Raw genomic sequence first — 55,660 nt, forward strand, 5'->3', positions numbered from 1 at the left:
ATCGTCATCCTGCGCGCGGCCGGCAAGCTGAAGCTGATCTGGGATATCAGGCTGCTCTATGGCGGCAGGCATCGCAACCATCCCGCCATCACCATCCTGCGCGGCAGGAAGGTGGTGGTCGAACCGCTCGGCGATGTGGAAAAGAACGGCGCGCTGGTCGATATCGACGGCGAGTCGCCGGGGCGCATACCGGCGACCTTCGAGATCCTGCCCGGGGCGTTGATGCTGAGATATTGAAGCGAGGCGTTGCCGGAGGGGTAGAGCGCCCGCGGCGGAACAGCACCGTTGCAACGCCTTGATGTACCGCGTGGAGGGTGTTTCCGCCAATCGCCGTGGTATGCAATCCGATCGAAACTCTCGCTCGGGAAACCAGTCGAGATGTTGCAGCTCTGATTCAAGTTGTTGCGGCTATGATTCTAGATTCTTGCCCAACGCATTGATTTCATTTGCTGGCTCATGTTGCTCAAACCTCCAGCTTGGCCGGAAAACCGGGCGCACGAAGATCGGTTCCGACCGCGTCTTCCAGCAGCTTGACGATCTGGGTCGACCAGGCGTCGCCGCCATAGGCAGCCTTGCCCTGCTGAAAGATTGCGTCGACCCGCGATGCGAGCTCCAGCGGAACGCCGAAATCCCTGCCCATGGCGAGCGCGAAGCCAAGGTCCTTCAATGCCAGGTCCATGGTGAAGCCGATGTCATAGGAGCCGTTCAGCACCAACTGGCTTTCGGTCTCGTGCACGAAGCTGTTGCCGGAGGAGGCCACGATGGCGTGGTAGCTCTGCGCGAGATCGAGCCCTCCCTGCTTGGCCAGCATCAGCGCCTCGCCGGCGGCGACCAGATGGATGAAGGCCAGCATGTTGGTGATGACCTTGATCACCGCCGCCGAGCCGATCGGGCCCATCAGGAACGACTTCGCGCACATGGCTTCGATGGCCGGGCAGTGGCGCTCGTAGAGGATGGCGTCGCCGCCGACCAGCGCGGTGATTTTGCCGACCGCCGCCAGATGCACGCCGCCGGTGACCGGGCATTCCAGCGTCTCGATCCCCTTGGCCGAGGCGAGGGCGGCCAGCCGCGAAATCTCGTCGCGGCCGTTGGTCGACATCTCGATCCAGGTGCCGCCCCTGGGCAGACCTTCCAGCAATCCGCCCGGGCCGGCCAGCACCGCCTCGCTGACTTTTGGCGAAGGCAGGCACGTGATGGCATTGCCGGCCCGCGCCGCGGCTTCGGCCGGGCTATTGGCGGCCGTCGCGCCGAGCACGACAAGGCGCTCGACGGCGGCGGGGTCGCGGTCGACAACGGTGACGACAAAGCCGTTGCGGATCAGACTGGCGGCAAGGTTGCCGCCGAGATGGCCAAGGCCGATGAAGGCGTAGCTTTCGCTCACGGCATCAACGGTGTCTGCATCATCTGCAGATGCAGGTCCTTGCCGGTATAGGGATGGGCATCGCAGACCGCCTCGTTGAGCTCGACGCCGAGCCCAGGCTCCTTCGATGGGATGACATTGCCGTCCTGCCATTCGATCTTCTTCTTCAAGAGCGTGGCGTGGAAACCGTCCCACTGTTTCAGCGATTCCAGGATGAGGAAATTCGGCAGCGTCACCGCGAGCTGGACGTTGGCGGCACCGACGATCGGCCCGCAATAGCAATGCGGCGCGACCTGGATGTGATAAGCCTCGGCCATGGCGGCGATCTTCTTGGTCTCCAGAATGCCACCGGAGCGGCCGAGATCCGGCTGCAGGATGGTGGCGGCGCGGTTCTCGATGACTCGGGCGAATTCGGATTTCGTCGTCAGCCGCTCACCGGTGGCGATCGGAATCGAAGTCGCACGCGCCACCTGCGCCATCACTTCGGGCATGTCAGGCGGCACCGGCTCCTCGAACCACAAGGGATCATAGGGTTCGATGGCGCGCGCCAAGCGCAGCGCGCCCGATGCGGTGAACTGGCCGTGCGTGCCGAACAATATGTCGGCGCGGGTGCCTACCGCCTCGCGGATCGCCTTGATCATGCGGGTCGAAACGTCGATGTCGATGAGGCGCGGCTGGTGGCCGTCGAAGGCGGTGTAGGGGCCGGCCGGGTCGAGCTTGACGGCATTGAATCCCTGCTCGACATATTCGACCGCGCAGGCCGCCGCCATCTCCGGGTCGTTGTAGACATTCCTGCCATCCGGCGCGTCCTCGGAATGCACGCTGCCGGTGTGCGGATAGAGATAGGTGTAGGAGCGCAGCGTCTCGTGCACCTGGCCGCCAAGGAGCTTGTAGACCGGCTTGTTGGCTTCCTTGCCAACGATGTCCCAACAAGCCATTTCGAGTGCGGAAAAACAGCCCATGCCGGTCACGTCAGGGCGCTGGGTGAAGCCGGAGGAATAGGCGCGGCGGAAGAAATTCTCGATGTCGTGGGGATCGTGGCCGATCAGATAGCGCTCGGCCATGTCCTCGACGAGCTTGGCCGTGACATGGGCGGAGAAGGTGGCGTTGTAGGCCTCGCCATAGCCGACCACGCCGCCATCGGTGGTGAGCTTGACGAAGATGAAATACTTGCCGCCGATGCCGGGTGGCGGGTTGCCGACAACCCATGTCTTGACGTCGGTGATCTTCATGTGTGGTCCTCCAGAACCAGTTCGGCGCCCTTCCACCCGGTCATGACCGAGGCAGCGTTGGTGTTGCCGGTGATGTTATCGGGAAAGATCGAGGCGTCGATGACGCGCAAGCCTTCGAGCCCGTGCACCTTGAGGCGCGGATCGACCACGGATCGCGAGGGGTCGGGGCCCATGCGGCAGGTCGAAACCGGGTGATAGACCGTGCCGGAGCGGTTCCTGAAATCGGTAATCAGGTCGGCGTCGGACTGGATCGACGGGCCGGGCAACACCTCTTCGGCGATCATCTCGGCCATGGCGGGCATCGAGGCGATCTTGCGCACGAATTTCACCGCCGCCAACATCTCGTCGACATCGGCGTTGGTCGAGTAGGCGTTGGCGACGATTTTGGGATAATCCAGCGGATTGCTGGAGCGGATCATGATCTCGCCGCGGCTCGACGGACGGCAGTTGGACAGGCCGATGGAGAAGCCCGGCCACGGATCCGGCGTCAGGATCGGCCGCTCGCCGTTCTTCGGGATGAGCGTCGAGAAGGCCTGGAAATAGAGCTGCATGTTGGGCCGGGAAAACGCCGGGTTGGTGCGGAAGAAGCCACCGCCATGGTTCATCGACAGCGACAGCGGGCCGGAGCGGGTCAGGATGTACTGCATGCCGACCAAAAGCTTGCCCCACCAGGGGCGCAGGATCTGATTGAGCGTCGGCAGCTTGCCCTTGAAGGTGTAGTTGATGCCGACATGATCCTGCAGATTGGCGCCGACATTCTCGTTGGCATGAACGACCGGGATGCCCAACCCTTTGAGCAGCGCCGCCGGGCCGATGCCGGAGAGCTGCATCAGCTGTGGCGAGTTGATCGAGCCGGCGGACAGGATGATTTCACGGCCGGCGTGGGCCGTCTTGGTCTGGCCGTTCCGCAGATATTCGACGCCGACGGCGCGCCTGCCTTCGAACAGGATGCGGCTTGCCAGCGCGTTGGTCTCCACGCGGACATTGGCGCGCTTTATCGCCGGGCGCAGGAAGGCGCGGGCGGCCGACATGCGACGGCCGTTTTTGGTCGAGATCTGGTAGATGCCGACGCCTTCCTGGGCGGCGCCGTTGAAATCGGGATTGAGCGGCAGTCCGGCCTGCTGGCCGGCGGCGAGATAGCGTTTGGTCAACGGGTGGACGGCGCTGGCTGTATCGCTGATGTGCAGCGGGCCGCCGGTGCCGCGCCATCGGTCGGCGCCGGCCTCGTTGTCCTCGAGCGCCTTGAAGGCCGGCAACAGATCGTCATAGCCCCAGCCGGGATTGCCGGCGGCGCGCCAGTCGTCGAAATCCTCGCGCGCGCCGCGGATCCAGACCATGGCGTTGATCGAACTCGAGCCGCCAAGCAGCTTTCCGCGCGGCCAGTGATCGACATTGCCGCCGAGGCCGGGATCCGGCTCGGTCTTGTAGTTCCAGTTGACGGTGGGATCGAAGAAGGTCTTGCCGTAGCCGAGCGGCATCTGCACGTAAAAGCGCCGGTCACTGCCGCCGGCCTCCAGCACCAGGACCGAGAAGCGCCCCGAGGCCGACAGTTTGTCGGCCAGGACCGAGCCGGCCGAGCCGGAGCCGACAATGATGAAATCGTAGGTCTGCATGGTGGACGTCGGTGGCTCCTGAATGTGGCACCAACCTAGGCGCGGCGGGTCCGCCAAGTCGCCGGGCCTTCCGGCATCGGTTGTGAAAAAAGCGACTGGTATATCCAGCCGGGTTGCCGGGAATACCGACAATCACGCTTGATATGTATGGGGTCGACGGACTATGCGAGGGCATCGGCCACTCTGCGCAAGGCAGGAGAACCCATGCGTGTCCTGTCGGATGCTTTCATTCCCGAACTGCCGGGCTATTACAAAGGCAAGGTCCGCGAGAATTACGACCTTGCCGACGGCAGGCGCATCATCATCGCCACCGACCGTCTCAGCGCCTTCGACATCATCCTGACCTCGATCCCGTTCAAGGGAGAGATCTTGACGCAGACGGCGCGGTACTGGTTCGAGGAAACGGCCGATATCTGTCCGAACCATGTGCTGGAATATCCCGACCCGAACGTCGTCGTCGGCACAAGGCTCGACATCCTGCCGGTCGAGATCGTCGTGCGCGGCTATCTGGCCGGGACCACCAGCACCTCGATCCTGACCCGCTACCGGCGCGGCGAACGGGAGATGTACGGGATGCGCCTGCCGGACGGCCTGCGCGACAATGAGAAGCTGGCCGAGCCGGTCATCACGCCGACCAGCAAGGCCGCGGATGGGGGCCATGACGAGCCGCTGTCCAGGGCCGAGATCATCGAGCAGGGTCTTCTTACGCAGGAGCAGTGGGACACAGTTTCGAGTTACGCCCTGAAGCTGTTCGCCCGCGGCCAGGCGCGCGCCGCAGAGCGCGGCCTGATCCTTGCCGACACAAAATACGAATTCGGTACCGACAAGGACGGGACGATCATTCTCGCCGACGAAATCCACACGCCCGACAGCAGCCGCTACTGGATCGCCAGGAGCTACGAACAGGCGCTGGCTGATGGCACGCGACCGGAGAGCTTCGACAAGGATTTCATTCGCTCGTGGGTGACGGCGCGCTGCGATCCCTACAAGGACCCGATCCCGAGGATTCCGGACGAGATCATCGAACAGGCCTCCAGCGTCTATGCCCAGGCCTACGAGGCGATCACCGGCAAGGCATTCATCCCTGACACGTCCGGGAATACGGTTCTCGATCGTATCCGCGCGAACCTGAAGCGCTATTTTTGAGAGGTGCGATCTCGGGGAACCGCGTTCCTCGGCGATTGGGAGAAACCCTCTGATACCCGAAGCCGCTGAAAATCAGGCACAATCGGGCGAATGCCAGGTTAGCCGATGCCTTGGGGCGAGGAATCAGCAGCCGCCGCGCGTTGACCTATTCCTGTAGCGGCGATACGGGATCGATGACCATCATTGCTTAAGGATTCTGCCCATGGTGCAGTACGCGGACGGACGGCCGATCGGAGACCTGACGCTGCGCACGCTGGCCATGCCTTCGGACGCCAATGCCGCGGGCGACATTTTCGGCGGCTGGGTGATGGCGCAGATGGACCTTGCCTGCGGCATCCGCGCCGCCGAGCGCGCCAGGGGTCGCGTGGTGACGGCGGCTGTCAAGGAGATGTCCTTCGCCAAGCCGATGAAGATCGGCGACACGCTGTGCATCTACACCCATGTCGAACGCGTCGGCCGCACCTCGATGACGCTCAAGGTCGAGGCCTGGGCGCAGCGCTATCTTTCCGACCTGATGGAAAAGGTGACGCACGCCGATTTCATCATGGTGGCGCTGGACGGCGAGGGCAAGCCCAAGGCCGTTCCAGCCGAAAGCTGATTCGATACCGCCAATCCGGACATTTGTAACATCACCCGAGCGGAGCGATGCGGTCAGCGACATCCTGCCGTTGCCTCCACACCCAATTCTGCGGGCGTCGGAGGAAGACAATGCGTCAACACCTATTGAACGGCTGGCTTGCGGCGGCTCTCGCCGCGCTCGCCTGCCTGCTCGGCATAACCGCTTATGCCGAAGTCAAACAGGACCTTGGGCACACCGCCTGTCTGCGTGACACGGCTGGTGTGAAGGAGCGGACAGCGACGTGCACGATCTGCAGTTCGACGCCTTGCGGGGCCATGGCGCGAAGAGCCTGACCGGCTGCCTTTGGAATGTGGTCACCGCCACGCGCGTGAGCACACCTTGAGCGCCATGGGCGAACCAGGACTTCTCGTCCAGGGAACCATGACTTCGCCTTGAAACACGAACCGCCGCTCAGTGCGAAACTCCGGCCTCCTTGCCGCGCAAGGGTTCAGGCTTGCATCTCGTCGAATCTCGCGCGCGCCGACTGAACGCGTTGGGTGTTCTTGCGGGCCCATTCGCCGAGCGCGCCGACCGGGACCAGCAGCTCGTGGCCAAGCTCGGTCAGCTCGTAGTCGACGCGTGGCGGGATGGTCGGAAACACCTTGCGGGTGACGAAGCCGTCGCGCTCCAGGCCGCGCAAGGTGGTGGTCAGCATCTTCTGCGAGATGCCGCCTACGGCCGCGCGCAACTCGTTGAAACGCAGCGGTCCGCGGCCAAGCTTGCCGACCACGAGCACGGTCCATTTGTCGCCGACGCGCTGCAGGATCTCCGACACGGCCCGGCAGTCCTCGGTGTTATGCGGGTGCCTCAGTAACAAAAACGTGCCTCCTTGCGCGCCGGTTTGTCAGTATCACATATAGCGCCGGTATCCAAACGATACCAAAAATTCCCGCAAGGAGAGCCCCTTATGTCCAAGCCCAAAATCGCCATTGTCATCGGTTCGACGCGCGCCGCCCGCTTCGCCGACGTGCCGACGCAGTGGATCGCCAAGATCGCCAAGGCACATGCCGATATCGATGTCGAAATCGTCGACCTGCGCGATTTTCCGCTGCCCTTCTTCGATGAGGTCGCGTCTTCCGCCTGGGCGCCGTCGCAGAACGAAGTCGCACAGCGCTGGCAGAAGAAGGTCGCCGGATTCGACGGCTTCATCTTCACTGCCGCCGAGTACAATCACGGCCCGACGGCCGTGCTGAAGAACGCCATCGACTACGCCGCCAACGAGTGGAACAAGAAGCCGGCCGGCTTTGTCGGCTATGGCAGTGTCGGTGGTTCGCGCGCTGTCGAACAGCTTCGTCTCCACGCCGTCGAATTGCAGATGGCGCCGGTCAAGTCCGCCGTCCATATCGCATGGGGCGATTTCCTTGCCGTCCGCCAGGGCGAGAAGAAGCTCGAAGATCTCGAGCACCTGAACCAGGCCGCCACCGCGCTGGTCAATGACGTCGCCTGGTGGGCCAAGGTGCTGAAGGCCGCTCGTGCCGCCGATGCTATCGCCGGGGAAGCCCAGGCGGCCTGATCCGCCGGATCGGATTGTCCTCCCAAGGCTACGGGGCGGTGCTTGCGCCGCCCTTTTTTGTTGGCGGGTTTCTTGCAAAGAAGTTGCGGCTTGGCCTGAAACTGCTGGAAACGCCGCGCCGCACCAACCAAACCTCTTGGCGTTGCGGCGGAGCATAGGAGGTGAACTGTCACCGGACGTGCTGAGGGCCAGCCTGCCCGAGCGGGTTCCAACTGGCGGCGAACGGACAGCTAAAGGTCGCAATCGGCTGCGCCGTGGCGCGGGCGAGCAGCAGGGCGCGTTCCCTGTCATTGCGGGTCAATTGGGCGGCGTGGCGGAACGCGGCGCTGGCTTCCGCCTGATGGCCGAGTTTCTGCAGGAGATCGCCGCGCACCGTGGGCAGAAGATGCGAGTCTTTCAGGCGCGGCTCGTCCTTCAGCATCTCGACGATGGCAAGGCCTTGCGCGGGGCCGAACGCCATGCCGACCGCCACGGCGCGATTGATTTCAACGATGGGCGAGGGGGCCGTGAGCGCAAGCGCCTGATAGTAGGCCGATATCGCGATCCAGTCGGTGTCGGCGGCAGTCACCGCGCGGGCATGGCAGGCCGCGATCATCGCCTGCAGCAGATAGGGTCCAGGCGCTGATGTCAGGGCCATGGCGCGGTTCAGGCCGTCGAGGGCGCGCCGGATGAGCGACCAATCCCATCGGCCGCGATCCTGGTCGAGCAGCAGGATCGGGTCGCCCGCCCCGCCGGTGCGGGCCGCGAAGCGGGAGGCGTTGAACTCCATCAGCGATACCAGCCCCTGCACCTCGGGCTGATCTGGCATCAGTGCCGCCAGCGAGCGGCCGAGGCGCAGCGCTTCGCCGCACAGGCCGGCGCGCAGCCAGTCCGGTCCGGCGGTGGCCACATAGCCCTCGTTGAAGATGAGATAAACCACCTCCAGCACAGCACCGAGGCGTTCGCGCCGCTCTTGCGCACGCGGCGTCTCGAATGGGATGACGGCATCGCGAAGGGTTCGCTTGGCGCGCACGATGCGCTGGGCGGCGGTGGCCTCGGGCACCAGGAAGGCGCGGGCGATCTCCGGCGTCGACAGTCCCCCCAGCAGCCGCAAGGCCAATGCGGCGCGCTGCTCGGTTGGCAAGACGGGATGACAAGCGGTGAAGATCAACCGCAAAAGGTCGTCGTCGATATCCTCATCGAGCGCCCCCTCGATGTCGGGAATCTCGCGCTCCAGCTCGCTGAGGTCTACGGCGAGTTCGCGATGTTTGCCATCGATCATGGTGGTGCGGCGCAGCCGGTCGAGCGCGCGGTTCCTGGCGACCTGCGTCAACCAGGCGGCCGGATTGCGCGGAATGCCGTCGCGAGGCCAGCGCTCCAGCGCCAGCAGGAAGGCGTCCTGCGCGATTTCCTCGGCCAGCCCGACATCCCTGAGAGTGCGTGCCAATCTGGCGGTAAGCTTCGGCTGCTCGATCCACCAGACGGCTTCGATGGTTGCGTTGGGGGTCAATCCTTCAGGCTGCCGAGGCGGTCCGCCACCTTCTGGACGTCCTCGGGAAATTCGCTCATTTCAAAGACCTGGCGGATTTCGATCACGTCACTCTCCCCGGCGGGGCAGCGGCGGGCCCATTCAATGGCCTCGTCGCGCGAGCGTACATCGATCACCAAATAGCCGCCCAGAACTTCCTTGACCTCGGCGAAGGGGCCGTCGACGACCACAGGCTTGCCGCCTTTGAAGCTGACCCGCGCCCCGGAGGATGGCGGATGCAGGCCGTCGAGCGCCAGCAACACGCCGGCTTTCTTCAGCTCGTGATTGTATTTCATCATCCGTTCCACCGCCTCGGCGCCGGGCATGACATCGGGCGCGGCGTCCGCGTAGCCGCCGGGGATCATCAGCATCATAAACCGCATGGTCTTTCTCCTGGGTTGGGTTGGTTCAATCATATGACGAGCGGGCAATGGCGAAATCGACACGCGCGGCAAGAAAATTCAGGTCGCCAGCAGTTCAGGGCCACAGTGGTTCGGGTCCTTAGTAGTCGGGCCCTCAGCCAGGCCACAAGCCGGCTTGGTTGGACCGCCATATCGGCGGGGCTGCCATCTGGCCCCGCCGGTCGGCCCTGATATATCCGGCTGCGATCCATCACATGAGGGGCCTCGTGAAGTCATCCAGCCTGGCAGGCGCCGTTTCTCCCATGGTCCCGGTGCTTGTCTGCGCGCTCGGCATCTTCCTTCTGTCGGGGATGGACGCGGCCATGAAGGTCCTGGTCATCGCCGTCGGCGTCTACAACACGGTGCTGTGGCGCAGCATGCTCGCGACCGTGGTTGCGGGCGCCGGCTGGTCGGCGGGGCCGCGCACGCTGCCCACGCCTTCCGTGCTCAGGCTGCACGCATTGCGTGCCGCGGTCGTCGGCTTTGTCTTGCTGTCCTTCTTCTGGGGGCTCGCCAGACTGCCGCTGGCGGAGGCCATCGGGCTCAGTTTCGTAGCGCCGCTGTTCGCCCTGCTGCTGGCCGCGCTGCTGCTGGGCGAACGAATCCAGCGTCAGGCGATCTGGGCCTCACTGGCCGGCATTGCGGGCGTCGCAATCATCGTCGTCGGCCAGTTCGGGCAGACAAGCCATGCCAGGGATGCCTTGCTCGGCACGGGGGCGGTGCTGGTGTCGACGGTGTTTTATGCCTACAATTTGATCCTTGCGCGGCAGCAGGCGCTGTTGGCCAAACCGATCGAGATCATGCTGTTCCAGAACCTTTGCGTGGCGGTCATTCTCGGTCTCGCCGCACCCTGGCTCGCCATTGCCCTGCCGCGCGAGCTCTGGCTTCCGCTGGCCGGAGTGACGGCACTGTCGCTCGCCGGCCAGTTCCTGATGAGCTGGGCCTATGCGCGGGCGGAAGCGCAGTATCTGATCCCGACGGAATACTCCGCCTTCATCTGGGCGATCGCGCTTGGCTTCCTCTTCTTCGATGAGGCGGTGACTTGGACCACGCTGGCGGGAGCGGGCCTCATCGTGGCCAGTTGCCTGATCGCGGCACGTTCAAATCCCAGGCTTGCCGAGCCGATTGAAGCCGCTGTCTGAGGGCGTAAGCTTCCCGCCCACCGCAGGATCTGGCGGCGAGAAGGGAGGCAGCGATGGGCCGGGTGGATACCCTTCATCCAAGTAGATCCTTCATCTAAGTAGATCCTTTGCAATTTCTGGTTTATACACAATTTTACTAAATAGCTGCGGTTAACCGGCGCTCTCTTCACGGATAATAAGTATATGTCTTCCGAAAGATCGATGTTATGGTCAATTGTGTAATGATTCCCGGGAACGATATCGTTCCTTTCAACATTGATCCAATGCGGTCATCCGAAGTTCGTATCGAACGGTTCGAGCTGGCCTGGCACCGCGAGGAGGATTTATTCGATGAGCTTCTTCGTCAACGCCGTGGGTGTTCCTCTTCCCTATAGCGGCACGTCCAACCACTGGTACTCAGCGACAGGGGCCGGGCCGGACATGTATGGCAGCGCCGGAAACGATTCCTTCTGGGGAGCAGGCGGTGCCAACGTCACGATGCACGGTGGCACGGGCGACGACATCTATTACCTCTATGGGGCGGGCAACAAGGTGGCCGAGGCCGCCGGGGCAGGCATCGATACGATCAGCACATGGATGAGCTACAAGCTCCCCGACAATGTCGAGAACCTCATCGTCACAAACCCCAATAACTACGCCTTCGGAAATGGGTTGGACAACATCATCACCGCCACGGCCGGGCACCAGACGCTGGACGGCGGCCGGGGAAATGACGTTCTGATCGACGGCGGCGGCGGCTACGACACCTTCATCATCTCGAAAGGCAACGGAAGCGACCTGATCGCCAATTTTGCCGCCACCGACACCGTCCGCCTCAATGGCTACGGCTTCACGTCGTTCGACGCCATCCACTCGAACATGGTCCAGGCGGGATCGAACGTGCTGTTGAACCTCGGATCCGGCGAGATCCTCGAGTTCAAGGATACGACCGTCGACAAGCTGAATTCCAACCAGTTCCAGTTGCCGATCGACATGTCCGGAATGAAGCTGTCCTTCAGCGACGATTTCAACACGCTCAATCTTCACAATGCCCAGGGTGGCACATGGGATACCAATTTCTCATGGGGGGCGCCGAACGGCAGCACATTGACCAGCAATGGCGAGCTGCAATGGTACATCGACGCCAATTACGGGCCGACGAGCTCCGTCCACCCGTTCAGCGTGAACAACGGCGTGCTGACCATCACCGCCGCGCAGGCGCCGGCCGACATCAAGCCGCTGATCAATAATTACGAATACACGTCAGGCATCCTCAACACACACAGCACTTTCTCGCAGACCTACGGCTATTTTGAAATACGCGCCGACCTGCCCGAGAACGCCGGCGCCTGGCCGGCCTTCTGGCTGCTGCCGGCAGACGGCTCGTGGCCGCCGGAACTGGATGTGATCGAAACGCGCGGACAGGACCCGAACTCGTTGATCATGACGGCGCACTCGAATGAAACGGGAACGCACACCAAGGTGACATTGACGGTGAATACCATGGATACCGCCGGCTTCCACACCTATGGTGTGCTGTGGACGCCGGACAAGCTCGTCTGGACCTATGACGGTGTCCAGGTCGCGGAAACGGCGACGCCATCCGATATGCACAAGCCAATGTACATGCTGGCCGATCTCGCGGTCGGCGGCATTGCCGGCGCGCCTCCCGATCATCTGGCGACGCCTGCCGAGATGAAGATCGACTACATCCGCGCCTATACGCTGGACAACGCGCCGGCGAGCGCTCTGCACCTCACCAGCAGCACCGCCACGCACAGCATCGCCAGCAGCACACAGCACGGCGGTTCCGAATTCGGGGGCCACGTGTAAGGTCTCGGGATATGCAGCGGCGGGAAATGCGGAAATGACTGGACCCTCCGGCCTGCGGCCGGTCTTCATGCGCGCCATCGCCGATGTCGGCGTCTTCTCGCTGCTGATCAACATCCTGCTGTTGGTGATCCCGCTCTACCTGCTGCAGGTCTATGATCGCGTGCTGCCGTCCTCCAGCGTCGAGACGCTTGTCTATCTTTCGGCCATCGCGGTGCTCGCGCTCGTCTTCCTCGGGCTGCTGGACGCGATCCGCGCCGTTTACACGCAGCGCGTCGCGGCGACCGTCGACCGCAAGCTGGGTGCCGGCATCTTCGCCGTTTCGCTCGGCGCAAGATATGCCGGCGGTCTGTCGCCGCTGCGCGACCTCGCCTCGGTCTGCGCCTTCATCAGGTCGCGCGGCGTGGCGGTGTTGTTCGACCTGCCCTTCGCCCCTGTCTTCCTCGCCTTGCTCTATCTCATCCATCCGGTGCTGTTCTGGGTGACGGTCGCCGGCGCGGTGCTTCTGCTTTTCCTGGTCGTGGCCAACCAGCTTGCCATCGGCAGGAACGATGCCTTGTCCACGGAGCGTTCGGCCTTGGCCAGCCAGGCGGAACAGGCCTTTGTCCGCAATGCGGAGACGCTGCGCGCCATGGGTATGGTGGAGAACGCCGCGCGGGTCTGGGGGCGGCACGTAGGGGCGGCGCTCACCTTCCATGACCGTTCCTCGAGCGCCAATGCGATCTTCAGCGGCGCCTCGCGGGCGTTGCGCATGATGCTGCAACTGGCGATCCTCGGCGCTGGCGCATGGCTGGTGCTTCAGGGGCAGATGACGGCCGGCATGATCTTCGCCTCTTCGCTGGTGTCGTCGCGCGCGCTGCAGCCGCTCGACCAGCTGATCGGCGCCTGGCGGCAGATCGCCGACGCCCGGCGGGCGTGGGCACGGCTGGAAAAGGCGCTTGCGGCACGTCCGGCCGGGTCGCGAAAACTGATCCTGCCCGATCCGGCAGGCGCGATTTCCGCGCAGGACGTTTTCTTCATGGCGCCGAATGCCCGACCCGGCACGGAGCCCCTCCTCAAGCGGCTGACCTTTGCGATCGGCGCCGGCGAAGCATTGGCCATCGTCGGTCCGAGCGGCGCCGGCAAATCGACGCTGGCGCGGTTGCTCGTGGGTGCCGCCCAACCGACCGGCGGCTCAATCAGGATCGACGGCGCCGACCTCGGGACCTGGGACGAAAGCCAGCTCGGAAAGCATATCGGCTACCTCTCGCAGGAGGTCGAGCTCTTTCCAGGATCGATCGCGCAAAACGTCGCCCGCTTTGACCCGGAGGCGGACGACGGAGCGATCGTCGAGGCGGCAAAGCGCGCCCAGGTGCATGAGTTGATCCTGGCGCAGCGCGATGGCTACCAGACCATGATCGGCCCGTCGGACAGGGCGCTGTCGGGCGGCGAGCGCCAGCGAATAGGGCTGGCGCGCGCCTTCTACGGCAATCCGCGGTTCCTGGTGCTCGACGAGCCCAGCTCCCATCTCGACGGTAGCGGTGAGGCCGCGCTCGAGGCGGTGCTTGCGGCCGCGCGGACGGCGGGCGTCACGGTCGTCGCGATCACCCATCAGCCTTCGATCGCCGCTGCTTGCGACCGCGTGATGCTTTTGCGCGGCGGCATGATCGAAGCCTTCGGTCCAAGCGGCGAGGTGCTGCGGCGGTCGGTCACCGGCAAGGCGGTCCAGCAGAGCACGGTGGTGACTGGGTCGTTCGCCCCGACGATCCGCGCGGGTGGCAGTTTCGGATCCTGAGATGACGACACGGAGCCTCGCCTGGGACAGTCAGCCCCGCACCGACATAAGACGCGTGGCCCTTATCGGCTATGCCGCCATAGCGCTGCTGGCGGGCGGCTTCGGCTACTGGGCCGTCAGCGCCCCCTTGTCGGGAGCGGTGATCACGCAAGGCACGATCTCGGCAACCGGCGGAAACATCCAGATCCAGCATCGCGAGGGCGGTATCGTCCAGGCGTTGCTGGTCCATGAAGGCGATCGCGTGCAACTGGCCCAGGATCTGATCGTGCTGGACCCAACGGCCGCGCAGGCCGAACTCAACCGGCTGACGAGACAGTCGATCGCGCTCAGGGCGAGTGCGGCGCGGCTGGAGGCGGAACGCGACGGGTTGGACAGGCTGGCGCCAATCACCGAAGCGGCGCCGGCACCTTTCCAGCCCGATTTCGAGATCCTGATTCGGGAACAGCAAAAGGAATTCGACGCCAGGCTCGCCCGGTTCCGGTCGGAAAAATCGATCCTGGCACAACGGGTCGCCATGCACCGGCAGTCGGTGGCGGGGTTACAGGCCCAGAAACAGGCCGTTCAGCAACAAGCCGAAGTCGTAAAGAAAGAACTCGGCATCAAGACCGGCTTGCTGGACAGGGGCCTCACCAATCGTACCGAATACTCCCAGCTATTGCGCAGCGAAGCCGATCTCGTCGGGCAAGCCGGAGCGCTGGAGGCCAATCTCGCGACGGCCAACACCCAGATCGTCGAAGGCCAGGAGCAGACCGAGCGCCTGACCACGCAACGCGTCGAGGAGGCGCTGACGAAACTGGACGACGTTCGCTCCAATCTGGCCGATGTCGACGAACAGATCAGGGCGGCGGAGGCGGTGCTGCGGCGTACGACGATCAAGGCGCCGGTAGCGGGCATCGTGGTGTCGTCGACCTACAATTCCAAGGGCAGCGTGATTGCCCCGGGCGAAAAGATCATGGAGATCCTGCCCACTGCGTCGGGCCTGGTCGTCGATGCGAAGCTGCGGCCGAAGGACATCGATCAGGTCCGTGTCGGCCAGCCGGCGAAACTGCGATTGTCCGCGTTGAACTCGCGGTTCACGCCAGAGGTTTCAGCCACCGTGACGCAGATTTCGGCGGATCGGCTCATCGACCAGACCACGCGTGAACCCTATTTCCGCGCCAAACTGACGATTGCCGCCGACCTGCCGCCCGGCGTGAGGCGCGATCAACTTTATCCCGGGACGCCGGTCGAGGCGTTCATCAGCACCGGCGATCGGACTTTTTTCGAGTATCTCGCGCGGCCGATGCTCGATTCATTCGCGCGCGCTTTCGCGGAGCAGTAGATCCCCTTGGACATTTGAACGGTCAGCGTGCCATCTCGCGGTGGCCGCTGGGCATGCGGGTGGCGATCAGCTTGTCGATGCGGCGGCCGTCGAGGTCGACCACCTCGAAGCGCCAGCCCTGCGCGTCGACGCATTCGCCGGTCGCCGGCAGATGGTGCATGTGCGACAGCACATAGCCGGCGACGGTCTCGTAGTCGCGGTTCTCCGGCAGGTCGATGCCCAGCACCTCGGCCATCTCGTCGGCCTGCATGTAGCCGGCAAGTAGCCATGAGCCGTCATCGCGCTGGACGGCGTTTTCTTCCTCGCCGGCCTCGAGGTCCGAGCGGAAGACGCCGGTGATGGCTTCCAGAATGTCGGCGGGGGTGACAATGCCTTCGAAGTGACCGTATTCGTCATGCACCAGCGCCATCGGCACGTTGCTCTCCTTCAGCTTCTGCAGCACGTCCAGCGCATCGGCCTGGTCGTGCACGATGGGTGCCGCGCGCACATATTTGCGCGGGTCGAGCGCGCGGCCGCCGAGCAGTGCGGCCAGCACGTCGCGTGTCTGGATGACGCCGATCATGGCGTCGACCCCGCCGTCGCCCGCGGGCAGGCGCGAATGCTGGGTGTCCATCAGAAGCTTGCGGATCGTGGCTTCGTCGGACTGCAGGTTGATCCAGTCGACATCGGTGCGCGGCGACATGACGGCGCGCACGGCGCGGTCGCCAAGCCGCATGACGCCGGCGATCATGCGCCGCTCGTCGGATTCGATGGTGCCGTGATGCTCGGCCTCGGCGACCAGCATCTTGATCTCCTCGTCGGTGACCTTTTCCTCGCTTTCGCCGCGATGGCCGAGCAGCCAGAGCACGGAACGGCCCGAAATATCGAGCAGGAAGACCAGAGGGGCCGAGACGGAGGCAAGGATGGTCATTGCCGGGGCCGCGCGGGCCGCGACCCGCTCGGGATCGCGCAACGCAATCTGCTTGGGCACCAGTTCGCCGATGATCAGCGAGGCATAGGTGATGATGGCCACGACGATGCCGACGCCGAGCGGATCGGCGATGTTCTCGCGGATGCCTGTCGAAGCCAGATATTGCGCCAGCCTCTGGCCAAGCGTGGCCCCGGAAAAGGCGCCCGATAGCACGCCGACCAGCGTGATGCCGATCTGCACGGAGGACAGGAATTTGCCCGGATTGGAACCAAGCGCCAAAGCGCGGCCGGCGCCGTTGACGTTGCGGTCGATCATCGCCTTCAGGCGAGCCGGCCGCGACGAGACGATGGCGAGTTCGGACATCGACAGAAGGCCGTTCACGCAGATGAGGACGACCACGGTGGCGATTTCAACGTATAGCATGAGGGCTCAATAGCATTGCCGCACGGCTTTCGAAAATAGTCGGCGACCATTTTAGAAAGATGACGGCGGATGCGGGGCGATCAGACGGCGTCCCAGGGTGGCGATGAGAAATGCGCGACCAGCGCGTCGACGACGACCCGCACCTTGGGGGTCAAGGCCCGTGTCACCGGCCAGATGGCATGGACGGAAATGTTTTCGACCAGCGTGTCCATAAGCACCATTTCGAGCGTGCCGCTCCTGAGGCTGTCCGCCACCAGCCAGGTCGGCAGGAAGGTGATGCCGCAACCGGCAAGGACCGCGCCGAGCATCGACTCGCCATTGTCGAGCACCAGCCTTGCCCGCGGCGTGAACTTCACGACATGGCCATCGGCCTGCCTGATGCTCCAGGCGTGGGCGACGCCGTTGCGGGTGTAGCCGATCAGGTCATGGCCGGCGAGATCCTCGATTGTCCGGGGTCTGCCGTTTCTGTCGAGATAGGCCGGGGCGGCGCATATGGCCGAACGCTGGGTATAGAGCCGGCGTGCGGCGAGCGACAGGCTGTCGTCGAGGTCGCCCATGCGGATCGCAAGGTCGATGCCTTCCTCGATTAGGTCGACGCGGCGGTCGTTGAAGGAAATCTCCATGGCCAGATCGGGAAATCGCCTGGAAATGTCGAACAGCACGGGAGCCACGCAGCGGTGGCCGAAGGCCGAGGGCAGGTCGACCCGAAGCCGGCCCGAGGGCACCTGCCGGCGCGAGGCAAGCAGCGCCTGGGCGGCTTCGATCTCGGACAGTGCCCTGACGCAGGCTTCATAATAGGACAGGCCTTCACTTGTCGGGCTGAGGCTGCGCGTGGTGCGGTTGAGCAAGCGGATGCCAAGCCGCTGTTCCAGCTGCGCGACCGATTTGCCGACCGCCGATTTCGTCACGCGCAGCCGCTCTCCGGCGCCGGTGAAGCTTCCTGCCTCGATCGTTTGAACGAAGGCGACGATGCCTTGCAGATCCGCGGATTCCATCGATCTATTCCCATTGTAGAAATCTGAGCACCAACTCGTTGCCAATTATGGATCGTAGAAGCGCTTTTTTCCACAGTGAAACAGCGTAAATATCGGCCATGCAATCGGGAGCAGACGAATGAGCAGCGACATCAACAGATCCTGGCGGATGACCGGCTTCGGCCTGCCCAGGCTGGAATTGGCCGAAGGGAGGATTCCCGAGCCCGGGCCGCATGACCTGCTGGTGCGGATCAAGGCCATATCGCTGAACTACAAGGATAGGATGATCGTCGATGGCGTGCTGATCCCCGACCTTGGCTTTCCGTTCGTACCGACATCGGATGCTGTGGGCGAAGTGGTGGCGGTCGGCGGCGGTGTCAGCCGCTTCAAGACCGGCCAGCGCGTGCTGGGGCACGTGATTGCCGACTGGCCGGATGGCGATGCGCCGCCAGTGCTGCATCACCACACGCTGGGATCGTCGCTGCCCGGCACGTTGAGCGACTACCTGCTCCTGCATGAGGATGCCGCAGTACTGGCGCCGCCATCGCTCAGCGATGCGGAGGCTTCGACGCTGCCGATCGCGGCGCTGACGGCCTGGTTCGCCATGGCAGAGGCGACAAGACCTGTGCCTGGCCAAACCATTCTCATCCAGGGCACGGGCGGCGTCTCCCTGTTTGCGCTGCAATTCGCCCACGCCTTCGGCTTGCGCGCCATCGTCACGTCAAGCAGCGACGGCAAGCTCGAGCGGGCGAAGACGCTCGGCGCCTGGCAAGTGATCAACTATCGCGCCCGGCCGGCATGGGACGAGGCGGCGCGCGAGCTGACGGGTGGCGCCGGTGTCAACCATATCCTCGAAATGGTCGGCGGCGACAATGCGCGGCGCTCGCTCGACGCGCTGGCCGCCGACGGCCGGCTGTCGATCATCGGCCTCCTGGGCAGCATGGAGCTCAGCTTTCCGATCGTGCCCTTTCTGCGCAACCGGATTGTCGTGCAAGGCATTTCGATCGGCCACCGCCGGGCCTTCGAGCGGATGAACCAGGCGATCGAGGCGCTGGCGATCAAGCCGGTCATCGACAGGATCTTTGGTTTCGACGAGGTGCCGCGGGCCTTCGAGCATCTTGAGAAGGGGCCGTTCGGCAAGATCGTCATCACCACGGCCTGATCTCCGGTCACGGCAACTACCTCAGCACGCCGACGATTGCCTTGCCGTCGGTGAAATAGGGGTCGCCGCCGCCATTGCGGCCGGTCCGCGTGGGGCCGATGCCTGCCAGGTCGCTGGTCGAGGACAACAGGCCGGCGGCATTGAGATCGCCGATCACAAAGTCGCGTTCGGCATCGAGGTCGGGACCGATATGATGGGTGATGGCGCCCGTGTCGTGGCTCAAGCCGACGCCGCGATCGAAGCTGGCGGCGCCCAGCCAGAGTGGCGTTCCGTCGTCGCCGACCGTATCCGTCCGCCAGAAGCGGACATGGTGGCGCCGGTCGGCACTGTCGCCGACCGGCTTTTCGAAAGCGAGTTGCTGGGCGCGGCCCTCGAACAGCAGGCGGCTCATCGGCGCGTCGGGATAGGGCCGGGAAAACAGGACGCTTTCGCCGATGTCGATGGCGGTCCTCAAGGTGACGGCGTCGGCGGTGTCCCAGCCGGCGACGGCGAAAGCGTGCACCAGCTCCTTCTCCGTGCCGACCAGGCCGACATTGATGGGGTCGCCGGGAATGCCTTGCGGCGTGTGGGTGACCATCTCGAAGCGCTGGTTGCGAAAGCCGCGATCGCGGAATGTCCAGAATTCCGGCGCGGCGACATAGGCGAGCGCCACATACCCGGCCAATAAGGCCGGTACCCAGATCGCAATGCGTCGCCGAAGACTTTGCTGCCTCATGTGCCGTCGTCCGCCCCTTCCGGGCGTCACTCTATGCGGAGTCGTGTACCGCTGGCAGGGGGCATGCCATTACCGGCAGGCGCGATAACCGTTCTTGCGGTTCTTGATGTCGAAGTGGAAATGGTTGCGGTGATCGTAATTGTAGCCGGGACCGAGCACGGTGGTGAAATACTGGCAGCCGTCGGCGCGCACATTGTTGAGGAAGCCCCGGGTGCGGAAGGCGAACAGCCCGGGCTTGCGCACGTCGATGTCGTCGCCATTGTTGAGTTCGATGCTCATGACGTCGAGTGCGTTGCCCTTGCCGTGCTCCGACAGCACGCCTTCACCGGCAATGTTGCGGCAGGAATAGCTGGAGCCCTGGTGGATGGTCCTGACGCCGGAGAAGTAGCGCCAGCGGGCGGAGGGAACGAGTTCGTTCTTCGTCCAGGCGGCGAAGGTGGCGGCCATGTCGCAGGTCAGCGTCGCCGCGGGTTTCATCTGGATGCCGCCGATGGCCGAGACCTTGACCGGATAGTCGATGCCGCACTGGCCCTCGTGGATCGGCGCCAGATCGGTGTAGGCGACATCGAGGCGCTTCAGCTGCTGGCGGCAATCGGCTTCGCTGGCTGGAATCTGCTCGACCGGCGACATCGGCTCATCCATGCGTGGATAGGCGGCCTGCGTCATATAGGGATTGGACGGAACAAGCTTCTGCATGCCCGTATATTGCGGCACGGCCGCGGTCTGCGAGCCGACATCGACGGCAGGCTGCAACGACAGCACGCTGCCGGTGTTGCAGGCCGAAACCGCGGCAAGTGCAAGGCTGGCGGCCAGCAACGCAGCGGGTTTCAATTGGCGTGCGGCGGCGAGGAAAACGGCGCGAAATGTGCCGGCCATTGGCGGAAATCCTAATTCTGGATATCCGGCATTTTAACGATCAAGGGTAAAGGAAAACTCAGCGCCCGTGTTCATGCCTGCGGCTGAATTGCGGCGGAGGTTCCGCTCACTGGCAAAACGTACCGCCATGCCGGCGCGGCTCCAGATCGAAATGAAAATGCAGCGCGTGGTCGGCGTCGGCGCCGGGGCCGAGTACGGTCTTGAACGGGCCGCAGGCGGCCTTGCGCACTGCGTCGAGGAATTTGCCGTCCTTCTCGGGCGGTGCCGGGCCAACCTCGATCGTCTTGCCGTCGGAAAGCGTAAAGCTGGCAATGTCGAGCGCGTTGCCGAAAGCATGTTCCGACAGTTTGCGCGTGCCGTTGCGCGGCCGGCAGATGAAGGCCGATGCCTGGCCGATCGATTTCAGGTCGGCGCCGAACTCGGCTTTCGCCGCCGGCTGGATGACGTCGGCGGCGAAACGCGCCGCTGCCTCGGCCATCGGGCAGTTGAGTTCGGTGCCGGGGGCAATCGCAATCGACTTGCCGAGCGTCTTCAGCACGATCGGGTAAGGGATCGAGCAGCCGATTTCGGGGTTGCTCTCGGCTTTGTGCTCCTCGAATTCGACGCCGAGCGTCTTCAGGCGCTCGCGGCAGGCGACTTCCTCCGCCGGCATCTTGTCGGCGGGAAGATCGGCCGAGCGTGGATCGGGCAGCATCTTCTCCTCGTCGGCCGCATCGGCCGGCTTTGGCGTCGGCTGAGGGGCGACGGCCGGCGGCTGAGGCTCGGGCGTCGTGGTGCCCGGCTTTGGCGTCGGTATTGGCACCACGGCTGGCGGCTCCGGCTCGCTTTCCGTTTCGGCTGGTGGTTCGGGCGGTGTCTGGCTTTTCCGATGGGCCTCTTCGTCCTTGAGCAGATCGGGGTCCTTGAGCAGATCGGGGTCCTTGAGCAGATCGGGGTTCTTGAGCAGATCGGGCGCTTGGCCGTTCTTTGGACCTCCAGCGTTCCGGTCTTGCGTCTTTGGAGCGTCGACCTTTGGAGTGTCCGCAGGACGTGGCTCGGGCACCGGAACATAGGCGGATGGCTGGATATCCTGCGTTTTCCGCGGCGCTGGATTTGACGCCGGGTGCTGCCTGGCCCGCGCTCTCGACTGCCGCTTGCCTCGCGGGCTCAGCGGCTGATCGGCCCGCTGTGTCAGCGGCTGCTCCACGCGCGGGCTTAGCGGCCTGTGATGTTTGTGACGATGTTTGGCCTCGGCCGGCATGACCAGCAGAGCCGTGACGGCCATCGCCGATGCAATCATCCTGGATCTACGGGAAGAGCTCAGCTTTGCCATCACCCACGAAACGGCGCCGGTCGGCTGAAGTTGCCTGGACAGGCGCTTCGACCCGATCACAATCGGTTACCTCCGCGTTACGCGCCGATCGCTTCCAGTCCCTCTTCCAGCAAGTCGGCGAGCAGCGGCATGCCAAGCAGGTATTTCGCCGTGCGCTTGTTGGCCCGCTCTCGCGCCGCCGCCACCGCCTCGGCCCATTCCGAGGCGTCGTAGTCGCCGCGGCCGACCCAGGCCAGCGCGATCAGCTCGGCGGCCTCGTCGATATTGAGGTCATTGATCAGCTCGCGCAGCTCTTCCTCGGTGAGGTTTTCCGAGCTTTCCTCGGCAAGGCCGTCATGGTGGTGGTTGTCATGCCTATCGCCGTCGAACTCGACCTCGTGTTCGGCGCCGCCGGCATAGTCCTCGTTGACGGCCGCGCTCAGCGCCTTGGCCTTGAGAATGAACAGCCGCACGGTATCGGGGCCGATCGTGAGATCCCAGTCTTTGTCAAGCCGCCGCTGCACGGGCCCTCTCCGTGGATCGTCTCATTCGAGGGCGATGATACCGGATTTGCGGCGTCCGTCACCTCATGTTCTCCAGACGGGCTTTTTCCGGGATGAAACGCGGATCGCTTGGCGTTAGTGTTGCATTGTCACACCCTCAGGAGGTTTTCCATGCATAAAAGAATGCTGATCCAGGCAGCCGCCGCGCTTGTCGCCGTGCAGTTCCTTGCCGTTCCGGTGTTTGCGGCAGGCAGTGGTGGCGACACCAATACGACCACCCAATGCAAGAAGGGTATGGTCTGGGACAAGAAGAAGAACAAATGCGTCGCACCCCAGGAAGGCAAGCTGGACGACGACAGCATCTACTATGCCGGACATGACCTGGCGATGGCGGGCCGCTATGACGAGGCGATCGCCGTGCTCAGCCTCGCCGCCAACAAGCAGGATCCGCGCATCCTCAACTATCTCGGCTACTCGCACCGCCATTCCGGCCGCGTCACCGTCGGCCTCGGCTATTACGAGGAAGCGCTGCGCATCGACCCGAATTACACGCTGGTGCGCGAATATCTCGGCGAGGCGCATCTGCAGATCGGCGACCTAGCCGGCGCCCAGCAGCAGCTGACGGAGATCGAAAAGCGCACCGGCAAGGGTTCGCGCGAATACGGCATGCTGGCCGAGCAGATCGAGCATTTCATGAGAAGCTGATCGGGTTTCATGGTCTCGAAACGGCCGCGAGCAATCGCGGCCGTTTTTGTTCGCTCCATCCCACAGCCACCTTCGCTGACAAAAGAAGGGATGATTTTTGCAAAACCGATTTTTGAGCGTGAAAAGCCCGCAAAGATTGCTATATTCAGGGAAATTGCGGTGAAACGGTTCCGTTAGCCCGAGGCTGCCGGACCGTTTTCTTTTTATACCCAACGACAAGGCTTCCCCCGAAACGCGGGGGCGGCGGCAGGAAAGGTCAGGCACTATGAACAAGGTCCCGATGACAGGCGAGGGGTTCGCGTCATTGAAGGAAGAACTGCGCTGGCGCCAACAGGAAGAGCGGCCGCGCATCATCGAGGCGATCTCCGAGGCGCGCTCGCATGGCGACCTGTCCGAAAATGCCGAATATCATGCCGCGAAAGAGGCGCAGAGCCTCAATGAGGGCCGCGTCAACGAGCTCGAAGATTATATCGCGCGCGCCGAGGTGATCGACGTCACCAAGCTCAGCGGCGACAAGGTCAAGTTCGGCGCCACCGTGGTGCTGGTCGACGAGGACACCGAGGAGAAGAAGACCTACCAAATCGTCGGCGACCAGGAAGCCGACGTGAAATCGGGCCGCATCTCGATCTCCTCGCCCATCGCCCGTGCGCTCATCGGCAAGGAAGTCGGCGACGCCATCGAGGTCAATGCGCCTGGTGGCGCACGCGGGTACGAGATCGTCCAGGTGCAGTTTATTTAGGACCTTTGATAATTCTACTCTGGCCGCCAACTAGCCCGGGTTTCTGCGCTTCCGGTGCTCAACGCACTTTAAAGTACGCGCCGCTCCGGTTCTCGAAGAACCAAGCTATTTGACTCGCCAGAGCGAATTCTGAAAGGTCCTAAGCCGGCGCTTGTAATTTCAGTGCCAACAGTTTCTCCGCCTCAGCCACAACCTCGGTCGGCGTCACGCCCCAGCCGGCCGGCGCCAGCAAAGTCGACGCATAAGGCCCACGCGGCCCGGTCAAGCCCGGCTCCGTCGCCAAAAACACCGCAACCGTCGGCAGGCCGAAAGCGCTGGCGAGATGGGTCAATCCCGTATCGGCGCCGATGACCAGTGTCGAGCGCCCGAGGATGGCCGCGATGTCGGCCAGCGGCGATTTGGGCACCACGACCGTGGATGGCACGGCCTTGGCGATCGCTTCGGCCACCGTCTTCTCACGCTCGTTGGACCAGGTGGTGACCGGCGTCATGCCGCGCTCGACCAGCAGGCTGGCGGTTCCGATCCAGTCCTCGACCGGCCATTTCTTGTCCTCGCGGCTGGTGCCGTGCAGCAGGAAGGCGGTTTTGCCGTCGATGCCGGCCAGACTGCCGGAGGGTGGCACAATGCCGGAGTCGAGGGTCGACAAATCGGGCTGGTAGCCAAGCGCCAACCCGAACAGCCGCCGCGTCCGCTCGATGGCGTGCAGGTCGCGCGGCACGGCGTGGGTGATGTCGTAGAACAGCGTCGCCGAGGGTTCGCGCGCACTCGACCGGTTGAAGCCGGCAATCGGCGCACGTGCCTGGCGCGCCACCAGGGCCGACTTCAGCAGGCCTTGCGCATCGATGATGAGGTCATACCGGCAGGCGCGCAAAGCACGGCGCAAGGCCGCCGCCTCGCGCCAGGTGTTCGTGTCGAAAAGGGTCTTTCGCCAGCGCCTTATCGCCACCGTATGGATGGTACCGATCGCTGGATGCAGGGCGACGATGCCGGCAAAAGCCTCCTCCACGCACCAGTCGAAGATCACGTCCGGCCGGTTGAGGCTGGCATCCTCAAGTGCCGGAAAGATGTGGATGACGTCGCCCATCGACGAGGTCTTGACGATCAGCACCTTCATGCCGCGGCCGGAAGTTCCAGCAGCCGGTCGGCCGCCGCGGCGACCTGCCGGACTTCCAATGCCTTCAGGCAGTTAAGGTGGCCGAGCGGACAGATTTTCCGGTGGCAGGGCGAACAGGACAGGCCGAGCCAGACCAGTTCGCGTCGCTCCGCCAGCGGCGGCGTATTTTCAGGCGAGGTCGAGCCGTAGACGGCAACGATCGGCGTGCCGACGGCGGCCGCCACATGCATCAGCCCGCTATCATTGGAGACCGCGAGCCTTGCCGCCGCGATCAGGTCGATGGCGTCCTCCAGCCGCGTCTGGCCGGCGAGGTCGACGACACCGGGGGCAAGGGCGGCGATCTCCGCCGTCACGTCGCGATCGTTCTTCGAACCGAACAGGGCGACCTTCAAGCCTTTGCCCCTGAATTCGCGGGCAAGGCCGGCATAGCTTTCACTTGGCCAGCGCTTGGCCGGACCGAACTCGGCGCCGGGCATCAGGGCCACGAATTCCCGCGGCGCCAGACCGACCCGGTCGAGCAGGGCGGCTTGGTTTTTCGGATCCACGGTCAGCCGGGGCGCGCGGAAACTGCCGCCCTGGGCGAGCCCGAAATAGGCCTGAGCAGTGCGCCGTTTCACGGCGTCGGGCAATGGCACGATGTCGGTCAGCAGGCCGTAGCGCATTTCCCGAAGGTGGCCGAAACGACGCGGAATGCGGGCAAAGAACGGGATCAGCGCCGACTTCCAGCTGCCCGGCAGGACATAGGCCATGTCGTAGCGGCCGCGCAGCAGGCGGCCGAAGCGGCGGCGATGGGTGAATTCGAGCGCGCCGGGCTGCAGCGGAAAGTCGATCTGCTGGCGGATTTCGGGCATGCGCTTGACCAGTGGTGCCGCCCAGGCGGGCGCCAGCACATCGATCGCGGCGTCGGGATGGCGTTCCTTCAGCGCCGAGAACAGGCACTGCGCCATCACCATATCGCCCACCCAGCGTGGGCCGATCACGAGGATCGTTGGGCTTTCAGCCATTCGACATAGTCTCTGACGCCGGTTTCTACTGTGCGGAATTGCCCGTTATAGCCGGCCGCGCGCAAGCGGGACATATCAGCCTGGGTAAAACTCTGATAGCTGCCCTTGAGATGGTCGGGGAAGGGGATGAACTCGACCTCGCCCTTGCCCAGCGTGTCGATGACCGTTTCGGCGATGGCGCGGAACGGCTGGGCGTGCCCGGTACCGCAGTTGAAGATGCCGCTCGCGCCGCGCTTCCACAGCCACAGATTGACGTCGGCGACATCGCCGACATGGATGAAGTCGCGGCTCTGTTCGCCTGGCCCGAAGCCGTCATGGGCACCGAACAGCTTCGGATTCTCGCCGCGCTCGACCTGGTTGAACAGATGGAAGGCAACCGAGGCCATGGCCCCTTTGTGCGCTTCGCGCGGGCCATAGACATTGAAGTAACGCAGCCCCGCGACTTGCGAATGATCGGCGTCGAACACCGTGCGCCTGACATAGTCGTCGAAGAGTTTCTTGGAATAGGCATAGACGTTGAGCGGCCGCTCGAGCGCAGCCTCCTCGCGAAATTCGGCGCCGCCGCCATAGACCGAAGCGGAGGAGGCGTAGAGGAAAGGCACGCGCAGCGCCTGGCAGGCATGCAGCAGCCGTTTCGAATAGGCGTAATTCACCTCCATCATGAACTTGCCGTTCCACTCGGTGGTGGTCGAACAGGCGCCCTGATGGAACACGGCCTCGATGCGGCCGAGCGAGCCGGCCTCCATGCGGGCCAGGAAATCGTCCTTGTCGAGATAGTCTGCTATCGTCAAATCGGCCAAGTTGGCGATCTTGTGGCCGTCGGTGAGATCGTCGACGACCAGGATGTCGTCATGGCCTTCCGCATTGAGCGCGGCGACGATGTTGGAGCCGATCATGCCGGCGCCGCCCGTGACGATGATCATGAAGGCCTCTGCTTGCGTGCGATTCCGGTCCTTATAAGGGAGGCTGGCCGGGCTGTCGACAAAGCAGGTGATTGCGTCACAGTGGCGCCGCAAAGCTGCCGCTTCTGTCGGTTCGCCGCTGGACGGGACCATGAGGGACAAGAAATGCCGTCGACCGAACTGCTGATCGCGTTCTTCGCCACCACGGCGATCTTCGCCTACATTCCGGGTCCCGCGATGCTCTACGCCGCCGCGCAAACGATGGCGCGCGGGCGCTGGTCGGGGCTGACGGCGGCACTCGGCATTCATCTCGGCGGCTATGTGCATGTCTTTGCCGCCGCCGCCGGCTTGTCCGTGCTGTTCCATGCCGTGCCGCCGCTCTACATGGCGGTCAAGCTGGTCGGCGCGCTTTACCTCATCTGGCTCGGCATTTCGCTGTTTCGCAAGCGCGTGGAGGGCGACGTGGCGCTGCCGGCGATCGAGCGCAAATCGGCCCGCCGGGCGTTTTTCGAGAGCATCACCGTCGAGGTGCTCAACCCCAAGACCGCGATCTTCTTCATGGCGTTCCTGCCGCAGTTCATCGATGCCTCGGCAACCTTGCCGGTCTGGCTGCAATTCGTCGTGCTGGGCACGATCGTCAACCTGATGTTCTCCTCGGCCGACATCGTCTGCGTATTCCTGGCCGGCCTCGTGATCGGACGGCTGCGGCGTTCGAGCGGGGCGCAGCGCCTGATGCAGCGGGCCGGCGGCGCGGTACTGGTCGGCCTCGGCGTCCACGTCGCCCTGCAGAAAACCTGACCTGTCCGGGTTTGCCTCTGCCCCTGGCGTTGCGCTGTGCCGAATTGCGGTATATCGGCAGGCATGACCGGCCGGCCTCGCAAATCTGGTGTTTCGACCTATCTGAGATCGGCGTTTTCCGCACGTGGCAGATGACATGATCAAGCACAATCCGCCTTCACCCGAGCCCCTGCACCGCGCCATCGCGCGCTTCGGCGACGTCGCCGTGCTGGTGGCCGGCGACCTCATCCTCGACCGCTTCGTCAATGGCGTCATCGAACGGATCTCGCCGGAAGCGCCGATCCCGGTGCTGCATGGGCGGGGCGAAAGCTCGGCGATGGGTGGCGCCGGCAATGTCGTGGCCAACATCGTCTCGCTTGGCGCACGCGCCGTTCCGGTCTCGGTGATCGGCACTGATCCTGCCGGCGACAGCCTGGCGCGGATGCTGGGCGAGCTTGGCGCCGATACGGCGGGGCTTGTGCAGCAGCGCGGCCGCATGACCTCGTCGAAGAGCCGCTTCAGCGCGCTCAACCAGCAGGTCCTGCGTTTCGACGAGGAAGAGATCAAGCCGCTCGGCGAGGCCGAACGGGCGGAGCTGATCCGCCGTTTCCGGGATGCGTTGAAACAGGCGGACATTGTCATCCTGTCCGATTACGGCAAGGGCATATTGCTGGGCGGCGTCGCCACCGAACTGATTGCCATCTGCCGAGAGGCGGGCAAGCCGGTGCTGGTCGATCCGAAGGGTCGCGACTATGCGCGCTATGCCGGGGCGACCGCCGTCACGCCCAACCGCAAGGAGCTTGGCGAGGCCGTCGGCCATGCGGTGTTCGCCGATGACGAGATCGTCGCGGCGGCACGCGAGCTGATTTCGGCGCACGGCTTCGCCTTCGTCGTCGCCACCCGCAGCGAAAAGGGCATGAGCGTGGTCGGCCCCGACGAGGCACGCCACATCGCCACCCAAGCGCGCGAGGTGTTCGACGTCTCGGGCGCCGGCGATACGGTGATCGCGACCTTCGCGCTGGCGCTTGCCGCCGGTGCCGATCCTGTTGCCGCGGCCTCGATCGCCAACGCCGCCGGCGGCGTCGTGGTCGGCAAGCGCGGCACCGCGCGGCTGAGTGTCGAGGAACTCACCGGCGCGCTGTTCCGCTCGCACGGACCGACCGCGCACAAGGACGCCATCCTCGACGTTACTTCGGCCGCGCGCATGGTGGCGGGATGGAAGGCGGAAGGTCTGAGCGTCGGCTTCACCAATGGCTGCTTCGATATCCTGCATGCTGGCCATGTCAGCCTGCTGCACGCGGCGCGCAGCCAGTGCGACCGGCTGGTGCTCGGGTTGAACAGCGATGCCTCCGTGCGGCGGCTGAAAGGTCCGGGCCGCCCGGTCAACGACCAGCATGATCGCGCCTGCGTGCTCGCCGCGCTCGCCTCGGTCGATGCCGTGGTGGTGTTCGAGGAGGATACGCCTTTGGCGCTGATCGAGGCGCTTCTGCCCGACATACTGGTGAAGGGCGCCGACTACACGATCGACACCGTGGTCGGCGCCGATGTGGTGCAGAAGGCGGGCGGCCGCGTCGTGCTGGTCGACCTGATCGCCGGCAAGAGCACCACTGGCACCATCGGCAAACTACGCGCCGGCAGCGCCACCAACTGAGGGATCTCATGTCCGAATTGAACGATTATCTGGTCCGCTCGGCGGCCGCCATCACTGCCACGGTCGCGCGGGATTTGACCAGCGAGATGGAACGAGCGGCGAGCGCTGTCGTGTCGGCGCTTTCGTCTGGAAAGGCATTGCTGGTCTGCGGCAATGGCGGCTCGGCCAGCGACGCCATCCATATCGCCACTGAACTGGTCGGCCGCTTCCTGAAGGAGCGCAAGGCCTACAATGTGATCGCGCTGCCGGCGAACGCCGGGATGCTGACCGCCTGGGGCAATGATTACGGCTTCGATACGGTGTTTTCGCGCCAGGTCGAAGCTCATGGCGCTGCAGGCGGCGTGCTTTTGGCGATCTCGACCAGCGGCAATTCGCCGAGCATTCTCGCCGCGGCCGAACAGGCGCGCATGATGGATATGACGGTGGTCAGCCTGACCGGCGATACCGGCGGCAAGCTGAAGCCGCTCACCGACATCCTGCTCAACGTACCCTCGACCTCGACGCCGATCATCCAGCAGGGCCATTTGTGCCTCTATCATTATCTGTGCGAGGTGGTCGAAGCGCGCCTGTCGAATGGCTGACAGGATCGGGAAGCCGCACCCATTGACCGAACCGGGCCTGTGGGTGGAGCGGATCGGCGGCCGGGTTTTCCCGGCACGGTCGCCGGCGCTGTTCCTGGACCGCGACGGCACCATCAATGTCGACACGGACTATCCCAGCGATCCGGCCGAGATCGAGCTGAGGCCGCAGATGCTGCCGGCAATCGCCGCCGCCAACCGGGCCGGAATCCCGGTCGTCATGGTCACCAACCAGTCCGGCATTGCGCGCGGCTATTTCGGCTGGAGTGCCTTTGCCGCCGTGAACGGCCGGGTGCTCGACCTGCTGCGCGGGCAGGGCGTGTCCGTCGACATGGTGCTGGCCTGCGCCTATCACGAGGCGGGCGTCGGGCCTCTCGCTGTAGCCGATCATCCGATGCGCAAGCCCAATCCGGGCATGCTGATAGAGGCGGGCAGGCGCCTTGATCTTGACCTCCAGCTCTCCCTGATGGTCGGCGACAAGCTGGCCGACACGCAGGCCGGCCAACGCGCGGGCCTTGCGCAGGGGTGGCTGGTCGATGGTGAGGCGGCACTTCAGCCCGGCTTCGTCATCAGGCGATTGCATGACGACCACGATCTCGGCGGCCTGCTCGCCGCCATCGACGCGCTCGGATCGTAGGGCCTATGCTTGGTCGTTGCGTTGCGAGGCTTCGTAGAGCTTGGCCTCGGTGGCGAAGGAATAGATCATCACCGACATCGAGTAGACGAAGCCATGGCGGCCGCACAGGAAGTAGCGCTTGGCCAGGTAGAATTTGAGGAAATTGCCGAACGGCGATAGCACCAGCCGCACCAGGCCGGGCTTCTTGCCTTTCTCAACCAGCGTGACCGCCTTGAGGCCGGAATAGGCATTGGCCCTGGCAAGATCCTCCTCGACCGATATTTCACGGCGATGCAGCAGGACACCGTCTTCGATCGTGTCGGTCTCGCCCGGCACGCGAACGGATTCATGCACCCGCGCGGTGAGATCCATGGTGGCGCCTTCCCTGCGGAAAAGCCTGAGCAGCCTGTTGTGCAGCACCCAGCGATGGGCATAGCCGTAGCCCTTCAGCCAGTCGCGGCGGCGCATGTACCATCCGCTGGCCTTGCCGCCGGCCGCCTGGGTGATGGCCACGATCGACTGCCGCAACCGGTCGTCGACGCGCTCGTCCGGGTCGATCGAAAGACACCAGGGCTGGTTGGCGTGGTCGAGCGCGAATTGCCGTTGGCGGGGGAAGCCCGGCCAATCATTGTGCAGCAGCGTTATCGGATAGCCCTTTGCGATATAGCTTTCAATGCATTCGACGGTGCCATCCGTCGAGCCGGAATCAACGATGATGATCTCGGCACAGAAATCGATGCTTTCCAGGCACGGGCCGATCATGTCGGCCTCGTTCACGCAGATGATGAGCGCCGAGACCGGACTTGCAAAACGGGTCATGGTCCCCTTCCCATGGCGGATTATCTCGGAATTCACGCTGCTCGTGCCATCTGTTCTCAAGCAATTCCGGGCGGAAAACCGTTACACACCCTTCCTGGAATTGCTTGAGAAACCAGTCAAGCGCCCAGTCGAGCAGTGAAGTCCGGCAGAGCCGTTCAGCCTTGCATATCGGCGTCTTTCGAATACCAACGCGGCGCCGATGTGGCGAACGCAAGGAATTCGCCCAGCGCACGGGCGTTCGCCTGGCCTCAGGGGCGTTCGAACGACACCAAACCCTCATCCTTGACGCGGCGGATGGTGAGCGCCGTGCGCACCGTGTCGACGTTCGGCGTCGAGGTCAGTTCCTCGATGACGAAGGTCTGGAAGCTGCCGAGGTCGCTGGCCACGCAATGCAGCAGGAAGTCGGACTCGCCCGACACCATCCAAGCGTCGCGCACGATCGGCCAGCCGCGCGTGCGCTCGGCGAAAATGCGCAGTTCGGCATCGGCCTGATGATGCAGCCCGACCAGGCAAAAGGCGACGACATCGAGGCCGAGCGCAGGCGCGTTGAGCAGCGCGCGATAGCCGCGGATGATGCCGGCTTCCTCCAGCCGCTTGACCCGGCGCAGGCAGGGCGGTGCGGAAATGCCGACGCGGTTCGAGAGCTCGACATTGGTCATGCGCCCGTCCGACTGAAGCTCGCGCAGGATCTTCCAGTCAATGGCGTCCAGATCGGCCTTGAGGGGCATTGGGGTTCTCGATGATCGGTATGGCGCAAGAATCTTTCGCGATTTGTAGTTAAACGACTTTTGTCTCGAAGCCAGCCCCCGTCGACGGGATTTTAGAGAGGTAACGAAAGCGCTCGTCGCGCGAAAATCCATATGGGCCGAAGCTTTCCGGGGACGACGGTCCGTTCGCCTTGCTGGCGTGGCAGGCAGCCCTTACATTAAGCGCGATATTCCACGTCTTTTTCCAAGGCACACCCGTGTCCGCCCCGCAGAGGCTCCAGATGATCACCAAGCATGCGCCCGTTCTCATCATCGGTTCCGGTCCGGCCGGCTATACGGCGGCGGTCTATGCCGCGCGTGCGATGCTGAAGCCGATGCTCGTCGCCGGCCTGCAGCAGGGTGGGCAGCTGATGATCACCACGGATGTCGAAAACTATCCCGGCTTCGCCGATCCGATCCAGGGGCCGTGGCTGATGGAGCAGATGCTCAAGCAGGCCGAGCATGTCGGCACCGACATCATCAACGACATCATCACCGAGGTCGACCTCAATGTGCGGCCGTTCCGCGCCAAGGGCGATTCCGGCACGACCTACACGGCTGATGCGCTGATCATCGCCACCGGCGCGCAGGCCAAGTGGCTGGGCATTCCGACCGAGCAGGACTTCATGGGCTTCGGCGTTTCCGCCTGCGCCACCTGCGACGGCTTCTTCTATCGCGGCAAGGATGTGGCGGTGGTCGGCGGCGGCAATTCGGCGGTGGAGGAGGCGCTCTATCTGTCCAACCTCGCCAAGAGCGTCACCGTCATCCACAGGCGCTCGGACTTCCGTGCCGAGCGCATCCTGCGTGAGCGGCTGTTGAAGAAGGACAATGTCCGCGTCATCTGGGACACGATCGTCGACGAGATCACCGGGCGCCCCGGCAAGGCACCGCTGCCGCCTTCGGTCGAGGGGCTGAAGCTCAGGCATGCCGTGACCGGTGCCGAGAGCCACCTCAAGGTCGACGGCGTCTTCGTGGCCATCGGCCATGCGCCCGCGGTCGAGCTGTTCGCCGGCAAGCTGAAGCAGAAGCCGAACGGCTATCTGTGGACAGCACCGGATTCGACGCGCACCGACGTGCCTGGCGTCTTCGCCGCCGGCGACGTGACGGACGATATCTACCGGCAGGCGGTGACGGCGGCGGGGCTCGGCTGCATGGCCGCGCTCGAAGCGGAAAAATATCTGGCCGGCATCGAGGTGCATCGCGAGGCAGCGGAATAGGCGGCTCGCAAAACTGTTAGAAAATCGGCTTAGAAGCGCCGTGTAAAAGCCTGATTTTTCATTCAAACGCCAACCGGAACGAGGGGAAATCATGGCGTTGGACTGGGACAAGCTACGCGTGTTTCACGCTGCGGCGGAAGCGGGGTCGTTTACGCATGCGGCCGAGACCCTGCATCTGTCGCAATCGGCGATCTCGAGGCAGGTCAGCGCGCTCGAACACGATGTCGGCGTGCCTCTGTTCAACCGCCATGCACGCGGCCTGGTGCTGACCGAACAGGGTGAGATGCTGTTCCGCACGGCGCATGACGTGCTGATGAAGCTGGAAACCATCAAGTCGCGGCTGACCGAGACCAAGGACCGGCCGTCCGGCGTGCTCAGAGTAACGACGACCGTCGGCCTCGGCGCCGGCTGGTTGACCGAACGGGTGCAGGAGTTCATCGAACTCTATCCCGAAGTCAGCCTGCAGCTGATCCTCGCCAATGAGGAGCTCGACCTCACCATGCGCCAGGCCGATTGCGCCATCCGGCTGCGCCAGCCGCAGCAGCCGGACCTGATCCAGCGCCGCCTGTTCACCGTGCATTTCCATCTCTACGCAGCGCCATCCTACGTCGCCAAGCACGGCAAGCCGGGCTCTATCGCAGAGTTGAGAAACCATCGCATCGTCACCTTCGGCCTGCCTGTGCCGTCGCATCTGTCGGAGTTGAACTGGCTGGAGACGGTCGGCGATTTCGAGAGCGGCCAGCGCGTGCCGTCGCTGCAGATCAACGACATCCTGTCGATCAAACGCGCCGTGCAGGGCGGCGCCGGCATCGCCATGTTGCCGGACTATGTCATCAGCAAGGATTCCGGCTTGGTGCAGCTGCTGCCGGAAACCGAGGTGCCGTCCTTCGACACCTATTTCGCTTATCCCGACGCGATGAAGAACCAGGCCAAGCTGCACGTGTTCCGCGACTTCATCATCGCCAAGGCCAGAAGCTGGTCCTTCTGATCCAAGGTCAAAGCCTATTCTTTCCAAGGTGTAATCCGCGGCAGCCAGCCCGGTACGTTGCGGCGGTAGGCTTCGTATTCGGCGCCATAGCGGCCGGCGAGCGTCGGCTCCTCATAGAGCTTGACGAAGGTCACCATGGCAGCCGCCGCGATTGCCGCGTACGCGGCAATCGACCAGCTCGAAAACAGCAGCGCCTGGCCGAGAATGATCGATAGCACGGCGACATACATCGGATTGCGGACATGGCGGTAGATGCCGCCGATCACCAGCCTTTCGGTCGGTGCGACAGGGGCGGGTGTGCCCAGCCCCTCCAGTGCGAAGCGGGCGAAGGCATGCAGCAGCACGGCGGCGGCGGCGACGATGAGCACGCCGCCGGCGAAGACAAGGCCGGGCAGGGGCGACCATGGCAGGCCCCAGCGAGCGCTGAGCAGCCAGGGAATCAGCCCGGCGACCACGCCAGGGGCCGCAATCAGGAAAATGCCGCTGCCGGCAATCGCCGAAAACCTACGCATTGGTTGATCTCCGCCTGACTGCCTTTGAATTAAACCATTGCTGCCTCATTCCACATCATCAGTGTTTTTCGGCATTTGGGGAGCAGAATCGGCCGGCATCGGCGTTTTCGAGACGACAATGACCCGAAAGCGAGCTTCATCTTCACGATTCTGCTGGTCCTATTGGCTTCTGGAACGGGTTGGACCACAGCCTGTGCCTTTTTGCATGCGTGTGTTGCAAAATAGATGCTTGTTTCTTGGGCATGATGAGCACATATGTAAATCATCTCCTGGGCGCGTTCTCCTCCCATTAGCGCCCTCGAGTGTTCCCCTCTGGAGGTTAGCCTTAACAGGCACTTCCAATCAAACTCAGCCGGATCTTCATTGATCCGGCTTTTTTGTTGCCTGCATGCCAATGGGATGGCTGAAAAGTTCACCAGAATTGCCGCGTAACAGTGTCATGTAACCTCTGGTAACATGACAAGGACACCCCTCATCTGCTAAATGGATCATAGGACGCGGTGTGGTTCGGACGGGAGATGGGGGCATCACTCGGACGACCCGGGCTCAGGCGGCTACCGCGTCCGAACCTTTTCCCGCCGAAGCGCGGCGATCTTGCACGCGGCGGACCTGCCGTTTTTCCTCCCAAGAAAACGGTCCGCAAAACAAACGGCGTCCGGCCCCCCCGGGCGTCGTTTTTGGTTTGTGCCCCCCTCGATCCTTCGAAGGTGGCGCTTCACATGCATTCCAAATCGGCCACCGGGCGAAATCAGGCGGCCTTGCCGTTGGCGTTCATCGCCTCGTCGGCGAGACGGCCAGTCAGCTCGGCCATGTGGTCGAAGGCGGCCCGGTAGCTGGCAACGCCTGAAGTGGCCGACCGCAGCTCGATGATCAGATCACCGATCTCGGCCTGCGGCATGGTCGCCTCGACGACATCCCATCCAGGCCAGTCGGGCCGCGCGTCATAGCCGAGGATCTGGCCGCGCCGTTGCGGGATCAGTGCGATGATCTTCGACGTCGCGTCCGACGGCGTGACGATCTCGACCTTCATCACCGGCTCCAGAAGCACCGGCGAGCAGGCGGCCATGCCTTCCTTCATGGCGAGCTTGGCCGCCATCTGGAAAGCCATGTCGGAGGAATCGACCGCATGGTACGAGCCGTCCGACAGGTTGACAGCGATGTCGACCACGGGAAACCCGAGCGGGCCGGACTTGAGGTAATCGCGTATGCCTGTTTCAACCGACTGGATGTAAGTCTTCGGGACGACGCCGCCGGTGATGGTGTCGGTGAACTGGAAGCCGGAGCCGCGCGGCAGCGGCTTGATCTCGATCACCACATCGCCGAACTGGCCGTGGCCGCCCGACTGTTTCTTGTGGCGGCCGCGCTGCTGCACCGGTTTGCGGATCGTCTCGCGATAGGGCACCGCCGGAGCATGGCCCTCGACCGGGATCTGGTTCTTGCCCTCCAGCCGCTCGCGCACGACGCGCAGATGCATCTCGCCATGGCCTGACAGCACGGTCTCGGCCGAGTCCTGATTGTGGTGCAGGCTGAGCGAGGGATCTTCCTCGGCCAGGCGCTGGATGGCGGCCGACATCTTGACCTCGTCCTTGCGCTCCTTGGGGCGCAGTGCGAAGGCGAAGACCGGCTGCGGCGGCTCGACATCGAAGAGCTGTTTGGCCCCGCCCTTGGCCGAAGTCAGCGTCTGGCCGGTCTTGACCGTGTCCAGCTTGCCGAGCGCTACGGTATCGCCGGCCCTGGCGGTGGTCAGCTTGACCTGGTCCTTGCCCAGCATCCTGTAGATGCCGGAAACCTTGGCGGTGTCGCCGCCGGGCAGCCATAGTTCCGAGCTGTCGGCGACCTGGCCGGACAGGATGCGCGACACCGACAGTTTGCCGCCATGCGGCGTGTGGATGGTCTTCATCACCTGGACCACCGTCGCATTGCCGTCCGGAGCGCCGAGCCGCTTGCGGGTCGCCTCGATGTCGGGCGCGTCGTGGCGGATCGTTTTCAAGAGGCGCAGCACGCCATTGCCTTTCTCGGCGGTGCCGATCAGCACCGGCGTCACCGCGCCCTCGCGCAGATCTGCGGCGAGATCGTCGAAGATCGCGTCCTTGGGCGGTTCGATCTCTTCCAGCAACTGCTCCATCAGCTGATCGTCATGGTCGGCCAGCGTCTCCAGCATGGAGAAGCGGGCCTCCAGTTCGCGCGCCTTGTCGTCGCTTGGTATCTGAGCCACCTCGCTCTCGGCATATTCGCGGTAGATGTAGGCGCGCTCCAGCGCCAGATCGATCGAGCCGATGACGACGCCGTCCTTGCGCAGCGGGATCTGACGCAGAAGCAGCGGCGCGGCACTTGTCGGCTGCAGCATCTTCAGCGTGTCGCGCACGCCCGCGATCGCCTTGTCGACCTTGTTGAGGAACAGGATGCGCGGCACGCCGAGATCGTCGAGCTTGCGCATGATGAGCTGCAAAGCGGGAATCTTCTTTTCGTCGGCCTCGGCCACGACCACCGCGACATCGCAGGCGGCCAGCACCGGTTCGGCCTCGAAGGAGAATTCGATCGACCCGGGGCAGTCGATGAAGGTGAACTGTTCGCCCATGAATTCGGTGGTGGCGATCGACGCCTCGACGCTCATGGCGTGGGCGCGGGCTTCGGGCGAATGATCTGAAACGGTATTGCCAGAGGAAACCGGGTTCTGGCGGGGAATGGCGCCGGTACGGGCCAATATGGCTTCGAGAAGTGTCGTCTTACCGCTTGCGAAGGGACCGACTATGGCAATGCATTTCGGTCCCGTGCGTCGTCCTCCGGCGCGATTACCCATGGCTGACCTCCACTCAGGCGTTTTTCCTGGGGACCGACTGGCATTCATGGTTCAGGCCAAGGTCAATCGGTCCTGAGCGGCGGCCGGCCTGTTCGACCGTCGCGGGGGGTCTGTTTCGACCTGCCCGCGATTATCGTCCCACTTGTTTGCCGGGAGGGCAAGGAAAATAGGAGGCCGGTGGGGCCGGCCGTCTCAGGCGCTGAGCGCGAGCGGTTCGACCGAGCGCCCGTCAAGCAGCGCGAGCTTGCCGCGAGGCGCCGGCCTGCCGAAGAAATAACCTTGGAAACGATTGCACCCGGCAGCCTTGGCGAGAGCGAATTCTTCCGCCGTCTCCACGCCTTCTGCCACGATGGTGACCTGCTGGATGCGCGCGATCTGGGCCAGCGCCGAGACGAATATCTGCGCTACCTGGTCATGGGCGAGGGCGCGGATGTAGGAGCGATCGATCTTGATGATATCCACGGGCAAGGTCTTCAGATAGTTGAAGCCGCAATGGCCGGTGCCGAAATCGTCGAGGGCTATGTGAAAGCCGAGGCCACGCAATGCCTCGAGGCGCCGCAGGATCTCGGGCGTGGCGGCGGTCGCCACCGTCTCGGTGATCTCGATGATGAACTGTGATGCCGACCGGCCAGTGTCCTTCAGCACGCGGTCGCACATGGTGACGATCTCGTCGCGCTTGAGCTGCTCGCCGGAGACGTTGATGGAAATGCGGTGGCCGGGGAACTGGCCGATATCGGCACAAGCCCGTTTGAACACCCATTCGCCGAGCATGTCGATCAACGTCGACCGTTCGGCGATCGCAATGAACTCGGCCGGCGCGATCAGGCCGCGAACCGGGTGGCGCCAGCGGATCAGCCCCTCGAACGCCTCGGTGGAACCGTCCGGGCTGACGATCGGCTGATAATGCAGTTCGAGTTCGCCCAGATAGACCGCGGCGCGCAATTCCCGCTCGACCAGACGCCGGTAGCGCTTGTCGGACAGCATCTCCTCGTCGAAGACGGTGACGCGGCCACGGCCCGCCGCCTTGCTTTCATAAAGCGCCAGATCGGCAACCAGCATCAGTTCCGTCGTGTTCGAGGCGTGGGCCGGCGCCAGGGCGACGCCGATCGAAATGGAGAGCGGAATGGTCTTGCCTTCATGCGATTTGCCGTCGCGCATGGCATCCAGCAATCGTCTGACATCCTTGTTGATGGCCGCCAGGTCGCCATGGGGAATGATGACACCGAATTCGTCGCCGCCGAGGCGTCCGACCATGGCGCCGGCAAAGACGCGCTCCGCGGTCTTGACCAGATGCGCCAAGGTGAGGTCGCCGAACTGGTGTCCGAACGTGTCGTTCAACTGCTTGAAATGGTCGAGGTCGATCAAGAGCAAGGCTGCCTCGCGCCTGTCGCGTCTGGTGCCCAGGCCTTCGCGCAGCGCTTCGAGGAAATAACGTCTTGTCATGGCGCCGGTCATCGCATCCCTGGTGAGGAAATAATGTTTCTCGGCCTCCGCCGCGGCGGCCGACTGGAGACGATGGACGACGCTGCTGCGCATGTACATCAACGCCAGCAAGGCCAGGCTCGTGGCCAGGATCGAGATGGCGAAGGCACCGCCGGCGGACAGGTTTTGCGAGACGTCGAAAGCACCAAGCACCGCCGCGCCGATGCTGATCACGAGCAGCGACTGGATACCGCGATAGATCCGGCCGCTGTGGTCCTTGATCGTTGCCAGTATGCTCATCCGCCAGCCCCCGCAATGCAGGCTAACGGCTAGTGCGCAGCCGTTAACAAGACATTGAATTCGCCGGCATTTCGCTTGGCGGTCCCATGCCGGCAAGGGTCATGGTTAAGAGAAAAATTCAGGCCCTCGTCCAAGCGAGGTGACAAGGGCGGTTGCATCAGGGCCAATCCAGACCGAGAATGCGGCTCACTTCGCGGGGCCGGCGTCTCGCCAGCTCCCACCAACTCCAGGGTCAGACGATGAAGATCATTGCTTGCGGCAGCGTGCCGACCATCATAGCGCCGGACAAATACTTCACCGGCCGGGTTCTGCAGACGCCGATCATCGAGACGGAGGCGCCGGCGCGGCTCAGGGCCACGCTGGTCAGTTTCGAGCCCGGCGCGCGCACCTACTGGCACACGCATCCGCTTGGCCAGACACTTTATGTGACTGCTGGCGCCGGCCTGGCCCAGACATGGGATGGACCAATCCAGGAAATCAGGGCCGGTGACGTCATCTCATTCGCGCCCGGCGAGAAGCATTGGCATGGCGCGGCGCCGAAATCGGCAATGACGCACATCGCCATGCAGGAGGCGCTTGACGGCGTCCATGCCGATTGGCTGGAAGCGGTGACGCCGGCGCAATATGGCGGCTGAGTGCTGAACCTGGATTGATAAACCCGGCGGTAACGCCTGAAAGCGGTGACGCCGGGTTTGTTTCGGACTTACCTGATCAGGTCAGCGATGCCGTGAAGCGCTGGATGCGCGTGCAGGCTTCCTCCAGCAGCGTCTCCGAGGTGGCGTAGGAGATGCGGAAATTGGGGCCGAGGCCGAAGGCCGAGCCGAACACCACCGCGACGCCCTCTGCCTCGAGCAGTTCCGAGCAGAAGGTCTCGTCGGTGTCGATCACCTTGCCGGCCTTTGTCTTCCTGCCGATCAGCTGGGCGCAGGACGGATAAACATAGAAGGCGCCTTCCGGCGACGGGCACGTGATGCCGCGCGCCTGGTTGAGCATCGATACGACGAGGTCGCGCCTGCCTTGAAAGATCGCCTTGTTCTTGGCGATGAAATCCTGCGGGCCGTTGAGCGCCTCGACGGAAGCCCATTGCGCGATGGTGCAGGCGCCAGAGGTCTGCTGGCCCTGGATCATGTCCATCGCCTTGATCAACTGGACGGGACCGGCGGCATAGCCGATGCGCCAGCCGGTCATCGCATAGGCTTTCGAGACACCGTTCATGGTCAGCGTGCGCTCGTAGAGCCTGGGCTCGACCTCAGCGATGGTCTTGAAGACGAAGTCGCCATAGGTCAGGTGCTCATACATGTCGTCGGCCAGCGTCCAGACCTGCGGATGCTTCAGCAGTACTTCGGCCAGCGCGCGCAATTCGGCCTCCGTATAGGCCGCGCCCGACGGGTTGGACGGCGAGTTCATCAAGAGCCATTTGGTCTTCGGCGTGATCGCCTTTTCCAGCACCGCGGGGGTCAGCTTGAAGCCGTTGTCGATCGAGGTGTCGGCAAACACCGACGTGCCGCCGCAGATCGCCACCATTTCGGGATAGCTGACCCAGTAGGGGCGAGGGATGATGACCTCGTCGCCGGGGTTCAGCGTCGCCATGAAGGCGTTGAACAGGATCTGCTTGCCGCCGGTGCCGACGATGGTCTGCTCGGGCCTGTAGTCGAGATTGTTCTCGCGCTTGAACTTCTTCGCGATCGCCTCGCGCAGCGGCACGATGCCCGAAACCGGCGGATATTTGGTCTCGCCACGGCGAATGGCCTCTATCGCCGCATTCTTGATGTTGTCGGGCGTGTCGAAATCAGGCTCGCCGGCGCCAAGGCCAATGATGTCCCTGCCGGCATTTTTCAGCTCGCGGGCTTTCTGCGTCACCGCGATGGTGGCGGAAGGCTTAACGCGGGAAAGGGTGTCGGCAAGAAAGGCCATGACCTTTTGTCTCTCCAAAGGATCGGCGCGGCCAGGAGCGGCCGCGGCGCTTCTCATGTCGCAACATTCCCGTCAGCGCAAGCCTTGTCGGCTGGGCCAGGTGGGGGCGGCGCGGTCAATGAGGCGTGATCGGCAAGGGAAAGTTCATTAACGGGCGGTAGAGGCTTGCATGGCAGGATCGCGGTTCAATTCCGCCAGGTCGCGGAGCGAGGAACCTTTGTCACGCAGCATCGGACTTGCCCATATCATCCGTCATGATGACGGCACCTCGAGCGGTGTCTGGGGCATTTATACGCTGCAAAGCGCCTTCCAGCCGATCTTTGCCTTCAACGAGGGCAAGCTGTCGGTCGCCGCCTTCGAAGGGCTGATCCGCCCATTTCGCGACGGCGAGCCGCAATCGCCGATGACCTTCTTCTCGACATGTCCGGCGGCCGACCGCCTGCATGTCGAAGCGCTGACCAGGACACTGCATCTGCTCAATGCCGGCGCCTGCCTGCCGCGGGAGGCATCGATCTTCGTCAATTTCGACCCGTCGGTGTTCACCGAGCGATCGATCGTCGACAACGCCTTGCGTGACATGCGGCTGGTGCTGCACGAGGCCGGTATCGATCCGGGCCGCGTCGTTTGCGAGGTGACGGAGCAGAGATCGGCATCGCAGGAGACCCTGCACGGCTTCGTCGCCGCGCTCAGAGCCAACGGCTTCCGGATCGCCGTCGACGACTATGGCGCCGACGATTCCGACATCACCCGCGTCAAGGAGCTGAGCCCTGACATCGTCAAGTTCGATGCGCACTGGATCACGCAACTGATGGAATCGGGCGCTGGTTTCGCGCTGTTGACGTCCATGGTGAGGAGCTTCGAGGACCAGGGCATCCGCACCGTGTTCGAGGGTATCGAGGAAGGTTGGCAACTGGAGCTGGCCGAGCGATCGGGCGCCTCGATGGTCCAGGGTTACGTGCTGGCCCGTCCCGAACTGGCGCCGACGAGTTTCCGCGCTTTCGCAAAGAGCAGTCCGGAACCTGCCCCCGCCGCAAGCCATGCGTCCGCTCCCGTCACCGCGACGCCGCGCAAGGGGCGGCCCGCAAAAGCCTTCGGACGCAGGGTATCGCCATGAGCGTCGAGCGGCGGCGCACCATGGGCGATGCGATCTTCGCCGACGAGATCGGCATCGAATATGGCGTCCATGGCGACTTCCGCCTGCGCAGCGCCTACCAGCCGATCTACGCCCCGCGCGGCGGCAGCTTGCAACCGGTGGCCGTCGAAGGCCTGATCGAGCCGCACCGCGCCGGCCGGCCGGGGTCGCCGCGGATGTTCTTCGACAGTGTCGCGGCTTCGGACCGGCTGTTCGTCGAAACCATGTGCCGCGTGCTGCATCTCAGGAATTTCCACAATATCGGCGTCGACGGGCTCGACCTGTTCTTCAACTACAATCCACTGGTCAACGACCATGCTGGACGTGCGCTGGCCGAGATCCGGCTGATGAGCCGGCATCTCGACGAACTCGGCCTGGCGCCCGCCATGCTGGTCTGTGAAATCACCGAACAGGCGGCGGACGATGCGCTGCTGGCAAGGCTGGTGCATGAAATGCGACGCGACGGCATCCGCATTGCCATCGATGATTTCGGGACCGGCCATTCGACCGAGGAGCGGGTGAGCCTGCTTCAGCCCGACATCGTCAAGATCGATGGCGGCTGGTTCGCGGAATTCTGCCGCCACGCCGCCGCGGAACGCTTCTTCCGCCCGCTGGTGTCCAGCCTGCACGACCGCGGCGCCAAGGTGCTGGTCGAAGGCATCGAGCAGCCCGCCCACCTGCGTGTCGCGCTCGAAGGCGGGGTCGATTTGCTGCAGGGTTTTCTTCTCGGGCGTCCCGCGCTTGCCGGCACCATCTTCAACGAAGAGCCGCTTGCGGTCGATGCGCTGCTGGGCTTCGACAACAAGGTCGTGCCGTTGCATAAGCGGCGTTGATGGTCGCGCCAAAAGAAATCACTGGTTGATGATGGCGCCGCTGCGATAATCCGCACGCAGAAGCAGCGCTCCGGGGAACCACAATGATACTCTACAGCATGATCGACAGCGGCAATTGCTACAAGCCGCGGCTGCTGATGGCCAAGCTCGGCCTCGCCTTCACCACTGTCGAGGTGAGTTCGCATACCGGCGATACGCGCAAAGCTGAGTTCGTCGCCAAGAACCCGAACGCGATGGTGCCGCTGCTGGAATTGGACGATGGCCGGCGGCTGGCAGAATCCAATGCCATCCTGCTCTATCTCGCCGAAGGCACGCGCCTGCTGCCGACGGACAAATACGAGCGCGGGCTCGCCTGTCAATGGCTATTCTTCGAGCAGTACAGCCACGAGCCCTATATCGCGGTGCGCAAGGCGCTGCTGACCTTTCCCGAACGCGCCGCCGATGCCACGCCCGAGCGGCTGGCGGTGACGCTGGAGCGCGGCAACAAGGCGCTTGGCGTCATGAACACATATCTCGAAAGCAACGCCTTCTTCGCCGGCCGCGCATTCAGCATCGCCGACATCGCGCTCTATGCCTATACCCACACGGCTGAGCATGGCGGCTTCCAGCTCGACGCCTATCCGGCCGTGGTCGCCTGGCTCGGCCGCGTGGAGGCGGACCCGGGGCATGTACCGATCGAGTGGGTGGGGTAGGCGTTGCCACAGCATCCTTCTCCCCGTTCACGGGGAGAAGGATGCTAGTCGTCCAAAATCCAGACAAATAAAAAGGCGGGATGAATCCCGCCTTCCCATTTCGGTAGCCTGATCGGGAGCGTCCGGTCCGGGCTGGCAGCTATCTGCTGTTCCAGCTTGTCGGGTCTTTCCGCTCCGGCGCGCTTCTCGCGCGACCGTCAGTACATCCGTGACTTGCCGCGCGCCCCGAACTCTCGTCCGGCGCGCGCCATTTTCAAAATCAGGCTGCCTTGCTCAGAGAACCAGCGGACGACTTGCCAGTGCGGCGGTCCTGCTCGATCTCGAAGTTGATCTTCTGGCCTTCGACCAGGGTCGACAGTCCAGCGCGCTCGACAGCCGAGATGTGGACGAAAACGTCCGCGCCGCCGCTGTCAGGCTGGATGAAGCCGAAACCCTTGGTGGCATTGAACCACTTGACCGTTCCAGTTGCCATATAAATAGTCCTTCACATTTGCTTTGGTATGACCGGACCGAGGTCCAGCCGGTGTGCATCGAGATTTTGGAGATAGACGTCAGCAAACGCGAAGATCGCGAGGCCCGGATCGATCGGCCGAAATATCAATGGGGCTGATATAGGCTGCTTTCGCACAAAAAACAAGACTGCGTGAAAACGTCGTGATCCGGGGCCGCCCAACGGCCGCCCCAATCTGGTGAAACCGTGGCGCAAGATCGTGCAGTCCCCGGGCGGCGGATCGAGGGGAGGGACCATGAAGACCATCCTGCTTGCCGCCTGCCTCACGCTGGTGGCCGCCCAGGCGCAGGCGATCTCGCGCTACGACCCGACGCGTATGAGCTGCGGCAAGATCCAGTCGACGATCGCGCGCCAAGGTGCGGTCATCCTGCGCTATCCGTCGGCACGGGTGCCGGGGTTGCCGCTCTACGACCGCTATGTCCAGAGCCAGCAGTTCTGCACCATGGGCGAGGTGAGGACGCGCGCCTATGTGCCGAGCGCCGACACCAGGTCCTGCCCGGTCTATATCTGCAAGCGTCCGGACAATGAGCGTTTCAGGCACCGATTCATCCGGCGCCATTAGGGTGGCCTGCAAACCGTGGCTTCCTGCGCTTCCGGTGCTCACAGCGGGAGCGGTTACTGCTCTCAAAACCCGAAGGACACCTGCGCCGGCGGCGGCGGGCCGACGCGCACGCCTTCCATGGCCAGCATCTTTTCCTTGGTGACCGAGCCGCCGGGCGCCGAGAAGCCGCCGATCTTGCCGCCGGCGGCCAGGATGCGGTGGCACGGGATGACCAGCGGCACCGGATTGGCGCCAAGGGCCGCACCGGTTTCGCGCGGCAGGCCGGCATGGCCGGCGCGCTTGGCGAGTTCGCCATAGGTGGTGGTTTCGCCATAGCTGAGTTTTCGTGCCGCGTCGTAGATGGCGAGGCGGAAGTCGTCGATGCCGTCGAGATCGACGGGAAAGCCGGTGAAATCGACGTCCTCGCCCGCGGCATAAGCCTTGATCGAGGCGATCAGCTCGACCACCCATAACGGCTGGGCTGTGGAGGTGGAAACGCCGGGGTGGCGCATCAGCCGCCGCTCCACCGCTTCGCGGCTGCGTTCGGGCAGGCAGAGCCGGATCAGGCCCTTTTCACTCCAGGCGATGCCCATGAAGCCGATCACTGTTTCTAACACTGCGTGGCCAGCCGTGATCGAAGATGCCGTTTTCATGCTGCGCTCCTTTCCGCAAAGCGGCGGAATCCGGGATTCCCGCCGGTACATATCAGGAACAATATGGCATCGCTGCCTGCATCCCGCCACCCGAAAACCACCAGATGGCCCCGATTGCTACCCACGAATCGCTGGTGTAAGGGAAATCTTAATAACCCGACAAACCGGACTCCGAGCGCGGCTTGCCAGCAAAACAAACCCTTATCGCCATCGGCGTGATCGTGGCGGCAGCCGGCATGAGCGGCTGCACCTCGACCTCGCAGATGAAAGCCGCGCCGTCCCTTACCGAAACCGCGACCACGGCAGGCAGCGATGCCGGCTTCACCGTGCCGCTGCCGGACACTGTTTCGGTGCTGCCGCAATCCTCCGGAATCGCGCCCGTCCAGACCGCTGAGTTGACCCCGAGCCCGGCTACGCCGGCACTCGATCCGGCCGTCCAGCCGGCCGCGGCGACCGCCGCCTTTGCAGGGGTGACCCCAACCTCGCCGGCTATGCCCGCGGTGATGGCCGCCAGTGCCTGGCAGGCGCCTCCGCCGTCCAAGGCCGGCCAGCCGATCGAGGCGGCCGGGACCTACACGACCGCCGGGCTTGTCGTGCCGGCGGTTGCCAAGGGCGGCCAGAAAATGCCCGGCGTGCAGCAAGTAGCCTATGTCGTGCCGCAGAACCCGGCCGCACTGGTGCAGTTCCCGTCGGCGCCCGTCGAGCCGGAGCAGCATGCGACAGGCATGCGCGGCGACGTCGACCGGCTGATCGTCAAATACGCCGCCTTCTACCAGGTGCCGGTGGATCTGGTACGCCATGTCGTCAACCGCGAAAGCACCTTCAATCCCAAGGCCTACAATAACGGCCATTGGGGGCTGATGCAGATCAAGCATGCGACGGCGCGCGGCATGGGCTATGACGGGCCGGCCAAGGGCCTGTTCGACGCCGAGACCAACCTCAAATACGCGGTCAAATATCTGCGCGGCGCCTGGCTGGTGTCGAACGGCAACGCCAAGAAGGCCGACTGGCTCTACCAGACCGGCTATTATTTCGACGCCAAGCGCAAGGGCCTGCTCGAGGCGACCGGCCTCGGTGTCGACCGCAGGCGCGGGCGTCTTCAGCCTGACGCCTGAGCGCGATGCCCGAACCGCGCCCGCCGGCTCCAAACGACATCCGGCTGCGCAAAATCCTCGATGAGACGCTGGTTGCGCCGCACTGGCCGGATGGCTTTGCCATGCGCTGCTTCGGACATGGCGACGCTCTGCCCCTGCATGCATTGCTGGGCGAAGTGTTCGACGATGGCACCGACGGCCCCTTCGACGAATGGTGGCCGCGCATTTCCGAAGACCCCGAATTCGACCCGGCGTTGTGTTTCCTCGTCATCGATGCCAAGGGCCGGCTGGCGGCTGCTGCACTGTGCTGGACCTCGGCGTTCGTCAAGGACTTGGCCGTTCATCCCGAGGCGCGCGGCAAAGGGGTCGGCGAGGCGCTGATGTGGCACGCCTTCGCCATTTTTCGCCACCGCGGTGCCGCCCATGTCGACCTCAAGACCAATACGCTCGAGAACGCCGCCGCCGTGCGGCTCTACGAGCGGCTGGGCATGGGGCCCGTTGCCTGGGAAGGCTGACCAGCGACGCTGATCGGTGCCGTCATTGCCACCGGGGATGGCCTGTTCGGGAACCCAAAGCGCTGCTCCGCATTCAATGAACGGTGGGGTCTGACCGGCTGCTGGTGCTGTGCGCCGCCGGCTGCCAAGGGAGATCCACCGATGAAGGTTTTCCACGCATTGCTGGCGTTGAGCGTCGCTGCCGTTCTCGCGGTAGGTTCGGCGCGCGCGGTCGAGCTGTCGATCGTGTCGGGCGACACCGGCAACGGCATCAAGGTGCTGCGCGAGATCCTCGACCGCTATGAGAAAGAAAGCGGCAACCAGGTCACCATCGTCGCCATGCCGTCGTCCGGGACCGACCAGTTCGGCCAGTACAGGCTGTGGCTCGCCGCGGGCAACAGCGACGTCGACGTCTACCAGACCGACGTCATCTGGGCGCCGCAGCTCGCCAGCCAGTTTGTCGACCTGACCGAGGCGACCAGGGATGTCGTGGCCAAGCATTTCCCGTCGATCATCCAGTCGCAGACCGTCGACGGCAGGCTGGTCGCGCTGCCGATCTTCACCGATGCGCCGGCGCTCTACTACCGCAAGGATCTGCTCGACAAATACGGCGCCAAGGTGCCGGCCACCTGGAAGGAGCTGGGCGACACCGCCAGGCTGGTGATGGACAAGGAGCGCGCCTCGGGCAACAGGGATATCTGGGGCTTCGTCTTCCAGGGCAACGCCTACGAGGGGCTGACCTGCGACGCGTTCGAATGGGTGGTGTCGAACGGCGGCGGCCATATCGTCGAGCCGGATGGCGCCATCTCCATCAACAACGCCCGGGCGGCGGCCGCGCTCGACATGGCCAAGGCCTGGATCGGCACCATCGCGCCGCCCGGCGTGCTCGCCTACCAGGAAGAGGAATCGCGCGGCGTGTGGCAGACCGGCAATGCGGTCTTCATGCGCAACTGGCCCTATGCCTATGCGCTGGGCAACAGCCAGGGGTCGCCGATCAAGGGCAAGTTCGACGTCGCGCCGCTGCCGGCCGGCACGGGCGAGGGCGCCCGGCCGGCGGCGACGCTCGGCGGCTGGAACCTTGCGGTCTCGAAATATTCCAGGCACCCGGACGCGGCGATCGAACTGGTCAAGTTCATCGCCTCGCCGGCAATGCAGAAATACCGCACGCTCAAGACCGCCAACCTGCCGACCATCCAGGCGCTCTATGACGATGCCGACATCGCCAGGCAACAGCCGATCATTCCACATTGGAAAGGGGTCTTCCTCAATGCCGGGCCGCGGCCCTCGGCGGTGACCCGGAACAAGTACAACGAAGCGTCGAGCCAGTTCTGGAATGCCGTCCACAAGACCCTGTCCGGCGAAGGCAGCGCCGCCGACAATCTGGCCGACCTCGAAGCGACGCTGACCCGGCTGAAAGGCAAGGGCTGGTGAGCGCGCACCCGGCTGATGCGCGCTCTGGTTCGCGCCTGATGCGCCAGCGCGTGCGCTCGGCATGGCTGTTCCTGGCGCCGATGCTTCTGGTGCTCGCCGCCGCTGCCGGCTGGCCGCTCGCGCGAACGGTCTATTTCAGCTTCACTGATGCCTCGCTGTCCGATCTCGACGCCCGCCAATGGGTTGACCTCGCCAATTATGTCTCGGTGCTGCGCATGCCGAGCGGCAGGATCATCTATGACGGGCTGCTTCTCGATCCGGTCTGGTGGGGCGCCGTGTGGAACACCGTGCGGTTCGCGGTGATTTCGGTGACCTGCGAGACGATCCTCGGCATGGTCGTCGCCCTGGTGCTCAACGCCGAATTCCCAGGGCGCGGCATCGTCAGGGCGGCGATCCTCATCCCCTGGGCGATCCCGACCATCGTCTCGGCGAAGATGTGGCAGTGGATGCTGAACGACCAGTTCGGCATCATCAATGTCGTGCTGATCAATCTCGGGCTGATCGACCACAAGATCGCCTGGACCGCCAGCGCCGACACGGCGATGGCCGCGGTGCTGATCGTCGACATCTGGAAGACGACGCCTTTCATGGCGCTGCTGATCCTGGCCGCGCTGCAGATGCTCCCGCGCGAGATCATCGAGGTCGCCAGGCTCGACGGCGCCAATCCATGGCAGATCTTCTGGCGCGTGACCTTGCCGCTGATCCGCCCGGCGGTGATGGTGGCGGTGATCTTCCGGGCGCTCGATGCGCTGCGCATCTTCGACCTGATCTATGTGCTGACGCCTAACAATGCGCATACCAAGTCGATGTCGGTGTTCGCCCGCGAGAACCTGTTCGAATTCGACAAGTTCGCCTATGGCTCGGCCGCCTCGACCCTGCTCTTCCTCATCCTCGCTTTGCTCACTATCCTCACCATCCGCATCGGCCGGATAAGCCTGGATGGAGGCCGCTGAGATGTGGCTCCTGAAGCGCGTGGCCTTCTATCTGCTGATCGGGGCAATCGTTCTCATCGCGGTGTTCCCGTTTTATTATGCCATCGTCACCAGCCTGAAATCGGGGACCGCGCTGTTCCAGGCCGATCTGTGGCCGAAGGCGCCCAGCCTCGGCAATTATCGCAATGTGCTGGCCGAAGGCGCCTTCGTGCACAACCTCCTCAATTCGCTGATCGTCTCGGGCGCGGTCGTGGCGCTCTCGCTGTTCCTTGGCGTCACCGCCGCCTACGCGCTGGCGCGTATCCGTTTTCGAGGCCGCTCGGCGTTGCTGTTCGCCATCCTGTCGGTCTCGATGTTCCCGCAGGTGGCGGTGCTGGCCGGGCTGTTCGAGCTGGTGCGGATGTTCGGCCTCTACAATTCGCTCTTCGCGCTGATCTTCTCCTACATGATCTTCACCCTGCCGTTCACCGTCTGGGTGCTCACCGCCTTCGTCCGCGACCTGCCGGTCGAGGTCGAGGAGGCGGCGATCCTCGATGGCGCGACGCCATGGATCATCATCACGCGCATCTTCCTGCCGCTGATGTGGCCGGCGCTGGCGACCACCGGGCTGCTGGCCTTCATCGGCGCGTGGAACGAGTTCCTGTTTGCCCTGACCTTCACCTCCAACGATGCGCGGCGGACCGTGCCGGTGGCGATCGCGCTGCTCTCCGGCAATTCGCAGTTCGAAATCCCCTGGGGCAACATCATGGCGGCCTCGGTGATCGTCACCGTGCCGCTGGTGGTGCTGGTGCTGATCTTCCAGCGCAAGATCGTCTCCGGCCTGACCGCCGGCGGAGTAAAGGGGTGAGGCAGTTGCGGGCGTGTAAAAATGTCGGACCCGGTTACGGCGAAACGTCCTTGGGTCGTAGAGCACCCTGCCGGGACGCCGGCGCGACGACTTGAAGGAGCCGATCATGATCACCTTTCCCAACGAATCCGCCAAATACCGCACCGCGCGCGAAAAGCTGCTGAAGAAGGAAATCGAGCTGCGCCGAGCCATGGAAGCCGTGGCCGAGGCGCGCCGGGCGCTGCCGCCGGGCGGGCTGGTGCCGCAGGACTATGTGTTCGATGGGCTGGATATGTCAGGCAAGACCGCGAAGATAAAACTCTCGGAGTTGTTCGCGCCCGGCAAGGACACGCTGATCCTCTACCAGATGATGTTCCCGCGCCATCCGCAGGAGACGCGCGACGTGGCAACCAGCGGCGGCACGGCGAAGCTCGCCCGGCCCGACCAGCCATGCCCGTCCTGCACCGCGCTGCTCGACCAGTTCGACGGCGCGGTCGGCCATCTCGAAGCCGCCGGCTTCAACTTCGCCGTCGTGGCCAAGACGGCGCTCGAAAATCTCGTCACGCTCGGCCGCGATCGCGGCTGGCGCAACATGCGGCTGGTGTCGTCGGCCAACAACAGCTTCAAGCGCGACTACAACGCCGAGGATGCCGACGGTGCGCAGATCCCGCTGCTGTCGGTGTTCCACCGCGACGGTGACGGCATCAGGCATTTCTGGTCGTCCGAACTCGGCTTCGCGCCTACGGAGCCCGGCCAGGACCCGCGCGCCATCGGCACCTGCGAGATACTGTGGAACCTGATGGATTTCACGCCGGAGGGCCGGCCGAACTGGAACGAGCAGCTGCAATATGGCGAGGCGTGCTGCCACTGAGGGGCCTGGCGCAACTTCGTCTCGCCTGCGGCGTTGGAACCCCGAGGGAACCATTCCGATCGGAGATCCCAGATGAAAATGTTCCTGACCATGGCCGCCGTCGCGCTGACCGCCGTCGCGCCCGTCGCGCTTGCCCAGACGAACGGCACCAGTTCGAACGCGGTCGCGCCCATGTTGCCCGACAGCAAGGTCGACACCCCGACCTTTGTCGGCGCCGTGCCCAGCGCCAATGAATTCGAGATCCAGTCGAGCCAGCTCGCCGAACAGAAATCCGCCTCGGCGGACGTCAAGGCCTTCGCCGGCCAGATGATCAAGGACCACACCAAGGCCGGCGAGGACTTCAAGCAGGCGCTGAGCAAGGGGCAGACCACCGCCTCGATCAAGCCCGCCGGCCCCGCGCTGCAGCCCAAGGACCAGCAGATGCTGGACCAGCTGAAAGCCGTCAGCGGCAAGGAATTCGACCAGAAATACGTCATGATGCAGACCGAGGCCCACAAGCAGGCGGTCGCCCTGTTCAGCACCTATGCGAAATCCGGCGACGACCCCGCGCTGAAGGAATTCGCCAAGAAGACGCTGCCGACGCTGAAGGAGCATGAGAAGCACGTGAAGGAGCTCGGCGCGGCGCATTAGGGGCTGGGCGAGCTGTTCGGTCAAGGGCAGGCCATCCTTCTGGCTGGTGGAGACCTCCTTCATTTCGTCATCCACGGGCGGAGCAAGGAGCGCAGCGACGCGGCGCAGACCCGAGGATCCATGCCGGGACTTCAAAGCGTCGCTACGGTTCGTAATTCTGTTCCGCTGCGTCCCCGATTGATGTAGCGGCATGGATCCTAGGGTCTCCGCGACGCCGCTCCGCGGCTGCTTCGCCCTAGGATGACGAAGTTGGAGTGTCAGGCGCTCTGCCCCTGGCAAACCCCCACCCCGCAAGAAGCCCCTGTGCCTCCACCCGTCATGCGCTAGATTGCGCACCGACCCCTCGGGAGCACCCCATGCCCAAGATCGACCTCGCATCCGTGCCCGTCCGCAAGGGCTCCGGCTATCCCGCACCCTTCGACGCCCCTTGCGCCGACCGCACCCGCCGCCGCCTTGGCGATGCCGGCGGGCTCACCGATTTCGGCGTCAACCTGATGACCTTGCCCCCAGGCGGCTGGTCGAGCCAACGCCACTGGCACAGCCACGAGGACGAACTCATCCATGTGCTGGAAGGCGAACTGGTGCTGGTCGAGGATGGCGCGGAGACGCTGCTCAAGGCCGGCGATAGTGCTGCCTTCGCCAAGAACAGCGGCAACGGCCACCACATGATCAACCGCTCGCCGGTTACCGCGCGCTACCTGGAAGTCGGCTCGCGCAATCCCGACGATGTCATCACCTGTTCGGACATCGACATGATGAGCCCGAGTTCGGACGGGCGGTTCCTGCACAAGGACGGCACGCCCTATCCGGGGCAGGGGTGAGGGCTGGACCATGCGTCGGCGCTGGCGTTCCGCCCGTGTCGGGATAAGCTGGCTATAACCGCAGGAGTCGGCGCAAGCCCCCTCATCCGGCCGCTTCGCGCCCACCTTCTCCCCTGCAGGGGAGAAGAGACTGGCGCTGGCGCTCGTAATCTCCTCTCCCCTCGGGGGTCCGAAGGACGGGCGAGACAAGCGGCTCGCCCGGAAGCCGAGCGAAGCGGAGGCTGGGTGAGGGGGCCTTGGCGCCAGCTTGGCCAACAAGGGAGCACCACCATGAAAAAAGAAATAATCGAAGTGCCCGTCATGTCGGACAAGGTGCGGGCGCTCGGCCTGCCCTGTTCGACGGCGGTGCGGGCCAATGGCTTCGTGTTCATCTCGGCGACGCCGCCGGTGGACATGATGACCGGCGAGATGGTGCGCGGCGACATCGAGGTCCAGACAGACGCGTCGCTGAAAGCGCTGAAACACTGCCTGGAAGCGGCCGCCACCTCGCTGGAAAACGTGGTGATGGTGCGCATCTACGCCGTCAACTCCGGCTTCTACAACGCCATCAACCGGGTCTATGCCCGGTATTTCAGCGTCAACCCGCCAGCCCGGAGTTTCGTGCCGGTGGCGTCTTGGCCGATGGAGTTTGACATTGAGATTGAGTGCGTGGCTGTGGCGTGAGGACTAAGATGCTACTAGGAACGCACATACCCGCACTTCGGTCTTCAAAATATTCAGCCTCCAGCAGAAAATGACGCCCAATTGAGGACCCAGTATCCAAGTCTCAGTGGCGTAGCCGATCGCGAATAGCCTCCGCCGCCTCGCGCCCCAGATTATTTCCCGCGTTTAGCTCGAAAATTAGATGATCCAATACAGTTACAACCTGCCGCTTGGCTCTATTTATTTCCCCCGTCATCCTAGGAAAATTGGACGTCGAGTTACGAAATCCCTCCAGGCTACCCAAGGTAGAAGAAATCGCAGTGTTCATGCCTTCGACAGACACAAGTGCATCTGCCATTTGAGCCTCGTATTTTTCGTTGTCCGCGAAGTCAATCGATACCTCTACTGATTTGATAAAGGCGTTTAGCCCCTTGTTTATGCTTTCCCTAAATAATGGAATTTCAACGCCGATCCTTTCTGCAAATTGATTCATGTCTAACGAAAAACGAGACATGATCTTCTTGGCCTCCTGTCTAGCAATCCTTGGGTCTGCTATACCAAATTGCCCCAATTTGGAAAATTCAGCGGCGTGAGGATTTACTTTCGTGGTTAATTCTTCGAGATTACTTCTAATTCTTTCCACTATCCCCGATATGGATTCAAATTGCTCTTCGAATATATCTGCGAGATCTATATATCCTAATTCATAATCTTCATTGATTTCTGTAATTATCTTATCTGTGTTCTCTGTCGGTTTTTTCTGTTTGTCTTGAGAGTTCCACGCTTGAACTTGTCTAGATAGGTGAAGTCGTAAAAATTTTTCAAAAGCCGATATGTCGGTGTACTGCCAGTACAATGTCCCCTCTGGACCAAGTTCGCGGCGAAAGTTTTGAATTTTTACTAGCTCATTTCCGTCAATATGGGACATGGAAATTGGAGGGCTGTCCCGAAAATAGAACATAGTTTTAACAGCACTCGAACTTTCTTTAGATCTTTTCCTCGCTCGCTCAAACTCTTCAATCGTTCCAGATCCATATCTTCCAGTTGGGGTTCCGAAACGATGCCACATGATTCCAATGAAGATGTCGTAGTCATCGGGAATCTCGCCATTAATCACATCCTGTGGGTCTTGGCCCATCCCAGGATATGCGTGTGTTTCCCAGCGTACTAGGTCAAGTCGTAGGCCAAGCTCGCGGCTCCACGTAATATTTAGCTCTCGAATAACTTCTTCTAGTTTATTTCGTTCTTCGTTAACGTCGCCGGGCGACGCTACGAATACGCTCAACACATGTTCTTGTCGTGCCAATTGCGAGCTCCTCGATTGTCGAATGACGAATCGCGACAGCATAGATCATTTACAGGTATTTTATGAGTGATTGCGGAAATTGGGTGCTAGCATCTGGTAGAGGCAGGCCAAATCAAGAATAGTTCCTCATCTTTGATGCTGGCGCCGCCCCTTATCTGCTCCCTCACGCAAAATACTCCTGCAGCGGCCTCACTTCCAAACTCCCGGCCTTCAGCGCCGCGATCGCCTCCGCCACGGCCGCCGCCCCCGACAGCGTCGTGTAATACGGCACCTTCTGCATCAGCGTTGCCCGGCGCAGCGATTTGGAGTCCGACACCGCCTTCTGACCATCAGTCGTGTTGAAGACGATCTGGACCTGGCGGTTGCGGATGGCGTCTTCGATGTGGGGGCGGCCCTCCAGGACCTTGTTGATCTTTTCCGCCACCACGCCGTTTTCGGCGAGGAAGCGCTGCGTGCCTGACGTCGCCAGCACCTTGAAGCCGAGGCCGGCGAGGCGCTTGACCGCCGGCAGGATGCCTTTCTTGTCCTCGTCGCGCACCGAGACGAACAGCGTGCCGGAGCGGGGCAGGTCGACGCCGGCGCCGAGCTGGCTCTTGGCGAAGGCCAGCGCGAAGTCGCGGTCGAGGCCCATGACCTCGCCCGTGGAGCGCATTTCCGGGCCGAGCAATATGTCGACGCCGGGGAAGCGGGCGAAGGGGAAGACGGCTTCCTTGACCGCGATGTGGCCGGGATTGCGCGGGTCGGGCATGGCGCCGTAATGGGAGAAGGCGTTTTCCAGCGTCTCGCCGGCCATGATGCGGGCGGCGATTTTCGCGATCGGGCGCCCGATGGTCTTGGCGACGAAGGGCACGGTGCGCGACGCGCGCGGGTTGACCTCCAGCACATAGACCGTCCCGTCCTTGATCGCGTATTGCACGTTCATCAGCCCGCCGACATTGAGCGCGCGGGCAAGGGCCGCCGTCTGGCGCTCCAACTCGTTGACGAGGTCCGACGGCAGCGAGTGCACCGGCAGCGAGCAGGCCGAGTCGCCCGAATGGATGCCGGCTTCCTCGATGTGCTCCAGAATGCCGGAGACGAAGGTCGCCTTGCCGTCGCAGAGGCAGTCGACATCGACCTCGATCGCGCCACTGAGATAGGTGTCGAACAGCAGCGGGTT

56 protein-coding genes (2 of these 56 cut by a window edge) are annotated in these 55,660 nt (G+C 63.6%); 31 read left to right on the forward strand and 25 right to left on the reverse strand.

All coding sequences use genetic code 11. The features are described from left to right. Positions 1-237, forward strand: the 3' end of a protein-coding gene (locus FJ492_RS20890) for a diacylglycerol kinase family protein (protein ID WP_140504993.1). 702 nt of this gene lie to the left of the window's left edge; the window shows 237 of its 939 coding nt (coding positions 703-939); the start codon falls outside the window, past its left edge; its stop codon occupies positions 235-237. A 226-nt stretch (positions 238-463) separates the two neighbouring features. Here the strand turns inward: FJ492_RS20890 and FJ492_RS20895 are convergent, their stop codons facing one another. Genes FJ492_RS20895 through FJ492_RS20905 form a run of 3 tightly spaced genes read right to left on the reverse strand, consistent with a single transcriptional unit; the run spans position 464 to position 4,205 of the window. Then, positions 464-1,381, reverse strand: a complete 918-nt coding sequence (locus tag FJ492_RS20895) for an NAD(P)-dependent oxidoreductase (RefSeq protein ID WP_140771988.1) — start codon at positions 1,379-1,381, stop codon at positions 464-466. Next, entirely contained in the window at positions 1,378-2,592 is a 1,215-nt protein-coding gene (locus FJ492_RS20900) for a mandelate racemase/muconate lactonizing enzyme family protein (RefSeq protein ID WP_140771991.1), read from the reverse strand. Before FJ492_RS20900 ends, FJ492_RS20895 begins: the two co-directional genes overlap by 4 nt. Further along, positions 2,589-4,205 carry a GMC family oxidoreductase N-terminal domain-containing protein gene (locus FJ492_RS20905; protein WP_140771993.1) on the reverse strand — a complete coding sequence of 539 codons (1,617 nt, stop codon included), beginning with the start codon at positions 4,203-4,205 and terminating at the stop codon, positions 2,589-2,591. The genes FJ492_RS20900 and FJ492_RS20905 overlap by 4 nt, the downstream gene beginning before the upstream one ends. A gap of 204 nt (positions 4,206-4,409) precedes the next feature. Between FJ492_RS20905 and FJ492_RS20910 the strand changes: the two genes are divergently transcribed. Together FJ492_RS20910 and FJ492_RS20915 are read left to right on the forward strand one after the other, a co-directional pair. After that, positions 4,410-5,351: a phosphoribosylaminoimidazolesuccinocarboxamide synthase gene (locus FJ492_RS20910; protein ID WP_140771996.1), complete on the forward strand. Its 942-nt coding sequence runs from the start codon at positions 4,410-4,412 to the stop codon at positions 5,349-5,351. A 202-nt stretch (positions 5,352-5,553) separates the two neighbouring features. Continuing rightward, entirely contained in the window at positions 5,554-5,949 is a 396-nt protein-coding gene (locus tag FJ492_RS20915) for an acyl-CoA thioesterase (protein WP_027143305.1), read from the forward strand. Positions 5,950-6,418: 469 nt separating this feature from the next. Here FJ492_RS20915 and FJ492_RS20925 read toward each other — a convergent pair whose 3' ends face one another. Continuing rightward, positions 6,419-6,787, reverse strand: coding sequence for a helix-turn-helix domain-containing protein (locus FJ492_RS20925; protein WP_140751139.1), 369 nt, complete (start codon positions 6,785-6,787; stop codon positions 6,419-6,421). 90 nt (positions 6,788-6,877) lie between these two features. Here FJ492_RS20925 and FJ492_RS20930 point away from each other — a divergent pair, with 90 nt between their 5' ends. Continuing rightward, on the forward strand, positions 6,878-7,483 hold the full coding sequence (locus FJ492_RS20930) for an NADPH-dependent FMN reductase (protein WP_140505003.1): 606 nt from the start codon (positions 6,878-6,880) through the stop codon (positions 7,481-7,483). 169 nt (positions 7,484-7,652) lie between these two features. Here the strand turns inward: FJ492_RS20930 and FJ492_RS20935 are convergent, their stop codons facing one another. Continuing rightward, positions 7,653-8,972, reverse strand: coding sequence for an RNA polymerase sigma factor (locus FJ492_RS20935; protein WP_246676079.1), 1,320 nt, complete (start codon positions 8,970-8,972; stop codon positions 7,653-7,655). Continuing rightward, positions 8,969-9,373 (reverse strand): YciI family protein, encoded by a 405-nt coding sequence (locus FJ492_RS20940; protein WP_140772094.1) that lies wholly within the window; start codon positions 9,371-9,373, stop codon positions 8,969-8,971. Before FJ492_RS20940 ends, FJ492_RS20935 begins: the two co-directional genes overlap by 4 nt. 233 nt (positions 9,374-9,606) lie before the next feature. Between FJ492_RS20940 and FJ492_RS20945 the strand changes: the two genes are divergently transcribed. The 4 genes from FJ492_RS20945 (at position 9,607) to FJ492_RS20960 (ending at position 15,437) form a co-directional block, all read left to right on the forward strand. Continuing rightward, positions 9,607-10,533: a DMT family transporter gene (locus FJ492_RS20945; RefSeq protein WP_140772001.1), complete on the forward strand. Its 927-nt coding sequence runs from the start codon at positions 9,607-9,609 to the stop codon at positions 10,531-10,533. A 330-nt stretch (positions 10,534-10,863) separates the two neighbouring features. After that, the gene (locus tag FJ492_RS20950) at positions 10,864-12,345 is read left to right on the forward strand and encodes a family 16 glycosylhydrolase (protein ID WP_140772004.1); all 1,482 of its coding nucleotides are present in this window, start codon (positions 10,864-10,866) and stop codon (positions 12,343-12,345) included. Positions 12,346-12,379: 34 nt separating this feature from the next. Further along, positions 12,380-14,116 (forward strand): type I secretion system permease/ATPase, encoded by a 1,737-nt coding sequence (locus tag FJ492_RS20955; protein ID WP_140772007.1) that lies wholly within the window; start codon positions 12,380-12,382, stop codon positions 14,114-14,116. Between the two features lies 1 nt (position 14,117). Beyond that, the gene (locus tag FJ492_RS20960) at positions 14,118-15,437 is read left to right on the forward strand and encodes an HlyD family type I secretion periplasmic adaptor subunit (RefSeq protein ID WP_140772010.1); all 1,320 of its coding nucleotides are present in this window, start codon (positions 14,118-14,120) and stop codon (positions 15,435-15,437) included. A gap of 22 nt (positions 15,438-15,459) precedes the next feature. Here the strand turns inward: FJ492_RS20960 and FJ492_RS20965 are convergent, their stop codons facing one another. Together FJ492_RS20965 and FJ492_RS20970 are read right to left on the reverse strand one after the other, a co-directional pair. After that, the gene (locus FJ492_RS20965; protein ID WP_140772012.1) at positions 15,460-16,770 is read right to left on the reverse strand and encodes a hemolysin family protein; all 1,311 of its coding nucleotides are present in this window, start codon (positions 16,768-16,770) and stop codon (positions 15,460-15,462) included. Positions 16,771-16,850: 80 nt separating this feature from the next. Beyond that, entirely contained in the window at positions 16,851-17,765 is a 915-nt protein-coding gene (locus tag FJ492_RS20970) for a LysR family transcriptional regulator (protein WP_140772015.1), read from the reverse strand. Between the two features lie 118 nt (positions 17,766-17,883). On the opposite strand from FJ492_RS20970, the gene FJ492_RS20975 reads away from it, so the two are divergent. Beyond that, on the forward strand, positions 17,884-18,906 hold the full coding sequence (locus tag FJ492_RS20975) for an NAD(P)-dependent alcohol dehydrogenase (RefSeq protein WP_140772017.1): 1,023 nt from the start codon (positions 17,884-17,886) through the stop codon (positions 18,904-18,906). A 16-nt stretch (positions 18,907-18,922) separates the two neighbouring features. Here FJ492_RS20975 and FJ492_RS20980 read toward each other — a convergent pair whose 3' ends face one another. The 4 genes from FJ492_RS20980 to FJ492_RS20995 form a co-directional block, all read right to left on the reverse strand. Then, positions 18,923-19,621, reverse strand: coding sequence for an LssY C-terminal domain-containing protein (locus tag FJ492_RS20980; RefSeq protein WP_140772020.1), 699 nt, complete (start codon positions 19,619-19,621; stop codon positions 18,923-18,925). 69 nt (positions 19,622-19,690) lie between these two features. Beyond that, positions 19,691-20,497: an extensin family protein gene (locus FJ492_RS20985; protein ID WP_140505013.1), complete on the reverse strand. Its 807-nt coding sequence runs from the start codon at positions 20,495-20,497 to the stop codon at positions 19,691-19,693. Between the two features lie 106 nt (positions 20,498-20,603). Then, a complete protein-coding gene (locus tag FJ492_RS20990) occupies positions 20,604-21,683 on the reverse strand; it encodes an extensin family protein (RefSeq protein ID WP_181166715.1) in 1,080 nt (359 codons plus the stop codon). Positions 21,684-21,886: 203 nt separating this feature from the next. Next, positions 21,887-22,312: a DUF3775 domain-containing protein gene (locus tag FJ492_RS20995; RefSeq protein WP_140505015.1), complete on the reverse strand. Its 426-nt coding sequence runs from the start codon at positions 22,310-22,312 to the stop codon at positions 21,887-21,889. 150 nt (positions 22,313-22,462) lie between these two features. Between FJ492_RS20995 and FJ492_RS21000 the strand changes: the two genes are divergently transcribed. Next, complete coding sequence (locus FJ492_RS21000; protein ID WP_140712380.1) at positions 22,463-22,996, forward strand: tetratricopeptide repeat protein; 534 nt, start codon at positions 22,463-22,465, stop codon at positions 22,994-22,996. A gap of 265 nt (positions 22,997-23,261) precedes the next feature. After that, on the forward strand, positions 23,262-23,735 hold the full coding sequence (gene greA / locus FJ492_RS21005) for a transcription elongation factor GreA (protein ID WP_023671981.1): 474 nt from the start codon (positions 23,262-23,264) through the stop codon (positions 23,733-23,735). 139 nt (positions 23,736-23,874) lie between these two features. Here the strand turns inward: greA and waaC are convergent, their stop codons facing one another. Genes waaC through rfaD form a run of 3 tightly spaced genes read right to left on the reverse strand, consistent with a single transcriptional unit; the run spans position 23,875 to position 26,776 of the window. Next, positions 23,875-24,849, reverse strand: a complete 975-nt coding sequence (gene waaC / locus FJ492_RS21010; protein WP_140772026.1) for a lipopolysaccharide heptosyltransferase I — start codon at positions 24,847-24,849, stop codon at positions 23,875-23,877. Continuing rightward, positions 24,846-25,853 (reverse strand): lipopolysaccharide heptosyltransferase II, encoded by a 1,008-nt coding sequence (gene waaF, locus FJ492_RS21015; RefSeq protein WP_140772030.1) that lies wholly within the window; start codon positions 25,851-25,853, stop codon positions 24,846-24,848. Before waaF ends, waaC begins: the two co-directional genes overlap by 4 nt. After that, positions 25,826-26,776 carry an ADP-glyceromanno-heptose 6-epimerase gene (gene rfaD, locus FJ492_RS21020; protein WP_140505021.1) on the reverse strand — a complete coding sequence of 317 codons (951 nt, stop codon included), beginning with the start codon at positions 26,774-26,776 and terminating at the stop codon, positions 25,826-25,828. Before rfaD ends, waaF begins: the two co-directional genes overlap by 28 nt. Before the next feature lie 144 nt (positions 26,777-26,920). Between rfaD and FJ492_RS21025 the strand changes: the two genes are divergently transcribed. From FJ492_RS21025 to gmhB, 4 genes are all read left to right on the forward strand, one after another. Then, positions 26,921-27,553, forward strand: a complete 633-nt coding sequence (locus FJ492_RS21025; RefSeq protein WP_140751159.1) for a LysE family translocator — start codon at positions 26,921-26,923, stop codon at positions 27,551-27,553. 136 nt (positions 27,554-27,689) lie between these two features. After that, positions 27,690-29,183 (forward strand): D-glycero-beta-D-manno-heptose-7-phosphate kinase, encoded by a 1,494-nt coding sequence (gene rfaE1, locus FJ492_RS21030; RefSeq protein ID WP_140772034.1) that lies wholly within the window; start codon positions 27,690-27,692, stop codon positions 29,181-29,183. 8 nt (positions 29,184-29,191) lie between these two features. Next, complete coding sequence (locus FJ492_RS21035) at positions 29,192-29,764, forward strand: SIS domain-containing protein (protein ID WP_140772038.1); 573 nt, start codon at positions 29,192-29,194, stop codon at positions 29,762-29,764. Further along, positions 29,757-30,398 (forward strand): D-glycero-beta-D-manno-heptose 1,7-bisphosphate 7-phosphatase, encoded by a 642-nt coding sequence (gene gmhB, locus FJ492_RS21040; protein WP_140505029.1) that lies wholly within the window; start codon positions 29,757-29,759, stop codon positions 30,396-30,398. Before FJ492_RS21035 ends, gmhB begins: the two co-directional genes overlap by 8 nt. 3 nt (positions 30,399-30,401) lie before the next feature. On the opposite strand, the gene FJ492_RS21045 is transcribed toward gmhB, so the two are convergent. Together FJ492_RS21045 and FJ492_RS21050 are read right to left on the reverse strand one after the other, a co-directional pair. Further along, positions 30,402-31,196 (reverse strand): glycosyltransferase family 2 protein, encoded by a 795-nt coding sequence (locus tag FJ492_RS21045; RefSeq protein ID WP_140505030.1) that lies wholly within the window; start codon positions 31,194-31,196, stop codon positions 30,402-30,404. A 248-nt stretch (positions 31,197-31,444) separates the two neighbouring features. Continuing rightward, a complete protein-coding gene (locus FJ492_RS21050; protein WP_027143279.1) occupies positions 31,445-31,924 on the reverse strand; it encodes an Lrp/AsnC family transcriptional regulator in 480 nt (159 codons plus the stop codon). A 260-nt stretch (positions 31,925-32,184) separates the two neighbouring features. On the opposite strand from FJ492_RS21050, the gene trxB reads away from it, so the two are divergent. Together trxB and FJ492_RS21060 are read left to right on the forward strand one after the other, a co-directional pair. After that, positions 32,185-33,159: a thioredoxin-disulfide reductase gene (gene trxB, locus FJ492_RS21055; RefSeq protein ID WP_140505032.1), complete on the forward strand. Its 975-nt coding sequence runs from the start codon at positions 32,185-32,187 to the stop codon at positions 33,157-33,159. Between the two features lie 91 nt (positions 33,160-33,250). Then, complete coding sequence (locus tag FJ492_RS21060; protein WP_140751167.1) at positions 33,251-34,147, forward strand: LysR family transcriptional regulator; 897 nt, start codon at positions 33,251-33,253, stop codon at positions 34,145-34,147. 14 nt (positions 34,148-34,161) lie between these two features. Here the strand turns inward: FJ492_RS21060 and FJ492_RS21065 are convergent, their stop codons facing one another. The 3 genes from FJ492_RS21065 to FJ492_RS21075 all read right to left on the reverse strand — a co-directional run bounded on the left by FJ492_RS21065 (position 34,162) and on the right by FJ492_RS21075 (position 39,181). Beyond that, a complete protein-coding gene (locus FJ492_RS21065; protein WP_140505034.1) occupies positions 34,162-34,659 on the reverse strand; it encodes an isoprenylcysteine carboxylmethyltransferase family protein in 498 nt (165 codons plus the stop codon). A gap of 748 nt (positions 34,660-35,407) precedes the next feature. Next, the gene (locus FJ492_RS21070; RefSeq protein WP_140772041.1) at positions 35,408-37,459 is read right to left on the reverse strand and encodes an elongation factor G; all 2,052 of its coding nucleotides are present in this window, start codon (positions 37,457-37,459) and stop codon (positions 35,408-35,410) included. 192 nt (positions 37,460-37,651) lie between these two features. After that, positions 37,652-39,181, reverse strand: a complete 1,530-nt coding sequence (locus tag FJ492_RS21075) for an EAL domain-containing protein (RefSeq protein ID WP_140772044.1) — start codon at positions 39,179-39,181, stop codon at positions 37,652-37,654. A 239-nt stretch (positions 39,182-39,420) separates the two neighbouring features. Here FJ492_RS21075 and FJ492_RS21080 point away from each other — a divergent pair, with 239 nt between their 5' ends. Continuing rightward, a complete protein-coding gene (locus FJ492_RS21080; RefSeq protein ID WP_140505040.1) occupies positions 39,421-39,816 on the forward strand; it encodes a cupin domain-containing protein in 396 nt (131 codons plus the stop codon). Between the two features lie 76 nt (positions 39,817-39,892). Here the strand turns inward: FJ492_RS21080 and FJ492_RS21085 are convergent, their stop codons facing one another. Beyond that, positions 39,893-41,095, reverse strand: a complete 1,203-nt coding sequence (locus FJ492_RS21085; RefSeq protein WP_140772047.1) for a pyridoxal phosphate-dependent aminotransferase — start codon at positions 41,093-41,095, stop codon at positions 39,893-39,895. A 217-nt stretch (positions 41,096-41,312) separates the two neighbouring features. Here FJ492_RS21085 and FJ492_RS21090 point away from each other — a divergent pair, with 217 nt between their 5' ends. From FJ492_RS21090 to FJ492_RS21100, 3 genes are all read left to right on the forward strand, one after another. Next, entirely contained in the window at positions 41,313-42,209 is an 897-nt protein-coding gene (locus FJ492_RS21090) for an EAL domain-containing protein (RefSeq protein WP_140772050.1), read from the forward strand. Beyond that, entirely contained in the window at positions 42,206-43,060 is an 855-nt protein-coding gene (locus FJ492_RS21095) for an EAL domain-containing protein (RefSeq protein WP_140772053.1), read from the forward strand. The genes FJ492_RS21090 and FJ492_RS21095 overlap by 4 nt, the downstream gene beginning before the upstream one ends. Before the next feature lie 83 nt (positions 43,061-43,143). Beyond that, the gene (locus FJ492_RS21100) at positions 43,144-43,752 is read left to right on the forward strand and encodes a glutathione S-transferase family protein (protein ID WP_140772056.1); all 609 of its coding nucleotides are present in this window, start codon (positions 43,144-43,146) and stop codon (positions 43,750-43,752) included. Positions 43,753-44,011: 259 nt separating this feature from the next. Here the strand turns inward: FJ492_RS21100 and FJ492_RS21105 are convergent, their stop codons facing one another. After that, positions 44,012-44,224 (reverse strand): cold-shock protein, encoded by a 213-nt coding sequence (locus FJ492_RS21105; protein WP_015316174.1) that lies wholly within the window; start codon positions 44,222-44,224, stop codon positions 44,012-44,014. Positions 44,225-44,498: 274 nt separating this feature from the next. Here FJ492_RS21105 and FJ492_RS21110 point away from each other — a divergent pair, with 274 nt between their 5' ends. Next, positions 44,499-44,825, forward strand: coding sequence for a hypothetical protein (locus tag FJ492_RS21110; protein WP_140772058.1), 327 nt, complete (start codon positions 44,499-44,501; stop codon positions 44,823-44,825). 62 nt (positions 44,826-44,887) lie between these two features. On the opposite strand, the gene FJ492_RS21115 is transcribed toward FJ492_RS21110, so the two are convergent. Continuing rightward, positions 44,888-45,457, reverse strand: a complete 570-nt coding sequence (locus FJ492_RS21115) for a methylated-DNA--[protein]-cysteine S-methyltransferase (protein WP_140752952.1) — start codon at positions 45,455-45,457, stop codon at positions 44,888-44,890. A 182-nt stretch (positions 45,458-45,639) separates the two neighbouring features. Here FJ492_RS21115 and FJ492_RS21120 point away from each other — a divergent pair, with 182 nt between their 5' ends. From FJ492_RS21120 to FJ492_RS21160, 9 genes are all read left to right on the forward strand, one after another. Further along, on the forward strand, positions 45,640-46,572 hold the full coding sequence (locus tag FJ492_RS21120) for a lytic transglycosylase domain-containing protein (protein ID WP_140505071.1): 933 nt from the start codon (positions 45,640-45,642) through the stop codon (positions 46,570-46,572). A 5-nt stretch (positions 46,573-46,577) separates the two neighbouring features. Next, the gene (locus FJ492_RS21125; protein WP_140717190.1) at positions 46,578-47,066 is read left to right on the forward strand and encodes a GNAT family N-acetyltransferase; all 489 of its coding nucleotides are present in this window, start codon (positions 46,578-46,580) and stop codon (positions 47,064-47,066) included. Positions 47,067-47,207: 141 nt separating this feature from the next. Beyond that, positions 47,208-48,476, forward strand: a complete 1,269-nt coding sequence (locus tag FJ492_RS21130; RefSeq protein ID WP_140772060.1) for an ABC transporter substrate-binding protein — start codon at positions 47,208-47,210, stop codon at positions 48,474-48,476. Between the two features lie 38 nt (positions 48,477-48,514). Continuing rightward, the gene (locus FJ492_RS21135) at positions 48,515-49,429 is read left to right on the forward strand and encodes a sugar ABC transporter permease (RefSeq protein WP_140772096.1); all 915 of its coding nucleotides are present in this window, start codon (positions 48,515-48,517) and stop codon (positions 49,427-49,429) included. Between the two features lies 1 nt (position 49,430). After that, positions 49,431-50,255, forward strand: a complete 825-nt coding sequence (locus tag FJ492_RS21140) for a carbohydrate ABC transporter permease (RefSeq protein ID WP_140772062.1) — start codon at positions 49,431-49,433, stop codon at positions 50,253-50,255. A 106-nt stretch (positions 50,256-50,361) separates the two neighbouring features. After that, a complete protein-coding gene (locus FJ492_RS21145; protein ID WP_140505079.1) occupies positions 50,362-51,105 on the forward strand; it encodes a DUF899 family protein in 744 nt (247 codons plus the stop codon). Positions 51,106-51,177: 72 nt separating this feature from the next. Then, a complete protein-coding gene (locus FJ492_RS21150) occupies positions 51,178-51,735 on the forward strand; it encodes a DUF4142 domain-containing protein (RefSeq protein WP_140772064.1) in 558 nt (185 codons plus the stop codon). Between the two features lie 356 nt (positions 51,736-52,091). After that, complete coding sequence (locus FJ492_RS21155; protein WP_140772066.1) at positions 52,092-52,556, forward strand: cupin domain-containing protein; 465 nt, start codon at positions 52,092-52,094, stop codon at positions 52,554-52,556. A gap of 270 nt (positions 52,557-52,826) precedes the next feature. After that, positions 52,827-53,219: a RidA family protein gene (locus FJ492_RS21160; protein WP_140772069.1), complete on the forward strand. Its 393-nt coding sequence runs from the start codon at positions 52,827-52,829 to the stop codon at positions 53,217-53,219. Positions 53,220-53,322: 103 nt separating this feature from the next. On the opposite strand, the gene FJ492_RS21165 is transcribed toward FJ492_RS21160, so the two are convergent. Then, the gene (locus FJ492_RS21165) at positions 53,323-54,504 is read right to left on the reverse strand and encodes a DUF4062 domain-containing protein (RefSeq protein ID WP_181166712.1); all 1,182 of its coding nucleotides are present in this window, start codon (positions 54,502-54,504) and stop codon (positions 53,323-53,325) included. 163 nt (positions 54,505-54,667) lie between these two features. Next, positions 54,668-55,660, reverse strand: the 3' portion of a protein-coding gene (carB, locus tag FJ492_RS21170) for a carbamoyl-phosphate synthase large subunit (protein ID WP_140772074.1). The gene runs 2,505 nt beyond the window's last position; 993 of the gene's 3,498 nt are visible here — the last part of the coding sequence; its start codon lies beyond the right edge, outside the window; its stop codon occupies positions 54,668-54,670.

It is taken from the genome of Mesorhizobium sp. B2-5-4, from assembly GCF_006441095.1.
In the GTDB taxonomy this organism is placed as follows: domain Bacteria; phylum Pseudomonadota; class Alphaproteobacteria; order Rhizobiales; family Rhizobiaceae; genus Mesorhizobium; species Mesorhizobium salmacidum.

Coding starts and splice junctions, on each gene's coding strand:
- FJ492_RS20900 (WP_140771991.1), bottom strand. CDS start 2,592: ATGAAGATCACCGACGTCAAGACATGGGTTGTCGGCAACCCGCCACCC.
- FJ492_RS20905 (WP_140771993.1), bottom strand. CDS start 4,205: ATGCAGACCTACGATTTCATCATTGTCGGCTCCGGCTCGGCCGGCTCG.
- FJ492_RS20910 (WP_140771996.1), top strand. CDS start 4,410: ATGCGTGTCCTGTCGGATGCTTTCATTCCCGAACTGCCGGGCTATTAC.
- FJ492_RS20915 (WP_027143305.1), top strand. CDS start 5,554: ATGGTGCAGTACGCGGACGGACGGCCGATCGGAGACCTGACGCTGCGC.
- FJ492_RS20930 (WP_140505003.1), top strand. CDS start 6,878: ATGTCCAAGCCCAAAATCGCCATTGTCATCGGTTCGACGCGCGCCGCC.
- FJ492_RS20940 (WP_140772094.1), bottom strand. CDS start 9,373: ATGCGGTTTATGATGCTGATGATCCCCGGCGGCTACGCGGACGCCGCG.
- FJ492_RS20945 (WP_140772001.1), top strand. CDS start 9,607: ATGAGGGGCCTCGTGAAGTCATCCAGCCTGGCAGGCGCCGTTTCTCCC.
- FJ492_RS20950 (WP_140772004.1), top strand. CDS start 10,864: ATGAGCTTCTTCGTCAACGCCGTGGGTGTTCCTCTTCCCTATAGCGGC.
- FJ492_RS20955 (WP_140772007.1), top strand. CDS start 12,380: ATGACTGGACCCTCCGGCCTGCGGCCGGTCTTCATGCGCGCCATCGCC.
- FJ492_RS20960 (WP_140772010.1), top strand. CDS start 14,118: ATGACGACACGGAGCCTCGCCTGGGACAGTCAGCCCCGCACCGACATA.
- FJ492_RS20965 (WP_140772012.1), bottom strand. CDS start 16,770: ATGCTATACGTTGAAATCGCCACCGTGGTCGTCCTCATCTGCGTGAAC.
- FJ492_RS20970 (WP_140772015.1), bottom strand. CDS start 17,765: ATGGAATCCGCGGATCTGCAAGGCATCGTCGCCTTCGTTCAAACGATC.
- FJ492_RS20975 (WP_140772017.1), top strand. CDS start 17,884: ATGAGCAGCGACATCAACAGATCCTGGCGGATGACCGGCTTCGGCCTG.
- FJ492_RS20980 (WP_140772020.1), bottom strand. CDS start 19,621: ATGAGGCAGCAAAGTCTTCGGCGACGCATTGCGATCTGGGTACCGGCC.
- FJ492_RS20985 (WP_140505013.1), bottom strand. CDS start 20,497: ATGGCCGGCACATTTCGCGCCGTTTTCCTCGCCGCCGCACGCCAATTG.
- FJ492_RS21000 (WP_140712380.1), top strand. CDS start 22,463: ATGCATAAAAGAATGCTGATCCAGGCAGCCGCCGCGCTTGTCGCCGTG.
- greA (WP_023671981.1), top strand. CDS start 23,262: ATGAACAAGGTCCCGATGACAGGCGAGGGGTTCGCGTCATTGAAGGAA.
- waaC (WP_140772026.1), bottom strand. CDS start 24,849: ATGAAGGTGCTGATCGTCAAGACCTCGTCGATGGGCGACGTCATCCAC.
- waaF (WP_140772030.1), bottom strand. CDS start 25,853: ATGGCTGAAAGCCCAACGATCCTCGTGATCGGCCCACGCTGGGTGGGC.
- rfaD (WP_140505021.1), bottom strand. CDS start 26,776: ATGATCATCGTCACGGGCGGCGCCGGCATGATCGGCTCCAACATCGTC.
- FJ492_RS21025 (WP_140751159.1), top strand. CDS start 26,921: ATGCCGTCGACCGAACTGCTGATCGCGTTCTTCGCCACCACGGCGATC.
- rfaE1 (WP_140772034.1), top strand. CDS start 27,690: ATGATCAAGCACAATCCGCCTTCACCCGAGCCCCTGCACCGCGCCATC.
- FJ492_RS21035 (WP_140772038.1), top strand. CDS start 29,192: ATGTCCGAATTGAACGATTATCTGGTCCGCTCGGCGGCCGCCATCACT.
- gmhB (WP_140505029.1), top strand. CDS start 29,757: ATGGCTGACAGGATCGGGAAGCCGCACCCATTGACCGAACCGGGCCTG.
- FJ492_RS21045 (WP_140505030.1), bottom strand. CDS start 31,196: ATGACCCGTTTTGCAAGTCCGGTCTCGGCGCTCATCATCTGCGTGAAC.
- FJ492_RS21050 (WP_027143279.1), bottom strand. CDS start 31,924: ATGCCCCTCAAGGCCGATCTGGACGCCATTGACTGGAAGATCCTGCGC.
- trxB (WP_140505032.1), top strand. CDS start 32,185: ATGATCACCAAGCATGCGCCCGTTCTCATCATCGGTTCCGGTCCGGCC.
- FJ492_RS21060 (WP_140751167.1), top strand. CDS start 33,251: ATGGCGTTGGACTGGGACAAGCTACGCGTGTTTCACGCTGCGGCGGAA.
- FJ492_RS21065 (WP_140505034.1), bottom strand. CDS start 34,659: ATGCGTAGGTTTTCGGCGATTGCCGGCAGCGGCATTTTCCTGATTGCG.
- FJ492_RS21070 (WP_140772041.1), bottom strand. CDS start 37,459: ATGGGTAATCGCGCCGGAGGACGACGCACGGGACCGAAATGCATTGCC.
- FJ492_RS21075 (WP_140772044.1), bottom strand. CDS start 39,181: ATGAGCATACTGGCAACGATCAAGGACCACAGCGGCCGGATCTATCGC.
- FJ492_RS21080 (WP_140505040.1), top strand. CDS start 39,421: ATGAAGATCATTGCTTGCGGCAGCGTGCCGACCATCATAGCGCCGGAC.
- FJ492_RS21085 (WP_140772047.1), bottom strand. CDS start 41,095: ATGGCCTTTCTTGCCGACACCCTTTCCCGCGTTAAGCCTTCCGCCACC.
- FJ492_RS21095 (WP_140772053.1), top strand. CDS start 42,206: ATGAGCGTCGAGCGGCGGCGCACCATGGGCGATGCGATCTTCGCCGAC.
- FJ492_RS21100 (WP_140772056.1), top strand. CDS start 43,144: ATGATACTCTACAGCATGATCGACAGCGGCAATTGCTACAAGCCGCGG.
- FJ492_RS21105 (WP_015316174.1), bottom strand. CDS start 44,224: ATGGCAACTGGAACGGTCAAGTGGTTCAATGCCACCAAGGGTTTCGGC.
- FJ492_RS21110 (WP_140772058.1), top strand. CDS start 44,499: ATGAAGACCATCCTGCTTGCCGCCTGCCTCACGCTGGTGGCCGCCCAG.
- FJ492_RS21115 (WP_140752952.1), bottom strand. CDS start 45,457: ATGAAAACGGCATCTTCGATCACGGCTGGCCACGCAGTGTTAGAAACA.
- FJ492_RS21125 (WP_140717190.1), top strand. CDS start 46,578: ATGCCCGAACCGCGCCCGCCGGCTCCAAACGACATCCGGCTGCGCAAA.
- FJ492_RS21130 (WP_140772060.1), top strand. CDS start 47,208: ATGAAGGTTTTCCACGCATTGCTGGCGTTGAGCGTCGCTGCCGTTCTC.
- FJ492_RS21135 (WP_140772096.1), top strand. CDS start 48,515: ATGCGCCAGCGCGTGCGCTCGGCATGGCTGTTCCTGGCGCCGATGCTT.
- FJ492_RS21140 (WP_140772062.1), top strand. CDS start 49,431: ATGTGGCTCCTGAAGCGCGTGGCCTTCTATCTGCTGATCGGGGCAATC.
- FJ492_RS21145 (WP_140505079.1), top strand. CDS start 50,362: ATGATCACCTTTCCCAACGAATCCGCCAAATACCGCACCGCGCGCGAA.
- FJ492_RS21150 (WP_140772064.1), top strand. CDS start 51,178: ATGAAAATGTTCCTGACCATGGCCGCCGTCGCGCTGACCGCCGTCGCG.
- FJ492_RS21155 (WP_140772066.1), top strand. CDS start 52,092: ATGCCCAAGATCGACCTCGCATCCGTGCCCGTCCGCAAGGGCTCCGGC.
- FJ492_RS21160 (WP_140772069.1), top strand. CDS start 52,827: ATGAAAAAAGAAATAATCGAAGTGCCCGTCATGTCGGACAAGGTGCGG.